This is a genomic window from Kitasatospora sp. NPDC002543 (assembly GCF_053594915.1).
Genome location: NZ_JBSFWR010000079.1, coordinates 1 through 41,967, shown reverse-complemented (window position 1 = coordinate 41,967; position 41,967 = coordinate 1). Strand labels below are relative to the sequence as shown.

General features: G+C 74.7%; 44 protein-coding genes and 1 pseudogene. 19 read left to right on the top strand and 26 right to left on the bottom strand.

Features of this window, described 5'->3' with window-relative positions; all coding sequences use genetic code 11:
• The 12 genes from ACWD4P_RS27800 to ACWD4P_RS27745 form a co-directional block, all read right to left on the bottom strand.
• Positions 1-407, bottom strand: a 407-nt coding sequence (locus tag ACWD4P_RS27800; RefSeq protein ID WP_449781491.1) for a phosphopantetheine-binding protein, incomplete at its 3' end; no start/stop codon positions are given.
• Between the two features lie 135 nt (positions 408-542).
• A complete protein-coding gene (locus ACWD4P_RS27795; protein WP_449781490.1) occupies positions 543-743 on the bottom strand; it encodes an MbtH family protein in 201 nt (66 codons plus the stop codon).
• A 127-nt stretch (positions 744-870) separates the two neighbouring features.
• Complete coding sequence (locus ACWD4P_RS27790) at positions 871-2,229, bottom strand: glutamate synthase-related protein (protein WP_449781489.1); 1,359 nt, start codon at positions 2,227-2,229, stop codon at positions 871-873.
• Complete coding sequence (locus tag ACWD4P_RS27785; RefSeq protein WP_359828157.1) at positions 2,226-3,227, bottom strand: asparagine synthetase A; 1,002 nt, start codon at positions 3,225-3,227, stop codon at positions 2,226-2,228. Before ACWD4P_RS27785 ends, ACWD4P_RS27790 begins: the two co-directional genes overlap by 4 nt.
• Before the next feature lie 146 nt (positions 3,228-3,373).
• Positions 3,374-4,669: a methylaspartate mutase gene (locus tag ACWD4P_RS27780; protein WP_449781488.1), complete on the bottom strand. Its 1,296-nt coding sequence runs from the start codon at positions 4,667-4,669 to the stop codon at positions 3,374-3,376.
• Positions 4,666-5,166, bottom strand: a complete 501-nt coding sequence (locus tag ACWD4P_RS27775; RefSeq protein WP_359828155.1) for a cobalamin B12-binding domain-containing protein — start codon at positions 5,164-5,166, stop codon at positions 4,666-4,668. Before ACWD4P_RS27775 ends, ACWD4P_RS27780 begins: the two co-directional genes overlap by 4 nt.
• A 2-nt stretch (positions 5,167-5,168) precedes the next feature.
• Positions 5,169-5,933 carry a thioesterase II family protein gene (locus ACWD4P_RS27770; RefSeq protein WP_359828154.1) on the bottom strand — a complete coding sequence of 255 codons (765 nt, stop codon included), beginning with the start codon at positions 5,931-5,933 and terminating at the stop codon, positions 5,169-5,171.
• Positions 5,930-7,744 (bottom strand): non-ribosomal peptide synthetase, encoded by a 1,815-nt coding sequence (locus ACWD4P_RS27765; RefSeq protein ID WP_449781487.1) that lies wholly within the window; start codon positions 7,742-7,744, stop codon positions 5,930-5,932. Before ACWD4P_RS27765 ends, ACWD4P_RS27770 begins: the two co-directional genes overlap by 4 nt.
• The gene (locus ACWD4P_RS27760; RefSeq protein ID WP_449781486.1) at positions 7,741-8,775 is read right to left on the bottom strand and encodes a TauD/TfdA family dioxygenase; all 1,035 of its coding nucleotides are present in this window, start codon (positions 8,773-8,775) and stop codon (positions 7,741-7,743) included. The genes ACWD4P_RS27765 and ACWD4P_RS27760 overlap by 4 nt, the downstream gene beginning before the upstream one ends.
• 615 nt (positions 8,776-9,390) lie before the next feature.
• Positions 9,391-9,813, bottom strand: coding sequence for a pyridoxamine 5'-phosphate oxidase family protein (locus tag ACWD4P_RS27755; RefSeq protein ID WP_449781485.1), 423 nt, complete (start codon positions 9,811-9,813; stop codon positions 9,391-9,393).
• Between the two features lie 60 nt (positions 9,814-9,873).
• Positions 9,874-10,506 (bottom strand): MBL fold metallo-hydrolase, encoded by a 633-nt coding sequence (locus ACWD4P_RS27750; protein WP_359828149.1) that lies wholly within the window; start codon positions 10,504-10,506, stop codon positions 9,874-9,876.
• Entirely contained in the window at positions 10,503-11,588 is a 1,086-nt protein-coding gene (locus ACWD4P_RS27745) for an S-(hydroxymethyl)mycothiol dehydrogenase (RefSeq protein WP_449781484.1), read from the bottom strand. The genes ACWD4P_RS27750 and ACWD4P_RS27745 overlap by 4 nt, the downstream gene beginning before the upstream one ends.
• Before the next feature lie 664 nt (positions 11,589-12,252).
• Between ACWD4P_RS27745 and ACWD4P_RS27740 the strand changes: the two genes are divergently transcribed.
• The 3 genes from ACWD4P_RS27740 (at position 12,253) to ACWD4P_RS27730 (ending at position 15,119) form a co-directional block, all read left to right on the top strand.
• Positions 12,253-13,467, top strand: coding sequence for a cytochrome P450 (locus tag ACWD4P_RS27740; RefSeq protein WP_359828147.1), 1,215 nt, complete (start codon positions 12,253-12,255; stop codon positions 13,465-13,467).
• Positions 13,464-13,721, top strand: a complete 258-nt coding sequence (locus tag ACWD4P_RS27735) for a ferredoxin (RefSeq protein ID WP_359828145.1) — start codon at positions 13,464-13,466, stop codon at positions 13,719-13,721. The genes ACWD4P_RS27740 and ACWD4P_RS27735 overlap by 4 nt, the downstream gene beginning before the upstream one ends.
• Positions 13,722-13,916: 195 nt before the next feature.
• Positions 13,917-15,119, top strand: coding sequence for an MFS transporter (locus ACWD4P_RS27730; RefSeq protein ID WP_449781483.1), 1,203 nt, complete (start codon positions 13,917-13,919; stop codon positions 15,117-15,119).
• A 70-nt stretch (positions 15,120-15,189) separates the two neighbouring features.
• Here ACWD4P_RS27730 and ACWD4P_RS27725 read toward each other — a convergent pair whose 3' ends face one another.
• Both ACWD4P_RS27725 and ACWD4P_RS27720 read right to left on the bottom strand, forming a co-directional pair.
• Positions 15,190-16,092, bottom strand: a complete 903-nt coding sequence (locus ACWD4P_RS27725; protein ID WP_449781482.1) for a LysR family transcriptional regulator — start codon at positions 16,090-16,092, stop codon at positions 15,190-15,192.
• A 19-nt stretch (positions 16,093-16,111) separates the two neighbouring features.
• Complete coding sequence (locus ACWD4P_RS27720) at positions 16,112-17,326, bottom strand: phosphotransferase family protein (RefSeq protein ID WP_449781481.1); 1,215 nt, start codon at positions 17,324-17,326, stop codon at positions 16,112-16,114.
• A 119-nt stretch (positions 17,327-17,445) separates the two neighbouring features.
• Between ACWD4P_RS27720 and ACWD4P_RS27715 the strand changes: the two genes are divergently transcribed.
• Positions 17,446-17,952 (top strand): AAA family ATPase, encoded by a 507-nt coding sequence (locus tag ACWD4P_RS27715; RefSeq protein ID WP_449781480.1) that lies wholly within the window; start codon positions 17,446-17,448, stop codon positions 17,950-17,952.
• Positions 17,953-17,976: 24 nt separating this feature from the next.
• Here the strand turns inward: ACWD4P_RS27715 and ACWD4P_RS27710 are convergent, their stop codons facing one another.
• Positions 17,977-18,834, bottom strand: a complete 858-nt coding sequence (locus tag ACWD4P_RS27710; RefSeq protein ID WP_359823431.1) for a PhzF family phenazine biosynthesis protein — start codon at positions 18,832-18,834, stop codon at positions 17,977-17,979.
• A gap of 205 nt (positions 18,835-19,039) precedes the next feature.
• Here ACWD4P_RS27710 and ACWD4P_RS27705 point away from each other — a divergent pair, with 205 nt between their 5' ends.
• From ACWD4P_RS27705 to ACWD4P_RS27690, 4 genes are all read left to right on the top strand, one after another.
• Positions 19,040-19,606: a hypothetical protein gene (locus ACWD4P_RS27705; RefSeq protein WP_359823428.1), complete on the top strand. Its 567-nt coding sequence runs from the start codon at positions 19,040-19,042 to the stop codon at positions 19,604-19,606.
• Positions 19,607-19,685: 79 nt separating this feature from the next.
• Complete coding sequence (locus tag ACWD4P_RS27700; RefSeq protein WP_359823426.1) at positions 19,686-20,489, top strand: MBL fold metallo-hydrolase; 804 nt, start codon at positions 19,686-19,688, stop codon at positions 20,487-20,489.
• A 7-nt stretch (positions 20,490-20,496) separates the two neighbouring features.
• Positions 20,497-20,928: a nuclear transport factor 2 family protein gene (locus ACWD4P_RS27695; protein WP_449781479.1), complete on the top strand. Its 432-nt coding sequence runs from the start codon at positions 20,497-20,499 to the stop codon at positions 20,926-20,928.
• Positions 20,929-21,064: 136 nt separating this feature from the next.
• Positions 21,065-22,330, top strand: coding sequence for an NAD(P)/FAD-dependent oxidoreductase (locus tag ACWD4P_RS27690; RefSeq protein WP_449781478.1), 1,266 nt, complete (start codon positions 21,065-21,067; stop codon positions 22,328-22,330).
• 77 nt (positions 22,331-22,407) lie between these two features.
• On the opposite strand, the gene ACWD4P_RS27685 is transcribed toward ACWD4P_RS27690, so the two are convergent.
• On the bottom strand, positions 22,408-23,385 hold the full coding sequence (locus ACWD4P_RS27685; protein WP_449781477.1) for a right-handed parallel beta-helix repeat-containing protein: 978 nt from the start codon (positions 23,383-23,385) through the stop codon (positions 22,408-22,410).
• 184 nt (positions 23,386-23,569) lie between these two features.
• On the opposite strand from ACWD4P_RS27685, the gene ACWD4P_RS27680 reads away from it, so the two are divergent.
• Entirely contained in the window at positions 23,570-23,986 is a 417-nt protein-coding gene (locus ACWD4P_RS27680; RefSeq protein ID WP_359823412.1) for a DUF3592 domain-containing protein, read from the top strand.
• A gap of 67 nt (positions 23,987-24,053) precedes the next feature.
• Here the strand turns inward: ACWD4P_RS27680 and ACWD4P_RS27675 are convergent, their stop codons facing one another.
• Together ACWD4P_RS27675 and ACWD4P_RS27670 are read right to left on the bottom strand one after the other, a co-directional pair.
• Positions 24,054-24,734 (bottom strand): GOLPH3/VPS74 family protein, encoded by a 681-nt coding sequence (locus ACWD4P_RS27675; protein WP_449781476.1) that lies wholly within the window; start codon positions 24,732-24,734, stop codon positions 24,054-24,056.
• Between the two features lie 72 nt (positions 24,735-24,806).
• Entirely contained in the window at positions 24,807-25,775 is a 969-nt protein-coding gene (locus tag ACWD4P_RS27670; RefSeq protein WP_449781475.1) for a Clp protease N-terminal domain-containing protein, read from the bottom strand.
• Between the two features lie 649 nt (positions 25,776-26,424).
• Here ACWD4P_RS27670 and ACWD4P_RS27665 point away from each other — a divergent pair.
• Positions 26,425-26,793 carry a VOC family protein gene (locus ACWD4P_RS27665; protein WP_359829085.1) on the top strand — a complete coding sequence of 123 codons (369 nt, stop codon included), beginning with the start codon at positions 26,425-26,427 and terminating at the stop codon, positions 26,791-26,793.
• Positions 26,794-26,915: 122 nt separating this feature from the next.
• On the opposite strand, the gene ACWD4P_RS27660 is transcribed toward ACWD4P_RS27665, so the two are convergent.
• A complete protein-coding gene (locus ACWD4P_RS27660; RefSeq protein ID WP_449781474.1) occupies positions 26,916-27,518 on the bottom strand; it encodes a GNAT family N-acetyltransferase in 603 nt (200 codons plus the stop codon).
• 287 nt (positions 27,519-27,805) lie between these two features.
• Here ACWD4P_RS27660 and ACWD4P_RS27655 point away from each other — a divergent pair, with 287 nt between their 5' ends.
• Together ACWD4P_RS27655 and ACWD4P_RS27650 are read left to right on the top strand one after the other, a co-directional pair.
• Complete coding sequence (locus ACWD4P_RS27655) at positions 27,806-28,174, top strand: RNHCP domain-containing protein (RefSeq protein ID WP_359829087.1); 369 nt, start codon at positions 27,806-27,808, stop codon at positions 28,172-28,174.
• A gap of 28 nt (positions 28,175-28,202) precedes the next feature.
• Positions 28,203-28,631, top strand: a complete 429-nt coding sequence (locus ACWD4P_RS27650; protein WP_359829088.1) for an RNHCP domain-containing protein — start codon at positions 28,203-28,205, stop codon at positions 28,629-28,631.
• A gap of 281 nt (positions 28,632-28,912) precedes the next feature.
• On the opposite strand, the gene ACWD4P_RS27645 is transcribed toward ACWD4P_RS27650, so the two are convergent.
• Both ACWD4P_RS27645 and ACWD4P_RS27640 read right to left on the bottom strand, forming a co-directional pair.
• Positions 28,913-29,359: a hypothetical protein gene (locus ACWD4P_RS27645; protein WP_449781473.1), complete on the bottom strand. Its 447-nt coding sequence runs from the start codon at positions 29,357-29,359 to the stop codon at positions 28,913-28,915.
• A 6-nt stretch (positions 29,360-29,365) separates the two neighbouring features.
• Positions 29,366-29,929 carry a universal stress protein gene (locus ACWD4P_RS27640; RefSeq protein WP_449781472.1) on the bottom strand — a complete coding sequence of 188 codons (564 nt, stop codon included), beginning with the start codon at positions 29,927-29,929 and terminating at the stop codon, positions 29,366-29,368.
• 192 nt (positions 29,930-30,121) lie between these two features.
• Here ACWD4P_RS27640 and ACWD4P_RS27635 point away from each other — a divergent pair, with 192 nt between their 5' ends.
• Positions 30,122-30,403: a hypothetical protein gene (locus ACWD4P_RS27635; RefSeq protein ID WP_359829091.1), complete on the top strand. Its 282-nt coding sequence runs from the start codon at positions 30,122-30,124 to the stop codon at positions 30,401-30,403.
• 52 nt (positions 30,404-30,455) lie between these two features.
• On the opposite strand, the gene ACWD4P_RS27630 is transcribed toward ACWD4P_RS27635, so the two are convergent.
• Positions 30,456-30,812 carry a hypothetical protein gene (locus ACWD4P_RS27630; protein ID WP_449781471.1) on the bottom strand — a complete coding sequence of 119 codons (357 nt, stop codon included), beginning with the start codon at positions 30,810-30,812 and terminating at the stop codon, positions 30,456-30,458.
• A 496-nt stretch (positions 30,813-31,308) separates the two neighbouring features.
• On the opposite strand from ACWD4P_RS27630, the gene ACWD4P_RS27625 reads away from it, so the two are divergent.
• Positions 31,309-31,656 (top strand): GntR family transcriptional regulator, encoded by a 348-nt coding sequence (locus tag ACWD4P_RS27625; protein WP_449781470.1) that lies wholly within the window; start codon positions 31,309-31,311, stop codon positions 31,654-31,656.
• Positions 31,653-32,663, top strand: a complete 1,011-nt coding sequence (locus ACWD4P_RS27620; protein WP_449781469.1) for a DUF1648 domain-containing protein — start codon at positions 31,653-31,655, stop codon at positions 32,661-32,663. Before ACWD4P_RS27625 ends, ACWD4P_RS27620 begins: the two co-directional genes overlap by 4 nt.
• A gap of 125 nt (positions 32,664-32,788) precedes the next feature.
• On the opposite strand, the gene ACWD4P_RS27615 is transcribed toward ACWD4P_RS27620, so the two are convergent.
• Positions 32,789-35,587, bottom strand: a complete 2,799-nt coding sequence (locus tag ACWD4P_RS27615; RefSeq protein ID WP_449781468.1) for a hypothetical protein — start codon at positions 35,585-35,587, stop codon at positions 32,789-32,791.
• Between the two features lie 463 nt (positions 35,588-36,050).
• Here ACWD4P_RS27615 and ACWD4P_RS27610 point away from each other — a divergent pair, with 463 nt between their 5' ends.
• A complete protein-coding gene (locus ACWD4P_RS27610; protein WP_449781467.1) occupies positions 36,051-36,803 on the top strand; it encodes a hypothetical protein in 753 nt (250 codons plus the stop codon).
• Between the two features lie 100 nt (positions 36,804-36,903).
• Entirely contained in the window at positions 36,904-37,566 is a 663-nt protein-coding gene (locus ACWD4P_RS27605; protein WP_449781466.1) for an SAM-dependent methyltransferase, read from the top strand.
• Positions 37,567-37,596: 30 nt separating this feature from the next.
• Here ACWD4P_RS27605 and ACWD4P_RS27600 read toward each other — a convergent pair whose 3' ends face one another.
• Together ACWD4P_RS27600 and ACWD4P_RS27595 are read right to left on the bottom strand one after the other, a co-directional pair.
• On the bottom strand, positions 37,597-38,316 hold the full coding sequence (locus ACWD4P_RS27600) for a response regulator (RefSeq protein ID WP_449781492.1): 720 nt from the start codon (positions 38,314-38,316) through the stop codon (positions 37,597-37,599).
• Positions 38,317-38,321: 5 nt separating this feature from the next.
• Positions 38,322-39,578 (bottom strand): sensor histidine kinase, encoded by a 1,257-nt coding sequence (locus ACWD4P_RS27595; protein ID WP_449781465.1) that lies wholly within the window; start codon positions 39,576-39,578, stop codon positions 38,322-38,324.
• A 125-nt stretch (positions 39,579-39,703) separates the two neighbouring features.
• Here ACWD4P_RS27595 and ACWD4P_RS27590 point away from each other — a divergent pair, with 125 nt between their 5' ends.
• Positions 39,704-40,672, top strand: a complete 969-nt coding sequence (locus ACWD4P_RS27590) for an ABC transporter ATP-binding protein (protein WP_449781464.1) — start codon at positions 39,704-39,706, stop codon at positions 40,670-40,672.
• Positions 40,669-41,532: an ABC transporter permease gene (locus tag ACWD4P_RS27585; protein ID WP_449781463.1), complete on the top strand. Its 864-nt coding sequence runs from the start codon at positions 40,669-40,671 to the stop codon at positions 41,530-41,532. The genes ACWD4P_RS27590 and ACWD4P_RS27585 overlap by 4 nt, the downstream gene beginning before the upstream one ends.
• Positions 41,533-41,708: 176 nt before the next feature.
• Here ACWD4P_RS27585 and ACWD4P_RS27580 read toward each other — a convergent pair.
• Positions 41,709-41,967 (bottom strand): annotated as a pseudogene (locus ACWD4P_RS27580) (hypothetical protein); the annotation flags it as partial.

Below are 41,967 nucleotides of genomic sequence, written 5' to 3'. Positions count from 1 at the left end.
AACGGACTGTTGTACGCCGCCGACGCCCCCTCCAACTGGTCCAGGAACCACAGCCGCTGCTGCGCGAAGGACAGCGGCAGCACCTCCGGCCGCTCACCCGCCACCAGGGCGGGCCGGGCCGGACGCCCCTCGCCCAGCCTCTCCGCCACCTTGGCGACGGTCGGGTTCCGGAAGAGTTCGCGGATGCCGAGCTCCGCGCCGAACGTGCCGCGGATGCGGCTGATCAGCCGGCTCGCGAGGACCGAATGCCCGCCCAGGGCGAAGAAGTTGTCGTCGACCCCCACCGAAGGCACCCAGAGGACCTCGGCGAAAAGGCCGCACAGGATCTCCTCCTGCGCCGAACCGGGGCAGCGACCGCCCTCGGTCGTGACCTTCCGGCCCGTCGTGGGTTCCTTCTGCTGAGCCATGACATCTCCCTCTGGTGCCGGTGCGGCGGTGATCGATGTACGCGACGGTCCGCCCGGACCGGGTGCTGCGTCACCTGGCCCGGGCGGTACGCGGGTGTGCGAAAGGAATGGTGGGGAAGGGGGGCGGCCGGCGGGTCAGCCGACCGTCGACGGGCGCGGCGCCAGGTCCGTCCAGTGCTGCTCGATGTACTCCAGGCAGGCCTGGCGGTCGTTCTCGCCGAAGGCGGTGGACCAGCCGGCCGGGACCTCGATCGCGTTCGGCCACAGCGAGTGCTGGTTCTGCTCGTTGACCAGGACCACGAAGCGGCCTTCGGCGTCCTCGAACGGGTTCGTCACAGCGGTTCTCCTTCTGTGCGGGGTGAGCGGTCGCGGCCGGGCGGGGCCCCGCCCTGCGGGGCGGGACCCACGTGCCGGGGTGACCGGGGCGCCCGGGCTGAGAGGGTTGAGAGGGGTGAGAGGGGTGCTACGGGTGGAGGAGCGCGCCGGTGTCCGGGAGCCAGACGTCCTCGGGAGCCAGCGCGGCCGGCGCGTACTTTCCCAACGCGCTGATCAGCAGCCTCAGTTCGAAGGCGAGGCAGGCGACCAGCCGGGTGATCCCGTCCTGTGGGTCCTCGTCGGCCGCGAGCAGGGCCGCCCGGCCCAGTCCGACGGCCCGGGCGCCCAGCGCCAGGGCCTTGACGGCCCTGGCCCCTTCCCACATCCGGCCCGAGGCCAGCAGGCAGTGCGACCGGGGCTGCGGCCCCAGCCGGCGCAGGCACTCGCCCAGCGGCAGGCCCACCTGGTCGAGGAAGCTGCTGGGCGCCCAGCCGCTGCCGCCCTCGGCGCCGTCCACGGTCACCGAGTCCGCGCCGCTCGCCCACGCCACGGCCGCCGCTTCCTGGACGTCCCGCCCGGGCGGGAGCTTCACCCAGATCCGCGCGCGCGGGTAGTTGTTGCGCATGAACCGGATCTGCTGGCGCAGGATCTCCGCCGTGAACGTGCCGGGGCTGCTGGACCGCAGGACGCGGTCGTGCTCGGCGTCCCCGCTGCCGAACACGCCCTCGTCGGTGCTGTACTGGCTCGCCAGGCGGCCCGCCACCGAGCGCTTCAGCACCGTCATGCCGCCGAGGCCGGGCTTGGCGCCCTGGCCCACCTTCAGCTCGAACGCCAGGCGGCCCGACTCCAGCAGCGCCTTCGCTGCCGGGGCGCTGTAGATCTGGTTCCACACCTCGGCGTCCGCGTCCTCGGTGCTCTGCTGGAACGCCAGTCCGCCCATCCCGTCGGGGAGTTCCTGCTCGTAGGCGCGCAGCCGGGCGATCATGCTGTCGCCGGTGTCGGCGGCCTCGTCGGCGGAACCTTCCCCGGAGCCGCGGGACGAACCGTCGTCGAAGCCGTTGGTCGGCACCACGTTCTCGCCGATGACCAGCGGGATGCCGAGGCGTCCGGCCTGGCGGCTGGCCGCCAGGCCGAGGCCCGAGGAGGCGACCTGGGTGGAGCCGAAGGCCGAGATGTACACCGGCAGCGACGAGCGGAACCCGCCGATGTCGGTGGCGAGTTCGACGTCGCCGTAGAGCGGCTCCCGGGCCAGGTCGGTGAGCTTCTCCAGCCGCTGGGGGACGAAGACCGGGGGGACCAGGCGCATCGCGTCCAGCGCGTCCGTGCCGCGGGTCGCCGCCGGCCGGGCGTCGCCGCCCGTGCCGCCGCCCGTGTCCGCGCCGGCGCCCGCGCCGAACAGCGTCAGACCGTAGCCCTGCATCGGCGGGAACGCGCGGGCGGCGCCCTCCCTGGCCCGTGCGCGGATCGCGGCCTCCGGGAACCCGGGGGCGCTCAGGACTCCGCTCACGGCGAGACCACCCCGGGGACCTTCGGGAAGGGCGTGGCCTGCCACACGGCGTCGAGCCCGGCGACGTAGCGGGTGAGCCGCTCGATGCCGATGCCGAAGCCGGCGCTGCCGGGGATCCCCTCCCGGACCATCTTCAGGTACCACTCGTACTTGGCCGGGTTCTCGCCGCTCTCCCGCATCCGGGCGATGATCCGCGCGTAGTCGAACTCGCGCTCGCTGCCGCTGATCAGCTCGCCGAAGCCCTCGGGGGCGATGAGGTCGAAGTTGCGCAGGACCTCCGGGCGCTGCGGGTCCTCGCGGTCGTAGAAGCCGCGCGAGCCCTTGGGGTAGTCGACGATGAAGAACGGCGTGTCGGACTTGTGCGAGAGCAGGCCCTCGCCCTGCCAGTCGATCTCGGCGTCGTGGTTCTGCTCGTGGCCCAGCCCCGACAGTTCGGCGATCGCGTCGCCGTGGCTGATCCGGTCGAACGGGGTGTTGCGGGTGAGCAGCGGGGTGAAGACGTCCGCGTCGCGCCCCAGGACCTCCAGTTCGGCGCCCATCGTCCGGACCACGCGGTCGACGGCGGCGGTCACGATGGACTGCGCCACGCCCATCGCGTCCTGCTGGGTGGCGCCGGCGATCTCCACGTCGAACTGGTGGAACTCGGCCAGGTGGCGGCCGATGTTCGCGGTCTCGAGCGGTTCGAGCCGGACGTTCGGCGCGACGTAGAACACCTTGTCGAAGGAGAGCAGCGAGGCCTGCTTGTAGAGGATCGCGCTGGTCATCAGCTTGTAGCGGTGGCCGTAGAAGTCGACGTCCACCTGCTTGGCGCCGCGGCCGCCCGGGTCCGTCACCGGCCCGATGATCGGCGGAAGAAGCTCCACGAACCCCTCGCCGAGGAGTAGTTCGCGGCCCGCCTGGACGATCTGGTTCTGGATCCGCAGCACGGACCGGGTCACGGGGCTCTTGAGGTGGTCCGGCAGCGCGCCGGGCCGTGCAGACTCGAACTGGCTGGTCAAGGGGTCTCTTCCTTCAGGTCTCTGGTCCTGTGGTTCCTTGGTCCTGCGGTTCTGTGCGGTCCTGCGGTTCTGTGCGGTCATACGGCTCCGCGGTCAAGCGGTTCCGCGGTCCTGCCGCCGTGCGGTCACGCGGTTCCCGCGCGGGTTCAGCCCGGGGCCCCGGGGATCCCGTCCAGCGCGGTGGCGGCCCGCTCGTCGAACGACCGCGCCACGTGGGACAGGGCGCGGAGCAGGTCCGCGGCGCTCATCGAGCGGTCGCCGCCGGATCCCCCGTGCGGCCGCACCGGCAGTGCGCCGGTGTGCGACCAGCGCAGCCGCCCGTCGGACTCGATGTAGCTCCTGGCCCGTCCGGCGTTGTCCGGGTGCAGGCAGTACGGGACGTCCAGCAGTCCCCGGTTGAACGCCTCCACCAGGGCGGCGCCCACGTCCGGATTGAGGCCGAGGACGGTGTCCACGAGCGCGGTCGCCTCGGCCAGGACCTCGCTGTCCGCCCCGGTGTCCGGGGGCGCCGATCCGCCCGCGTTCTGGGCGGCCAGCGCCGCGATCTCCAGCGCCTCGACGTTCTCCGGGACGGTGGGGATGCGGTGCGCCTCGGCGGCCGTCTTGACGATGAGCCGCTCCGCTCCGGTGTGCACCGCCAGTTCGGCGGCCTGCTCCAGCAGCAGCAGGGCGCCGGAGCGGGTGCTGGGGTAGACCCCCATGTAGTTGTAGATCACGATGTGGCGGTCGACGTCCGGCAGCAGCCGGTCGGCGAGCCGGCGCAGGGCCAGCACCGCCTCCCGGTCCTGTTCGGCGTTGGTCTGCTGCGCGTAGCTCAGCGAGACGCTGCGCAGCCCGTGCTGGCGGAAGAACACGCCTTCCAGGACGCTGATCGCCACCAGCAGGCTGGGCGGGCACAGTTGGCCGAGCATGCAGCCGCCGAAGGTCTCGACGTGCGGTTCGACGGAGCCGCCGCGGGCCCCGACCATCAGCTCGCAGGACTCCTCCCAGTTCCGCACCGCCTGGCGCAGCGGGAGCCGGCCGTACGGCAGGCAGTAGGAGACCGGGCCGCCTTCGGTGGTGTCGAGCCCCGCCTCCAGGGAGGCGGCGATGATGCCGCGGGGGCTCGCCGAGCCGTGCCGTACCTGGACCGGGAAGTCGCGCTCGCGCACGCCCTCCACGACCCCCCGGTTGGTCTCCCCGGGGTGGGTCCTGATCGGGTATCCGTTGAGGTCGCCGCCGCCGGCGACGGCCCGCCGGGCGTCGTCGAGCTTGCCGAGCCGGGTGTAGCTGTCCAGGGTGATCGTGCCGACCGTGGTGGCGTTGGCCCCCTTGACGGCGAGCAGCCCCTCCCGCATGGCCCGGGGGTCGCCGAAGCCCATGCGCGGCTGCACCACCAGGTCGCCCCGCTCGTGCGACCGCCGGACGAAGTCGGCGAACGCGTTGACCGGCGCGGCGTTCACGGGGTGGGGGCGGCGCGGAGCTCCTCGAGGACTCGGCCGGCCCGCCTCGCCTTCGCGGCGCGGAGGGTGGAGACGTACGTCTCGAACTCCGACAACCCGGCGGACTCGTGGAAGACCGCGGAGTACCCGGCGGACAGCAGTCGGCGCGTCATGTCCTCGCCGGCCGTTCCGCCCGCCCCGGCCAGCAGCTGCCGGCCGGTGCCGAGCTTGCCGCCGATGACGATCGGCGTGCCCGCGAGTTCGGGGGTGGCGCGCAGCGCGGCGATGGCGGACAGTCCGTCGCTCTCGCCGTGGCCGTTGACGCTGCTGAGCACGATGAGGTCGGGGGCTTCGTGGCGGCATTCGGCCGCCAGTTCCGCGCCCGGCAGGCACGGGCCGAGGTTCTGCACCCGGTGTCCCCAGTCCTCCAGCTGGAGCTGGAGGAAGACCAGGTTCCAGGTGTGCGAGTCCGACTCGGTGCCGGTGACGATCACGTCGAGGGCGGTGTCCGTGCGCATCGTCAGTTCCTCTCGCTGGGGTCGAGGGCGGTGATCCTGGTCGGCAGGGTGCGCCAGACCTCCGGGGTGTAGAAGTGCCCGCCGGGGAGCACGTCGTGGCGGTACTCGCCGAGCGCCAGGGAGCGCCACTGCTCTCCGGCGTCGGCCTCGATGACGTCGTCGTCGGCGCCCGACAGCATCTGCACCGGCATACTGACGGTGGCGCCGTCGGTGTACCGGAAGGTGTCCCGGACCCGGATGTCGGCGCGCATCAGCTCGACGCTCATCTCCTGGAGGTCGGGGTCCTCCAGCACGTGGGCCGGCATCAGGCCGTGGGTCTTCATCCAGAGCAGCAGGCCGTCGTCGTCGTCCTGCTGGGACGGGAACATGTCCCTGGGGGTGAGGCCGCGGGCGGGCGCGTTGGCGGAGGAGACGATCAGGTTCCGCGGCACCGGGCCGCCGGCGCGCTCGATCCGGGCGGCGACGTCGAAGGCCATCCAGCCGCCCATGCTGTGTCCGAAGAGCGCGTACGGCCCGTCGACGGCGGAGAGCACCGCCGCGGTGGCGTCCTCGGCGAGCTCCTCCCAGTCGGTGGCGAAGTCCTCCAGGAACCTGCCCTCCCGGCCGGGGTAGCAGATCGCGGACAGGGCGGTGTCGGCGGGCACGGCGTCGCCCCACAGGTGGTAGGAGGCCGTCCCGCCGCCGCAGAAGCCCAGGCAGATCAGCGTCAGGGCGGCGTTCTTCGGACGCCGGATGCTGATGACGGTGGTGTCCTGTGCGGTGTTCACTTGTCCTCCGTCCGACGGGACGCCACAAACTGCGCGAGCGAGCGCAGTTCGGGGTGCTGGTAGACCTCCTTGGTGGACACGGTGATCCCGAACTGCTTCTTCAGCCGCCCGATGACGCGCAGCGCGATGAGCGAGTGGCCGCCCAGCGAGAAGAAGTTGTCGGTGGCGCTGATGCCCTGGCGGCCGAGCACTTCGGACCACACGCCGGCGATCAGCGTCTCGAACTCGCCCTGGGGCTCGTCCCCGGGCTCCTGGTGGTCCTCGGCCCACAGGGCCTCGTCCACGGCGGGCAGGGCCCGGTGGTCCACCTTGCCGTTGACGCTCAGCGGCATGGCCTCCAGCGTGACGAAGGCCGACGGGACCATGAACGAGGGCAGCAGGCCGGACAGGTGTTCCTGGAGTTCCCGGGTGCGCGGGGCGCCGTCGCCCTCCGGGACGAGGTAGCCGACCAGCTGGTCGCCGGCGGTCTCGGTGCCGTGCAGGACGACGGCGGCGGTCCTGACCCGCGGGTGGACGGCCAGGGCGGCCTCGATCTCCCCGAGTTCCACCCGGTAGCCGCGGATCTTGACCTGCCGGTCGACCCGGCCCAGGTAGTCGAGGGTGCCGTCGGGGCGCAGCCGTACCCGGTCGCCGGTGCGGTACATCCGGCTGCCGGTGCCGGCCGGGTCGGCGACGAACCGCTGCGCGGTCAGCGCGGGCCGGCCGACGTAGCCGTTGGCCACGGAGGGGCCGGCGAGGTAGAGCTCGCCCGGCTCGCCGACGGGCGCGGCGTTCAGGGCCGCGTCGAGCACGTGGGCGGTGAACCCGGGCAGCGGCTGGCCGATGTGCGGGCCGTCGCCGGTGATCCAGGCCGCGGTGGCGTCCACCGTGCACTCGGTGGGGCCGTACAGGTTGACCGCCTCGACGGTGCCGGCGGCGCGGGCCTCGCCCAGTTCCCGCCAGACCTCGGCCGGTACCGGCTCGCCGCCCATGAACAGCCGCAGCACCCGGCCGTCGGCGGTGGGGGCGAGGAGGGCCTCGCGCAGCACGTCCCAGTGCGAGGGCGTCAGGTCCAGGTCGTCGACGGCGTGCTCGTCCAGGAGGGCCCGCAGCACGGCCGGGTCGGTGCGCTCGTTCTCGCCGATCACGACGATGCTGTCGCCCCGGCAGATCCGGGCCCACTGCTGGACGGAGGCGTCGAAGGAGATGCTCGCGTTCCAGGCCACCACGCGGGGCTCGGCGGCGTAGAAGCCGGCCTCCTCGAGGTCCGCGGCGAGCGCGGCGACGCCGCCCCGGGTGGCCTCCACGCCCTTCGGCGTGCCGGTCGAGCCGGAGGTGAAGATCACGTACGCCGGATCGGCCGGGTCTGCCTGGGCGGCCGGTGTGTCGGGCGCCGCGGTCCGGGCGGAGCGGGCGTCCGCGAGCGTGACGGCGTCGACCCCGGTGGGCCAGGCCGGCCCGCCGCCGGGCTCGGTGAGCACGGTCCGCAGGCCGGCGTCGGCCACCATGCGGGCGAGGCGCTCCTGCGGGTAGGCCGGGTCCAGCGGCACGTAGGCGGCGCCGGTCCGCCAGACGGCGAGCAGCGCGACGACGAGGTCCGCGCCGCGGTGCAGGCTGACGCCGACCCGGGTGCCGCGGCCGATCCCGCGCTCGGCCAGCCGCCCGGCCACCAGCCGCACTTCGTGGTCGAGTTCGGCGAAGGTCAGGGTGCGGTCGGTGCCGCGGACGGCCGTCCTGTCCGGGGTCGACCGGACGGCCCGTTCGAACCGGGCCACCGGGTCGGGCGGTGAGGTCCGGACTGCCGGGGCCTGGGGCTCCTCGGTGATGCTCACGCGGCACCGCCGGGCTGTGCCGAGGCCGCCACGGTGGGCCGGCAGTCGTCGAGTTCGACGGGGTTGCCCATCGCGACGACGATCCTGCGGTCGCCGCGGAACGGGTCGCGGCCGTGGGCGGTGAGGACGTTGTCGACGAGCAGGACGTCGCCCGGCTGCCAGGTCCGGCGCACGGTGGCCTCGGCGTACGCGGCGTTGATGGTGTCGAGCTCGTCCCGGGTGAGGGGTTCGCCGTCGGCCACGCCGGTTTCGAACGGCAGGCCGTCCGCGCCGAATTCACCGACGAGCGTGTCGCGGAGTTCCTCGTCCAGTGACCAGGAATTCCAGAAGGCCATGTGATTGAACCAGACTTCCTCGTCGGTCGACGGGTGCCGGATGATTCCGGGCCGCCGCTGGACGGTTTTCAGATTTCCCTCGTCGTCCCAGCGGCAGGAGATCAGGTTCTCCGCGCAGTACTTCTCCACCTCCTCCCGGTCTTCGGTCGCGAATGCCTTCTCCCAGCTCACGGAGATGTTCTCGTCGTAGCTGCGGTGCAGTGTCCAGCCGTGGGAGCGAATGCGCTCGACCAGGGGGGCCGGGAGTTTCCGCAGGACTTCCCGGCAATCCGCCACCGGGGTCGCTCCGCCCTCCTCCGGGGCGATGAGGCAGGCGAACATCAGGAGGCCCGGGAACGTCAGCGTGTAGCTGTTCTCGTTGTGCATCCGGATGGACTGGGCCGGCGGCAGGTCGGTGGACGAGTAGACGTCGTTGCCGAAGCTGCTGCGGGGCGTGGCCTTCTCCCGGTAGGGGGTCCGCTGGGGGACGAGGACGTCCCGGACGAGCGCGAAGTCCTCGACGGAGGCGACCGGAAGCCCGCGCAGGTACAGCGCGCCGTACCTTTGAAGCGCGGCACGGAGGTCGGGCAGGAGCGCGTTCAGCCACGCGCAGGCCGCTTCGACGCCTTCGAATCGAGGGGCGACGAGGGTCGCCGGCGCGCCCTCCTCCAGGATCCAGTCCAGTTCTTGCGGTGGTGCGGTGCTTGCAGAAGACATGACTCGATGCACCTTCCTCAGGACGGAGCGCCACGGCGTTGTTCCGTGGTCGTTCCAGGGCACGTTGAATCGCGATCAGAACCTCTGACCAGGGAACACGGCTTTCGGCCGCAGGGGGGCCTTTGCACCAGCTCTTCGGGGAACGCACGCGGCCCGGATTCGGGGGCCGGCCACCGGGCGGTGCGGGCAGGGCGTCGGATTCCACTGCCGCGACGGCGGGCGGACCGCATTCGGAGGTCGGCTCCGAATTCCTGTCCGCACGTCGGTGAGAACTGCTACCGCCGGGCCGTCACGCCCCCGGGCCGCAACCGCGGACCACCGGCACCACGTACCCACATGAAAGGCGCCGGGTTGTCCACCCGGCGCATCCGCACACCGATCCGATCCCCTCCCGAGCGCTCACTGCAGATGCGCTGGATTTGCGCGCCTGGTGTCGTTCCCCGAGCTGCGGAGACGGGTGTACCGCAACCCAGGCCTCCGCTTGACCGTGCGCGACCAATGAGATCACATCAACGCGCCCTCGTGGAAGAAGCGCGGACAAGTTCGGAATCTTTCATGTGCCATTCACATCACCGACAGTGACGAATCAACCATCGGGTCAGGCGATTCCGGAGCTCAGGAGGACGCGGCCGCTCCGCCCGCCCGGCCGAGGACGCGGTCGACGGTGATCTCGATGACCACCCGGTCCGGGTTGCCCCTCGGCTCGCGGTAGCGCTCGGCGTAGCGGCGCTCCGCCTCGGCGACCTGCTCGGGCTCGTCGCGGACGACCGCCACGCCCTCCAGGGTCGACCAGCGGGCCCGGTCCACCTGGCAGACCGCGACCCGCTGGCCGCCGGGGCCGGCCTCGGCGACGTTGCGGGCCTTGCGGCTGGTGCGGCTGGTGATCACCCGGGCGGTCCCCGTCTCCGGCTGGTACGTCACACCCACCGGCACCACGTGCGGCGTGCCGTCCGGGCGGGTGGTGGTCAGCGTGGAGATGTGCCGCTCCCGCCAGAAGGCGAGGAGGGATTCGTCGAGGTCGCGCGGGTCGTGGGCCATGATCGCGATGGTACGGCCCCCGGGGAGCGGTCGTTCCCCTGGGGCCGTACGGGCGGGGCGTCAGTGCCCGCGCGCGATCCACTCCGGCAGGGCCGGGGCCTCGGCGCCGATGGTGGTCGGGTCGCCGTGGCCGGTGCGCACCACGGTCTCGGCCGGGAGCGTCAGCAGCCGCTCGCGGATCGAGTCGACGATCGTCGGGAAGTGCGAGAACGACCGGCCGGTGGCGCCCGGGCCGCCCTGGAACAGGGTGTCGCCGGTGAAGACGGTGCCCAGTGCGGGCGCGTACAGGCAGACCGCGCCCGGCGCGTGGCCCGGGGTGTGCAGCACGGTCAGCTCGGTGCCCGCCACCTCGATCCGGCCGCCGTCGGCCAGTTCGCCGTCCGGCAGCCGCTCGGGGTGGGTGAGCTTCCACAGCGGCAGGTCGTCGGGGTGCAGCAGGATCGGCGCACCGGTGCGGGCGGCGAGGGCCGGGGCCGCGTCGATGTGGTCGTTGTGCGCGTGGGTGCAGACGATCGCCAGCAGCCGGCGCCCGCCGAGCGCGGCCTCGATGGCCTCGGCGTCGTGCGCGGCGTCGATCACCACCGCCTCCTCGTCGTTCCCGACGATCCAGACGTTGTTCTCCACCTCCCAGCTGCCGCCGTCGAGTTCGAAGGTCCCGGCGGTCACCAGCCGGTCGATGCGGGGCGAGGTCACAGGATCACCACCGAACGCAGGACGTCGCCCTGGTGCATGCGCTCGAAGGCCTGCTCCACGGCGTCGAGCCCGATGGTCTCGGTGACGAAGGCGCCGAGGTCCAGGCGGCCCTGGAGGTGGAGGTCGATCAGCATCGGGAAGTCCCGCGAGGGCAGGCAGTCGCCGTACCAGGAGGACTTCAGCGCGCCGCCGCGGCCGAAGACGTCGAGCAGCGGCAGCTCCAGCGTCATCTCCGGGGTCGGCACGCCGACCAGGACGACGGTGCCGGCCAGGTCGCGGGCGTAGAAGGCCTGCTTGTAGGTCTCCGGCCGGCCGACCGCCTCGACCACCACGTCCGCGCCGTTGCCGCCGGTCAGCTCGCGGATCGCCTCGACCGGGTCGGTGGTGCGGGAGTTGACGGTGTGGGTGGCGCCCAGCTTGCGGGCGGTCTCCAGCTTGCGGTCGTCGATGTCCACGGCGATGATCTTCGACGCGCCCGCCAGCCGCGAGCCCATCACGGCCGCGCCGCCGACGCCGCCGCAGCCGATCACCGCGACCGTGTCGCCCCGGCCGACGTTGCCGGTGTTGATCGCGGCGCCGAGGCCCGCCATCACGCCGCAGCCCAGCAGGCCGGCCACGGCCGGCTCGGCCGCCGGGTCCACCTTGGTGCACTGGCCGGCCGCGACCAGGGTCTTCTCGGCGAACGCGCCGATGCCCAGCGCCGGGGACAGCTCGGTGCCGTCCAGCAGCGTCATCTTCTGCTTGGCGTTGTGGGTGTCGAAGCAGTACTGCGGGCGGCCCCGCCGGCACGCGCGGCACTGGCCGCACACCGCGCGCCAGTTGAGGACGACGAAGTCACCGGGCTCGACCTCGGTGACGCCCTCGCCGACCGACTCCACGATGCCCGCGGCCTCGTGGCCGAGCAGGAACGGGAACTCGTCGTTGATGCCGCCCTCCCGGTAGTGGAGGTCGGTGTGGCAGACGCCGCACGCCTGGATCCGGACCACGGCCTCGCCCGGGCCAGGGTCGGGCACCACGATCGTGGTCACCTCCACGGGCGCGCCCTTGGCGCGCGCGATGACTGCCTTGACCTGCTGGGGCATCCGATTCCACCTCCGTCGGCCGGCGCGGCTCTGCACCGGCGTGACCTGCGACAAAAGACTGCAAGACGAACTGCCCACGAAGCGTATCGTCCGCCCGGCCGGCCACCGGCGGAGCGCCCGGGGCGATCCGGGGTGACGCCGTGTGATAAGGGCTCACCGCGTCGACCGACGGCCCGTCCGTCCACCTGACGACGGCCCGCGAACCGGCCCGCGAAGCCGCCCCGAACCGTCCCGCGGCACGTGCCGGCCGGGTATCCGCCGAGGGCCCTGCGACAGCCCGGCGCGGCCGTGGCCATGGGGGCGTACAGGTGGCGCCGAGCGCCTGTCCGTGCGCCTCGAAGTGCCCGGAAAGCACCGGCGTTGGCTGGAAGTGCCGCAGACGGGCGCCCCGCCACCCACGTACGGTCGTAGCTGAAACGGTCCACCCGACCACGCTCAGCACACCCGCCCCACCCGTCGGCGCGTGCCCCCGCGCCGTCCGCGCCCGGTGCGTACCGACCGTACGCCCCCGTACATTTCGCGCCACACCCTCGTAGGAGCCCGACCGAACCCCGGCCCGTGTCGAGCCGCCAGCCGGCCGCATCACCCGTCCCCGCACCATCCCCGGTTCCACCCCCCGTCGGGTCGCGTCCCGCGGCCCACCTCCCTGGAGTCTGGAGTACGGATGTCCATCGAGAACAGTGCGACCAGCGCCGGCACCGCCCCGCTCCCCCCGCTCCACTGCATGCGGCTGCTCGAACCCGGCCCGCCCCGCCTCGCCGCGCTGCCCACCGGCACGCCGGTCTGGCTGGTCAGCCGGCACGCCGACGTGCGCCAGGTGCTGACCGACCCGCGGCTGGGCCGCGCCCCGCTCTACGCGCCGGACGCCCCGCCGATCACGGTCACGCCCAACATCCTGGACGACCCGGACGGCATGCTGAACATCGACGGCGCCGAGCACCAGCGGCTGCGCCGCACCGTGCAGCGGGCCTTCACCCCGCGCGCGATCGAACGCTGGCGGCCCTGGGTGGCCTCGGTGGTCGAGTCGCTGATCGACGAGCTGATCGACCACGGCTCCCCCGCCGACATCATCGCCGGCTACTCCCGCCCGCTGCCGGTCGCGGTGATCAGCCGGCTGATGGGCCTGGACAACCTGGACAGCAAGCGGCTCGCGCACTGGAGCGACCACGCGCTCTCCGTCACCGCCCACAGCCCCGAGGCGATCGTCACGGCGATGACCGAGTTCGCCGCCTTCGGTTCCGAGGTGATCGCCGAACGCCGGGCCGCCCCCGGCGAGGACCTGGTCAGCAGCCTGCTCACGGCTGCCGCCGAGGACGGCTCGATCACCGAGGGCCAGCTGGTCATGCTCGTCATCGGCCTGGTCGTGGCCGGACACGAGACCACCATGACCAGCCTCGGCAACGCCCTGGTCTACCTGCTCCAGGACGGTCGCGAGGCCTGGCAGCGGCTCGCCTCCGACGAGGCCAGCGCCGCCGCCGCGACCGAGCAGCTGCTGCGCGCCGTCCCGCTCGGCGACCGCCAGGAACACCTGCCCGGGCTGATGCGCCGCACCGTCGAGGACGTCGAGATCGGCGGCGTGGTCATCCCGGCGGGCAGCGTCGTCGCCGCCGACGCGGCCGCCGCCAACCACGACCCGGAGGCCTTCACCGGGGACCTGCGCACCGAACTGTTCGCCCCGCTGAGCGCCCCCACCCTCACCTTCGGCGCCGGACCGCACCACTGCCTGGGCGCCTGGCTCGCCCGGATGGAGCTGGAACTCGCCCTGCACCGCCTGGCCCGCCGGCTGCCCGCGCTGCGACTGGCCGAACCCGTCGAGCGGATCGACTGGCGGCGCGGCCTGCTCACCCGCAGCCCCAACGCCCTGCAGGTGGCCTGGTGACCGGCCGCGCCGACACCGAGCCGGTGGTCGTCCGGGTCGACCGGGCGCGCTGCATCGGCTCCGGGATGTGCACCCTGAGCGCCCCCGAGTCGCTGGCCCTCGGCGCCGACGGGCTGGCCGCACCGCTGGCCGGGTACGCCGACGGCGGCGCGGAGTTGACGGACGGGCTGAACGAGGCGGTGGACTACTGCCCGGTGGAGGCGCTCAGCCTCCACTCGGCCCGCGGCGGCTACCGGATCGCCCCCGCGGAGTGAACCCGTCCCGGTGGCGCCCACCGCGGTCCGTCGCGGCGGGCGCCACCGGGAGCTCCGGAGGGCCGGGCGGTCGAGGCCCGGGAAGCCGGGAGCCGGGCGGTCGAGGAGCCGGCGGGCCGATCGATGAGCCGGGCTAATGGATCGATGAGATCATCGATCTTGTTCGGCCCCTCCGCCGGCTGGTGAGCTGGCCGCATGCCGAACGCCGAAACCCTTGCCCCGCCCACCGGTTCACCCGCCGCCCCGCACCGCTGGTCCCCCGTCCTCGCCGTCGCGCTCGCCACCTTCACCGTGGTGTCGTCCGAGATGATGCCGGTCGGCCTGCTCACCCCGATGTCCCACAGCCTCGGGGTCACCGACGGGGTCACCGGCCTCTCCCTCACCATCACCGGCCTGATCGCCGCCGTCCTCTCCCCCTTCGCCCCGCTGCTCGTCGGCCTGCGCGACCGCCGGACCGTCCTGGTCGCCTTCATGCTGCTGCTCGGCCTGGCCGACGCGGTGACGGCGCTGGCGCCGAACTTCGCCGTGCTGGCCGTCGGCCGGGTCCTGCTCGGCGCCGCCATGGGCATCGTCTGGGGCCTCGCCGCGAGCCTCGGCCCGCGCCTCGCCGACGGCCCGCGTGTCGCGCTCGCCATGACGCTGATCTTCTCCGGCGTCTCCATCGCCTCGGTCCTCGGCGTCCCGCTGGGCACCTACCTGGCCACACTGCTCGACTGGCGCTCGGCGTTCTGGGCGCTCGCCCTGCTCGGCGCCGCCTCCGCCGCCGTCCTCGCCGCCACCCTGCCCGCGCTGCCCGCGCACGAGCGCGGACGGCTCGGCGGACCGGCCGGCGCCCTGCGCCACCGGGGCGTCGCCGCCGGGACCGCCATCACCGCCCTCGTCGTGCTCGGCCACTTCACCGGCTACACCTACGTCCGCCCGGTCCTCGAAGCCGACGCCGGCCTGAGCAGCGGCGCCGTCGCCGCCTGCCTGCTGGTGTACGGACTCGCGGGCGTCGCCGGGAACTTCACCCTCGGCCCGCTGTCCGGGCGCCGTCCGAAGACCGCCGTCGCCCTCGCCCTGACCGGTGTCGCCCTGGCCGCCGCCCTGCTCGCCCACGCCACCGGCCTCGTCGCCGTCCTGCTCGTCCTGGTCGTCTGGGGCGCCTCGTACGGCGGGGTGTCGGTCTCCACCCAGACCTGGGTCCGCATCGCCGACCCGGCCCGGATCGAGGCCTCGGCGGCGGTCTGGGCGGGCGTGTTCAACGCGAGCATCGCACTCGGCTCCCTCGCCGGCGGCCTCGTCGTCGACCGGGCCGGGAACCACGCCGTCCTGTTCACGGCGGCCGGACTGGCCGCCGCCGGACTGCTGCTCACCCTGCTCTCCCGGCCGGGCGGCCGACGACAGGACGAGCACTGACCTTCCGGCCCGGCGAGCGCCGACCCCCCGGGCAGCGGGAGCCGGGCCGGGCTCCCGCGGCCCGGCCGGCTCAGTCGACCTGCCCGGCGAGCAGCTCGACGAACCCGGCCGCCAGCGGGTGCGGGCGCCGCTCGTTGCGGACCACCTCCAGCGAGGTCCGCTCCAGCTCGGGCACCGGCAGGAAGCGGATGTCCGGCCGCTGGACGTACGCCGTGCTGCGCTCGCACACCAGCAGCCCCTGACGGGTGCCGGCCACCATCGACAGGCCCTCCTGGATGGTGGCCGCACCCGCCGCGTACGACAGCTGCCGGCCGCTCGGCGTCCGCCGGGGCGCGTGGACCCGCCGCCAGTACTCGGGCGCCGGACCGCGCGGCTCGATCAGCGGCAGCGCGGCCAGCTCGTCGGCGCTCAGCCCGTCCGTTCCGCCGAGGCGCTGCGCGGCGGAGACCGCCACGTACACCGGCTGCCGGGAGAACTCCATCAGCACCTCCAGCCCCGGTTCCCGGCACGGGGCCAGCACGATCGCCAGGTCCACCTCGCCCCGGGCGAGCAGCGAGAACGGGTCCGCCCACGGCAGCTCGACCAGCTGCGCCGCCCCCTCCGGCAGGCTCGCGATCACCCGGGCGACGGGCTGGTACACCGCGCACTGGAAGCCCAGCCGCAGCGGCCTCGCCGTCGCGGCCCGGGCCCGGGCGGTGTCGTACCCCTCCCGGAGTCGCTCGAAGGCGGGCACCACCTGCTCGGCCAGCTCCCGCCCCAGCCCGGTCAGCTCGACCCGGCGGCTGGTCCGCCGGAACACCGGGGCGCCGACCCGGCTCTCCAGGCGCTTGATCAGCTGGGAGACCCGCCCCTGGGAGACGCCCAGGCGCTCCGCCGTCCGCCCGAAGTGCAGCTGGTGGACGAGGACGGCGAAGCACTCCAGCTCCTGCAGCGGCAGCTCCGGCAGGATCGGGGTCGCGGTCGGTCGTTCCACCACGGCAGTCTACGTCCGGCTACCCGGCCGCCCCGCAGGCCAGCGCGGCGCGCAGCTCGGCGGCCGGATCGCCCTCGTGGTACGGGCGTTCGCTCGGCTCGATGTGGTCCAGGAACTCCTGGTAGCGCAGCGCGTAGGACAGGTGGTGGAGCGGCTCGGCGAGTTCGAGGGCGCGGCGCGGATCGGAGCCGGGGGCATGGCGCCGCCAGGCCTCGGTCCAGACCCGGGCATGGTGCTGCCAGGCCTCCGGGCTCAGGTAGGCGCGGGGGCGCAGCCCGTCCAGGGCGGGGTGGCCCAGACAGGAGTCGGCGTAGTCGACGACCACCGGGCGCACGCCGTCGGAGCGCCAGTTGCCGGGGTGGAAGTCGCCGTGCAGCAGCGTTTCCGGCAGGCCGCAGGCGGCGAGCCGGTCCAGCAGCCCGGGAAGGCCGGCGGCGAAGCGGGCCAGGCCGTCCACCTCCCCGGGCGTGAGGTCGGTCTCCTCGGGGAGCCGGTCCAGCAGAGCCGTCAGCTGGGCGGCCAGGGTGCGGGGGGTGCGGTCGCGCAGGCCGGCCAGGTCGGCAGGGCGCGCGGCGAGCGCGGCCTGGGCGGCGACGAACCGGGGGACGACGTCGGCGACGGTCGCGGCGGACGGGCTCCAGCAGTCCTCACCGGGGACGTGGTCGAGCAGCAGCCGCCCGCCGGAGGGGTCGGCGGCGAGCACCGTCGGGACGAGCGCGCCGTCGACGCCGCCGAGCAGCGCGATGGCCTCGTCCTCGCGGGCGTTGAACGCGGGCGTCGTGGTCTTCAGCCAGGCGTCGGTGCCGGTGGCGGTGGGGAGGCGGAAGAGGCCGGAGAGGTTCCAGGTCCGGATCTGCCGGGCGGGCCCGGACCGCGGGCGGCCGACGCCGGCGAGCTCCGCCTCCGCCCAGGCCAGCGCCGACCGCAGGCCCTCGGGCGTGGCCCAGGCGGCACGGCGTTCGGCCGGGCCGAGCAGCGCGGCCGTCCCGGCGTCCGGGGCTCCGGCCTCGCGTCCGGCCGGCCGGCGCAGCGCCTCGGCGTGGTAGCGCACCCGCCCGCCGTGGCCCGGGTCCGCGCTCCGCCCCTCCATCAGCCGCGCCACCAGCACCGGCACCCCGGCCGCGTCCGTCGCCCGCGCGACGACCTCGTCCACGGAGGACCACCAGCCGAGCTCCACCTCGAAGGGCCCCAGCTGCCCGAAGTACTCGTCGCCGTACGTGAGATCGACCGTCACGGTCCGGTTGTTCGCTCGCTGCACCGGAGCAGCTTCGCCCATCCGGGCGGGCCCGCGCGAACGAATTTGCGCCCGCCGAGAGCGGGGCGGAGCCGCCCCACACGGCCTACTGTGGGCCGGTGACACGGCAATCGGGCACGGTGGTGCTGATGTGCGGTCTCCCCGGGGCGGGCAAGACCACGTATGCGATGGGCCTCGTCCGGCGGGGCTACGCGCGGCTGTCGATCGACGAGGTGGTCTGGGAGCGGCTCGGGCGGTGCGATGCCGGGCTGGTCCTGCCGCGGGCGGAGTTCGACCGGCTCAAGGACGGGATCCGCCGCGAACAACTCGTCGAACTGGTCGAGTTGATGCGGGCCGGCCGCGATGTGGTGGTGGACTACACCTTCCGCAGCCGCACGGCCCGGGACACCTACAAGGCGCTGGTGGAGAGCCACGGCTGCCGCTGGGAGCTGGTCCACCTCAAGGCCGACCGGGCGACGCTGGAGCGCCGCCTGGCGCTCCGCAACCAGCAGGCCGGCGCCAACTCCTCCTTCGTCACCGCGGAGCTGTTCGACCACTACTTCGGCAGCTTCGAGGAGCCCCGGGGCGAGGGCGAGCGGGTCGTCCTGCCGCAGCCCCCGCCCTGAGGCCCCGAGGCCCCGAAGCCCGTGTCAGCCGATGGCCACGGCCGTGCCGGAGACCCGGACCCGGGTGTCCTCCGCGCGCAGTTCGACCCGCAGGACGCCGGGGCGGCCCAGGTCGTCGCCCTGGTGCAGCGTCAACACCGCGGGGGCCCCGACCGCACCGAGTTCCCGCAGGTAGGCGCCGAAGGCGGCCGCGGCGGCGCCGGTGGCCGGGTCCTCGACCACGCCGCCGACCGGGAAGGGGTCGCGGACGTGGAAGACCTCGGGGGTCTCGCGCCAGGCGAGCTGCAGGGTGGTCAGGTCGCGGGCGCGCATGAAGGCGGCCAGGCCGTCGAAGTCGTAGTCGAGCCGGGCCAGCCGTTCGCGGGTGGCGACCGGCAGGACGAGGTGCCGGGCGCCCGCGTAGGCGACCCGGGGCGGCAGGGCCGGGTCGAGGTCGGCCGCCGACCAGCCGAGCAGGGCGAGCGCCCGCGTGACGTCGGCCGCCGGCACCTCCTCGACCTTCGGCTCGACGCTGGTGAGGGTGGCGCGCAGCAGCCCGTCGGCGCCGCGCTCGACCTCGACCGGGACGTCCCCGGCCGCCGTCCGGAAGACGTACCGGCCCGGGCCGGTGTGCTCGGCCAGGGCCACGGCGGAGCCGACCGTCGCGTGTCCGCAGAACGGCACCTCGGCGAGCGGGCTGAAGTACCTCACCCGGTAGGTGCCTTCGGCCGGGCCGGCGGTCAGGAAGGCGGTCTCGGAGTACCCGACCTCGGCGGCGACGGCGAGCATCCGCTCGTCGGTCAGCCCGGTGGCGTCGAGCACCACGCCGGCCGGGTTGCCGCCCTCGGGGCGGGTGGCGAAGGCGGCGTAGCGGAGGATCTCAGGTGCGGCGTCGTCGGTCATGATCGGACGAACGCGTGCCGCGGGGCCGCTGTTCCCGCGCACCGCGGCACGGTTCCGGGACGTCCGTGTCGAGCCGGGTGCCGTCGGTGACGTCGTTCCCGGGCCTCCGGGCGGCGGGCGCAGCGGTCAGGCTTCTCCGGGCGGTCGGCTCCTCCGGGCGGCGGGCCGGGCGCGGCGGGCCCGCCCCGGTGGGATGATCGGCCGCATGGCCCTGACCTCGCACCAGCAGCACCTCCGCGACCGGATCATGGCCGCCGAGGTGACCGCCCCGCCGGAGCCGTGGCGGCCGGTCGGCCGGGGGCTGCTCGCGGTCGGCGGGCTGCTCGGCGTCGGTTTCGCCGTGCACCCGGAGAGCGGGCACGACCTGGTGCTGACGGTCTCCCACAGCGGCCACGGCCTGTTCGACGCGGCGACCGGCCTCAAGCTGGCCCGTGACCACGAGCCCGCCGAGGACCCGGACGGCCTGGACCTCGCCTGCCCGGGTCTCGGCCAGGTCGCGGACGTGCGCATCCCGGTGGCGGGGCTGTGGGGCGGCGGGCTGCACACCGCCGCCGACGGCGGCTGGCACATCGAGGTGGTCGCCCCGGAGTGGCCGCACCACCGGGTGCTGCTCGCGAGCGGCCGGGGGCCGTGGCAGGGCGAGCACGGCGAGAGCTGGTGGCTGATCCTCGACTCCAACTGGTCGACCTTCCGCGCGGCCGGCTTCTCCCCGACCGGCCGGACCCTCGCGGTGGCCACCAGCAGCGACCTCACGCTCTGGACCCGCCGCTGATCCTTCCGGATGCGGGCGGCGCGCCGAGCACCGATGCTGACGGCGAGGCGTGCCCGGCGCGAGGAAGGACGCAAGACCCATGAGCGCACTCGACTTCGAGATCATCGACAGCCCCGACAGCTCGCTCAACAAGACCTCCGTCCTGGTCACCGGCCCGCACGACGCGCTGCTGGTGGACGCCGGCTTCACCCGCTCCGACGGGCGCCGCCTGGTGGAACGGATCGAGGCCTGCGGCAAGCGGCTGACCACGGTCTTCGTCAGCCACGGCGACCCGGACTTCTACTTCGGCGCCCAGGAGGTGCAGGACGCGTTCCCGGGGGCCCGCTTCCTGGCCACCGCGTCGACCGTCGAGCACATCCAGGAGACGTACGAGGCCAAGCTGCGCGCCTGGGCGCACCTCGGCCCGGAGCTGCCCACCCGGCTGGTGCGGCCGGACGTGCTGCACGGCGACGAGCTGGTCTTCGAGGGCCACCGTTTCGAGCTGCGCGGCGCCGACTTCCACCTGCCGGACCGGCACTACCTCTGGCAGCACCACCACCGCGCCGTGCTGGGCGGTGTGCTGCTCTTCGAGGGCCTGCACGTGTGGACGGCCGACACCCCCTCCTCCGCCCAACGGGCCGCCTGGATCGACCTGTTGGACGGCATCGAGGCGCTCCACCCGACCTGGGTGGCGGCCGGCCACCGGATCGCTGGCGCGCCCACCGATCTGAACGCCGTCGACCACACCCGCGCCTACCTGCGCGCCTTCGAGACGGAGATCGGCCGGGCCGCGGACGCGGCCGCCGCCAAGGAGGCGCTGGAGCGGCGCTTCCCGAAGCTGGGGCTGCGGATCGCGGTGGACATCGGCACCAAGGTCGCCATGGGCGAGATGGCCTGGGGGTGAGCGGACGGTGATCGAGATCCCGCGGGACGTCGCCTCCTTCGCCGAGTCGCCCGCCCCCGCCGACGTGGTGCGCCGCCAGTACCTGGCCTCCGCCCGGGGCGACCTGGCCGCGCTGCGCGCCACCCTGTCCGACGACGTGGAGTGGACCGAGATGGCCGGCTTCCCGCTGGGCGGCACGTACCGCACCCCGAAGGGCGTCACCGCCAATGTGATGGAGCGGCTGGCCGCCGAGTGGGACGACTGGACGGCACACGACGACACCTACGTGGTGGACGGCGAGACCGTGGTGGTGCTGGGCCGCTACACGGCCGTCCACAGGGCCACCGGAAGGCCGCTCGCGGTGCGGGTCGCCCACCGGTTCACGGTGCGCGGCGGGCGGATCGTCCGCTTCGAGCAGTTCACCGACACCGCGCTGGTCAGGGACGCGATGACCGGGTGAGGCGCCCGGAGCCCGCCCGCACCCCACATTCACTCGTGCGGGCGAGCGTGGTGCGGCGCGCCAGGCGCGGTCTCGACACGCCACCCGGATGGCGGCAGGCTGAGCGCGACCACGGCCGGAGAGCGAGGAGTCGAGCATGGCGGGCACGGACACCGGGACGACCGGAACGGACGGCGGGCGGGAGCGCCCGGTCGTCATCGTCGGGGCGTCCCTGGGCGGCGCGAAGGCGGCCGAGGCGCTGCGCGAGGCCGGCTACCGGGGCGGCATCGTCCTGATCGGCGAGGAACACGAGCGCCCCTACGAGCGGCCGCCGCTGTCCAAGGGCTACCTGCAGGGCAAGACGCCCCGGGAGAAGATCTACGTCCACCCGCCGCAGTGGTACGCGGAGCACGACGTCACGCTGCGGCTGGGCACGGCGGTGGCCGCGATCGACCCGGCCGCGCACACGGTGACGCTCGCCGACGACGGCCGGGTGGAGTACGCCAAGCTGCTGCTGACCACCGGCTCGGTGCCGCGCCGGCTGCCGGTTCCCGGCGCGGACCAGGACGGGGTGCTCTACCTGCGCCGGGTCGAGGACAGCGACCGGATCAAGCAGGCGGTGCGGCCGGGCGCCCGGATCGCGGTGATCGGCGCGGGCTGGATCGGGCTGGAGGTGGCGGCCGCGGCACGGGAGGCCGGCGCCGAGGTGACGGTGCTGGAGGCGCTCGAACTCCCGCTGCTGCGGGTGCTCGGCCGGGAGGTCGCCCAGGTCTTCGCCGATCTGCACCGGGAGCACGGCGTGGACCTGCGCTTCGGCGCCAGGGTGGCCGAACTGACCGGCGAGGGCGGCACGGTGAGCGGCGTGAAGCTCGCCGACGGCACGACGGTGGCGGCCGACGCCGTGGTCGTCGGCATCGGCATCGCCCCCGCCACCGGCCTGGCCGAGGCGGCCGGGCTGGAGGTCGACAACGGGATCAAGACCGACCGGCACCTGCGCACCTCGGACCCGGACGTCTACGCGGCCGGCGACGTCGCCAACGCCTACCACCCGCTGTACGGCAAGCACATCCGGGTCGAGCACTGGGCCAACGCGCTCAACCAGCCGCAGACCGCCGCCCGCGCGCTGCTCGGGCAGCCGGACGCGGTGTACGACCGTGTCCCCTACTTCTTCACGGACCAGTTCGACCTCGGCATGGAGTACGTCGGCTACGTCGAGCCGGACGGCTACGACCAGGTGGTGTTCCGCGGGGAGCCGGCCACCCGCGAGTTCATCGCGTTCTGGCTCTCCGGCGGCCGGGTGCTCGCGGGGATGAACGTCAACGTCTGGGACGTCACCGACCCGATCCGCGAACTGGTGCGCTCGGGACGGGTGGTGGACACCAAGGCGCTGGCCGACCCGGCCGTGCCGCTCCACTCGCTGTAGCGGGCGGGCCCGGTGGCCGGCCGACGGGTCCGTCGGTCGGCCACCGGGCCCCAGCCGTCGACCGAAGGGCACGGCCGTCAGCCGACGGGGATGCCGGGGTTCACCAGGCCCCGGCCCCCGGTGACGGTGTTGCCCGCGCCGATCGTGACCCCGCACGTGGCCGCGTCGTAGTCGGTCACGTCGATCGCGTACCGGTCCGGCCCGGTGGCACCGGTGAGGTCGGAGCGGTTTCCCCGGAAGACGGTGCCGCAGCCCCAGCCCGGCCGGACACTGTGGACCTGGTAGCCGTCGTCGGTCGTGCGCCGCCCGGTGTTGTTCTCGACGACGTAGTCGTTGCCCTTCACGTCGACCCAGGAGTCGTCGTAGTTGCGCCCGGTGAGGCCGTCGCCGTCGAAGGTGTTGCCGGAGACAAGGCCGCCGGTGGTGCCCTCCTTGAGGTCGACGTTCTCGGCGCCGATGTTCGGACCGAAGGTGTTCCCGGTGATCTGCACGTAGTCGCTGCGGTCGGTCAGGGTGTTGGCGGTGCCGACGTAGACGCCCTCGCCCATGCCGTCCCGGTTCAGGCCGGTGTCGTGGATCCGCGAGCCGCGCAGCGTGCCGTGGGCGCTGGAGTTGCGGAAGTGCACGCCCTCCATGGTGGTGTGGTGGACCGTCACGTCGTCGAGGAGCACGTAGTTCGCCGAGTCGGCCATGATGCCCTTCTGGCCGCCGGTGACGGTCAGGCCCTGGACGGTCCAGTAGCTCGCGCCGTTCAGGTGGAGGCCGTAGCCGCCGCCGGACGGCGCGGTGAGGACGGCCTTCGCGGAGCCGGTGAGGGTGATCCGGGCGGCGGCGGTGCCGGGGGTGGTGGCCTTGAAGTTGCCGGAGTAGGTGCCGTCGGCGAGCTGGATGGTCTGCCCGGGCGCGGCGGCGGCGAGCGCGCTCTGGAGCTGTTTGGCGGTGCTGACCTTGACCACGGCCGCCGGGGCGACGGGGGTGGCGGCCACGGCCGCCGGGGCGGCGCAGCCGAGGGTGAGGGCGGCGAGGACGGCGAGGACGGCGGGGCGCCTGGTCACGGACGGTGCTCCTTGCGGTGGTCGGGACCGGCCGGGGTGTGGTGACGGAGGGCCGGTGATGACAGGAACATGCCGCCACTCAGAGTGGACTGGACCATTCCGGGGCGTCAAGAGCGCCCCGCCCGCGCCATACTGGAGCCCTGGGGACTCGCGGACTCGCGGACTCGCGGACAGGGAGGCGGCGATGGGCGGTACGGCCGGGTTCGCCGTGGTGGTGTTCGGTGCGCTGGGCGGCGTGGTCGCCTACCTCGCCGGCGTGGTCGGCCTGCGCGAACTGCGGCGGCTGCGCCGGGTCGGCGTCCCCGTGCGGGCACTGGTGCGCGAGCGCGCCCTGGCACCGGAGGACCACGCGCTGCCGCCGCGGCCGCTGCTGCAGTTCGAGACCGAGGACGGCCGGGTGGTCGAGATCTTCTCCCCCGTCCCCTCCACCCCCCGCCACCCGCTGCCGGACGGCGGCTTCGTCCCGGTCCGCTACGACCCGGCGGACCCGCGGCAGGTCCTGGTGGACGGACGGGAACGCACGGGACTGGAGTACGGGTTCCTCGCACTCGGGGTCCTGGTGGTGCTCGGCTCGATCACCCTCGGCGCCACGGTGCTCTGAGCGGTGCGGCACCGCGACACCCGCCGGGCGGGCCGCACCCGGCTCGGCGCGCGGCCCGCCCGCGGACTCAGACGGTCGCGGCGGTCGTCGCCGCCACGGCGGCCGCGGTGGTGACGGCGACCATGGTGAGCTGCATGGTCCGGATCGCCTCACGGACCGAATCGGCCGCCCCGTCACCGGCGGCGATCTCGGCGAAGCGCGGCTCGACCCGCTTGCCGGGCAGCCCGGGGAACGCCAGCCGGTGCAGCCGGGAGCCGTGCAACAGGGCCACCAGCGCGGCGGTGCGCACATCCGGCTCGGCGCCGTTCAACACGGCCGCGGCCAACCGCTCGCGCAGTTCGCGCTCCACGCTGTCGTCCGCCTCCGGGTAGCGGCGGACCGGGAAGATGCCCAGCACCCGGCGCCGCTCCTCGGCCACCAGGCCCCGCTCGCACAGCCGCCCGACGGTGTCCGCGACGACCGTGGCCCGGTCCTTGACCAGCCAGTCGGCCGCCTTGGCCCGGCCCGCGCGGCGCCCGGCCACCCACTCGTCGAGCCGGGCCAGCCGGTCGTCCACCAGCGGCTCACCCGTCGGGGTGCGGTCGGTGACGCTCAGCCGGCCGTCCTCGATCGCGACCCGCCCGGCCAGCACCAGCTCGGCCAGGATGCCGCCCGCGGCGGCCCAGGCGGCGGTGGCGGCGTCCTTCGCCACACCGGACTCGTCGTCCAGCGAGAGCAGCATCAGCTCCTCCGCGAGGGTGACGTGCATCGGATGTCCCTCTCTCCTCGTCCCACGGTCCCACGGTCCCGCGGCCGTACGGCGCCCCGGCCCGGCGGCGCCTCAGCCACGCAGGGCCTCGGCCAGACGCCGGGCACGCGTGTCCTCCTCCAACAACGCCCGGACCAACCGGTCCGTGCCCTGACCGGCGAGATCGGCCAGATAGGCCTCGACCGAGCGCGGGTCGGCGGGCAGCGTCACCTCGCCGGACTCCAACGCGGCGTACGCCCGGGCGTAGCCGAGACCGAGCCCGACGAGCAGCTCGCCACCGTCGGCCTCCGGCGCCAACCCCGGCTCGTGGCGGGCCACTTCACCCGCCGCCAGCAGTGCGAGCAGGACGTGCTCGGTGCCCGGCGTACGGCGGCCGAGGCGCTCGGCCTGGGCGTCGGCCTCCGCCCGGATCCAGGCCGCCGCACCGGAGGAGCCCGGCTGCAGCAGACGCCTCCAGCGCGGGGCCCGGTGCGTGCGGCGGGCCAGCAGCGCCTCCCGGGTGGGGCGCAGCAGCGGGTCGAGGCCGCCGCCGTCCGGACGTTCGGCGGCGGCCTGCCGCACGGCGGCGTCGAGCCGGTCCAGGACGGCCCGCGGCGTGACGCCCGCCGCACGCAGCAGCTCGGCGGCGCGGGTCGGGCCGTCGGCTCCGTCGGTTCCGTCGGCTCCGTCGGCTCCGTCATCGAGCAGGGCGCGCAGCAGGTGGACGGCGGTGCAGGCCGGTTCGCCGTCCCGCCGGGCCTGCTCGGTCGCGGCGGCGAGCACCCGGGCGGCGGCCGCGCTCAGCGGCCGGTCCCCCTCTGCGGAGGCACCGAGCACCTCCCCGGCGGGCACGGCAGTGGGCCCGTCGTCCGCCGTCCAGTGCCCCTCCCGCTCCCGGACCAGGGCCTGCAGGGTGTCCGCCCCCGCCCCGGCGGCGGCGAGGGCCGCGCCGGTGGGGCCCGGCTGCGCGGCCACGGCGATCAGGAGGTGTTCCGTCCCCAGCCGACCGCCACCCGGTTCGCCGAGCGCGCGCCAGTCCGGCTCCAGCATGGTCGTTTCCATCGGCCCTCCCACGACTACGGCTTTACTCGCACTGTATTCCGGCTTTTCCATCCCATGGGAATTATCCGCACGTCAAGAACGCGTCAGGAAGACCGCGGCGGCACGGGCCGGGGCCGGTTCTCGAGGCGGAAACGCCTGCTCCCGGATGGTCGCCACCGCGCCGACGCCGCCGCCGGTCGGCTGGCATGGCCGCGGTTCGGCACCGCCCCCGGCCCCGGGCCCGACCTCGCCAGGACGGTCACAGCGGGGACGGCTGACGCACTCGGCCGAACGATCCCGGCCCACGCCGACGACACCGTGCGGGTCACCGACACCGCACTCCGGACCGACGCAGCGCTGCCCGCCGACGGCCGGATCCGCCGCGCCCACCTGAGCCCTGCCGGGGCGCCCGCGCCGGGCCGCAACGAGGGGGCCTGCCGCGCGCCGAGGCCGCCGCACCGGCGGGCGGTGCCCAGGCCCTCCGGCGCCCGATGCCGGCCTGCGCGACCGGCCGCCCGCTCCCGCTCGCCGTCCTGCGCGGCGGGGCCCCGGGTGAACGTGCTCGCCGTCCCGGTGGAGCCGCCCTCCGGCGACCGACGGGCCCCGGGTCGGCGGTTAGGGCCTGTCGTTCGGACAGAGTCGCGGAGCGGCCCTCGGCTACAGTGCGCTCATGAGAGTTCGCCGCATCATGCCCAATGTCGCGACCCGGGACATCGGGGAGAGCCGGAGCTTCTACAGCGATTTCCTGGGCATGGACGTGCGCATGGACGAGCCCGGCTTCTTGATGTTGGCCTCGCCGGACAATCCGACGGCGCAGATGACCGTGGTATCCCCTGCCGCGGACTCATGGGACCCTCACACGTCCCGATCGACACTGGCCGTCGAAGTCGAAGACGTCGATGCCGCGTACACCGAAGCCGAGCGCCGCGGGTACCAGGTGGTCTATCCCTTGACCACGGAACCCTGGGGGATCCGGCGCTTCTTCGTTCGAGCCCCCGACGGAAGCGTCGTCAACGTTCACAGTCACGTCCGAGAGTGACGATGTCGGGTTCTGGCCCCGCCGTGTGAGTGGTGGCGCCGGACCCGTTTCGTGGCGACGGGGGAATGTCCTGGCCGAGCACCGGGGCCGTCTGTTCCCGCGAGGTGGGCCCGGGACGAGGCCTACCGCCGCCGGCGGCCACCGGTGACACGCCGCATCACCCAGAGCGCCGGCCCGCCCTCCGGCAGCCGGACCTCCTCCAGCACCTCGAAGCCGAAGTGCCCGTAGACGGCCAGGTTCGACTCCTTGGAGGACTCCAGGTAGACCGGCAGCCCGGCCGCGTCGGCCTTGGCCAGGCCCGAGCGCAGCAGTGCGGCGCCCTGCCCCCGTCCCTGGGCGGCCGGGTCGGCGCCGATCACCGCGAGGTACCAGTGCGGCTCCTGCGGCGTGTTGGCGGCGGCCGCCTCGACGGAGCGCCGGAAGGACTCGGCACGGTCGCCGAGCGGCTCGACGAGTGCCCGGAGCGTCTCCTCGTCCGGGACGGCCTTGTCCTGCGCGTGCGGCGGCACCCAGAAGGCGGCCGCGTCCGCCGTCCGCTCGCACACCCCGTGCCGGACGTACTGCCGGGTGAACAGCGTGGTGAAGTAGCCGTCCAGCCCCGCCGGCCGGGTGGCCGGGTCGGGAAAGAACCAGCACATCATCGGGTCGTCGGCGAAGGCCCGGGTCAGTAATCGACTGACGGACGACGTGTCATCGAGGGTCGCCGGCCGCGGCGCGTTGGTCATCTGCACACGGACATCCTGCGCGCCCTTATCTCCGGCCCGGCGGCGAGGGTGGGCGCGGGCGGAATTATTCGTTGGCACCCGTGCGACCGGCCCGGTTACGCTGGCGCCGTTCCGTTCCGTACCGATCGACCCGGGCCACCGCCCGGCCGGAGAGGGTGTCTTGATGTCCCGGATCGCGCCGAGTGCGCCTCGCCACACCGCCTGACGACCAGGCCTGACGAACCGTCGAGGCCACTCGGCCTGCTCTTGCTGCCATCGCAGAACCCCCTCAGCAAGGAGCACCCCGGGTGTCCAGCACCTCCAGCACTCCCCCCACTCTGAAGACCTCCACCTTCGCCTGCGTCCGGTGCGGTCTGACCGTCTCCACCTACGCCGCCGACGGCACGCGGCGCAACCACTGCCCGTCCTGCCTGCAGTCACGGCACGTCCTCGACCACGTCGAGGGCGGTCCGAGCGACTGCCTGGGCCGGATGTCGCCAATCGCCATCGCGGTGCTGCGCACCGGGGACTGGACGGTCGTCCACCGGTGCGTGCGCTGCGACGAGCTGACGTCCACCCCGGTCTGCACGGACGACAACCAGCTCGTCCTGATGCGGATGGCCGTCCGGCCGCTCGCCCAACCGCCGTTCCCGCTCGAAGCGTTCGGGACGCTCTGAGCCGCGCGCGGACGAGGGAGCACCGAACGTGCCACGACACGGGAACACCGCCGGCGGGGGCCGGCGGAACCGCCGCCCGCAGCGGTACAAGGACGTCCTGCACGAGCAGGGCGGTCACCGGGCGAACGCCTTCCGCTGTGTGGACTGCCGGCTGGACGTCCCGCTGGACGCCCCCGGCACCGCCCACCGCAACCACTGCCCGAACTGCCTGGCCAGCCGTCATGTCGACGGCCGGACTCCGGGTGACCGGGCGGCCGGCTGCGGAGGCCGGATGGCCGCGCTGAGCCTGTCGGTCCGCGCCGACGGCGAGTGGATGATCATCCACCAGTGCTTGTCCTGCGGCGAGTTGAGCGCGAACCGGATCGCCGGGGACGACAACGCCCTGGCCCTGGTCCACCTCGCCCTCAGGCCCTTGCGGGACACCACCCTGGCCCACCGGGCCCTGCGCACGCTGTAGGCGTCCGCACCCCCGACCGGGCGCGCGGGTGGTCGCGGCGGGTCCGTCCCCGAGGGCGGGCCCGCTGTCCGAACCGACGACCACCACGCGCGCCCGGCCACCTGACTCCACCGGTTCGCCGGGGGCTCCGGATACCGGCCGGAGCCCCCGGCTCCCCGGCGCGGTCCGTCCGTACGGGCGAACCGTCCATGGGCAGGCGCCTCGACTCCTCGGGCCCTCAGTGCCTCGGCCTCTCAGCGCCTCGGCCTCTCAGCGCCTCAGCGCCTCAGTGCCTCAGTGCCTCAGCGAAGGCTGTCGAGGCGCGGGCCGTCCGGCCACGGGTCGTCGAGGCGCAGCGGCGACACCCGTACCGTGCGGCGCGGCCATGCGTCGGGCAGGGCGCCCAGCAGGGCCGCCGCCGTGAACATCGCGTAGTGCCCGGCCTCCGGCCACGGGCCGGCCCAGCCGAGCCGGCCCTGGTGGTGCTCGGCGAAGGCGTTGCAGCAGAGCCAGGCGGCCAGGCCGATCAGCGGTGCGGCCGCCGGCCGGGAGCGGCGGCCGACCAGGCCGCACAGCACCAGGTAGCCGAGGTACGGCAGCGGGCCGGAGTGCAGTTCACCGAGCGCCCCGAGCCCGAGGGCCAGCACTCCCCCGGTGAGCAGCGCCACCGTGCCCGCGGCGCCGGCCGGGAGCCGTTCCAGCACGGGGTGGTAGCGGGTGCCGCCGGGCCGGGCCGCGTACATCCGCACCGCGGACTACCGCTTCGCCGCGAGGAGTTCGGGCACCGGGCCGGCCGACAGGTGCCAGCGGGCGCGACGGTGCGCCGATTCCAGCCGGTGCAGGTCGTGCAGCAGTTCGGGCACCGGGACGGTCAGCACCGGGCAGGTGGCCCGCCGGGCGCAGCGGTCGGGCACCGCACGACGCAGCCGGCGGCGCAGCGGGCCACCGCTGCGGCCGAGGACCAGCAGGTCGTCCGGCCGGTCGGCGATGTGCAGCAGGGCGGGGACGGTCTCGCCGCGGACGACCACCGGGTGCAGCGGCACGCCGGGGTCGGCGCCGCCGAAGGCCGCGTCGAGGGCGTCCCGCAGGCGTCGTTCGGCGGTCTCGCGGACGGCGGCGAGCAGCGGTGGGCAGGGCGAGCGCCGGTAGCCGAGTTCGCCGCCGGGCGGCTCCCAGGCGAGCACCGGCACCAGGGCGGCGCCGCGCTCGCGGGCCTCGGCGACGCCGCGGTGCAGTGCCGCGAGGCTCCCCAGCGACCCGCTGACGCCGACCACCACCCGGGGTGCCGCGCCGTCCTCGTACCGCCCGTTGCCGTGCATGTTCCGTCCTCGTGTGGTCGCGTTCTCCGTCGCCCTCCACCCAACCGCCGCGGTGGGGTTGACCTGGCCCCCTTGACGGCTTCCTGATGCCCCGGGCGGTGTTCCGAACGCTCTCCATACGCGGCCCGCCGGGTGCCGCACCATCCCCTCCTCACCCGTTCGGCCTATTCAGCAGGCGAAGATCACCGCCGGATGGGTGGATGGAGGCGGCCCTCGACGATCCGGCCGAACGCCACGAACGTCCAGGAGCAGGCCCTTCGCGACCGGGTCGCCGGCGAGTGCGCGCCGCCACCGGTCCTCGCCGCCCTGGTCCAGGGCGGCGAGGAGGCCGCCGTCCGCGCTCACGCCGAGCAGCCGGCCGCCGTCGCCGCCCCGAATCCCGTGCTGGGCGCGGGTGGGCTGACCCCACACTCCGAGCCCGACCCGTACCAGGCACTGGCGGAGAAGGTGTGCCGACGCCGCTACGGCATCTGAGAATCCCGCGCTCCGGCGAGCGGGACGGGCGGCACGCCTGTCAGCGTCCCGGTCAGCACTGGCTCAGTCCGGGTGCCGGGTCCTGGCCGGTGTACACGTTGGAGGCCGGGACGTTGCCCCAGGCGCCGTTGTCGAGCTGGGTCCAGTACCAGATGTCGTTGCCGCCCGGGTTCTGCTCACCGTGCCCCCAGCACACGAACCAGTTGTAGTCGGTGTTCAATGTGCCCCGGACAATCGAACGGTAGCTGCGGTCCGCGTATCCCTTCGCACCGACCGAGTTGCCGCAGTGCAGCCGGCTGTCCGATTGGACACCGCAAGCGGCGGCGGACGCGGGGGAGCCCATCGCGGCCGTGCCTGCGGCCAACGCGGCGGTCATGGCCAGGACGGCGATCTTCCTGCGGACGTTCATGTGTACTCCTTTGCGGTTGACAGTGCTTGACGCTGGCGGTGCCCTGCGAGAGTAGGCCAACGATTCGGTCTCACTCTCGAATAGTGATCGAATGCCCATAGTTGGCAGATTCCGTTTTTTGATCGCCCTTTTGTCACTCGCATCAGGCGCATTCGGGATCGAACTTGACCGTTCATTTCTGTTTGCCCTCCCCCTGCGAAGACCCCATCACACGGGCCGTCCCATCCCGGGGCGGCCTGGTCCGGACGGACCCGGTTCCGGGCAGAGAGGGCGCCGTTCGGCCATTCCGTGTGATTCGGCGGACACGTTCAGTAGCGGGCTGTGAGCGCCCGGCCGGGCCCATACCCGCTACGCCGCCTTCGGCCTCGTGCGCGCCGGAGGGAAGGGCGGGCGCCACCGGCGGGCGGGTCCGGGGCGTGCGGGAGGCCGGTCACCGGACCTCCCGCACGCCCCGGACCCGTTTCATGACGTGGATGGTGCTATCGTCAGTAGCACCATGTTGCTGAAGCTGGACATCGGGGACACCCGACCACTGCACGAACAGGTCGCCGGCGCGATCAGACGAGCCGTCGCCGAGGGCGAGTGCGCCCCCGGGGACAAACTGCCCCCGGCCCGGGAGCTCTCCCTGGCCCTGGGGGTGAACACCAACACCGTCCTGCGCGGGCTGCGCACGCTGCGCGACGAGGGGGTGCTGGAGTTCCGCCGGGGCCGCGGCATCACGATCGCGACCGGAGCCGACATCCGGTCCGAACTGGTCGACCGGGTAAGGGCGTTGGTCGAGGACGCGGCCCGGGCCGGCTACAGCAGGAACGATCTCGTGGACATGATCAGGGGGGTCTCGTGACGGACGAGGGGACGACCACGACGAAGGCGGCGGCGCGACCGGCGCACCGCGGCGGAGTCTGGGCCGGGGCGGCCTGGGCGGTCGGGGTACTGGCACTGCTGATCGCGCTGCCGCTCACGGCGCGCCACCGGCTGCCCGACCCGCTGGCCACCCACTGGGGCGGACGGGAACCGAACGGCTCCATGTCGCTGACGGCCGCCACGCTCTTCCCGGCGGCGTTCTGGCTGGTCCTGGTGCTGGTCGCACTGGTGCTGCGGCGGTTCCGGACCGACCAGGCGCCCGGGGCGGCGGCGGCCACCCTGGCCGCCGGCGGGACACTGCTGACAGGGGCGCAGGCCTCCATCGTGCACGCCAACCTGGACCGCGCCCGCTGGCAGGACGCCGCGCCGATGGGCGTCGAGGTGGTCCTGATCCTGCTGGCCACCGGCGTGGCCGGGCTGCTGGCCCTGCTGGCGAGCCGCCGCCACGGCGGACGGCCCGGGCCGCGCCCGGCGACCGGGACACCGGTGCTGGAGGTCCCGCCGGGCGAGCGGATCGTCTGGCTCTCCCAGGCCGCCAACCCGTGGCTGCAGCTGGCCTCTGCGGTGCTCGGGCTGGTCGCGGTGGCGGGGGCGCTGGCCGCCGTCAGCGGGGTGGTCGCCGTGGGCGGGCCGCTGGTGCTGCTGCTCGCCGTACCGGCCCTCGCCATGCTCCTCTGCTCCTCGGTGCGAGTACGGGTGACCGACCGCGGCCTGACCGTCGGCTTCGGCCCGTTCGGCCGGCCCGCCCGCCGCTGGTCCCCCGCCGAGCTGGAGTCCGCCCGCGTCGAGCGGCGCACCGCCGGGCAGGCGGGCGGCTGGGGCTACCGGATCAACGGGCTCGGCACCACCGTGATGCTGCGCGGGGGCGACTGCCTGGTGGTCCGCAACCGTCGGGGCGCCGACTTCGCGGTCAGCGTCGACGACGCCGAGCGCGGGGCCGCCCTGCTCAACGCGGTGATCGCGCGCGGCCGCCAGTCCGTCGGCTGAACCGCCTTCCCGGCGGAGCCACCGGCGGCCCGGTCACCACGACCGGGCCGCCCTGCCGTTCTCCCGGCCGCTGCCACTCGCCGCACCGCCGCACCGCCGCCCGGCCGCACCGCCGTCACGGCTCGTCACGACTCCCCGGCGCGCAGTTCGGTGCCGATCTGCCGCCGGCCCGCGACCAGCGTCTCCAGCACCACCCCGAGGCAGGCCACCAGCGCCAGGCCCGCCGTGGGCCACAGCACCGGCAGCACCGCCGGGTCCAGGGCCTGCCCGGCCTTGACGCCGACCAGGGTGGAGACGTCGAAGGCCGGCCCGAGCAGGAGGGCCGCCAGCGCCGCGACCAGTCCGCCGCCGAGGGCCGCCACCAGCGTCCGCGGCAGCGACTCGGCGACGATCAGCGCCAGGCCCTGCCGGGGCCGCAGCCCCATGGTGCGCAGCCGGGCGAGCACGGCCGCCCTGCTGGGCGCGGCCCGCAGCAGCGTCAGCAGGACGGCGAGCACGGCGAATCCGGCACTGGCGGGTGCCGCGTACCAGAACAGCCGCCCGGCGGCCTGCTGGAGCGGGTCGTCGGCGAGCTGTGCGGCGTACTCGCGGCTGCTGCCCACCCGGTAGGCGGGCGGCAGTCCGTGGCTGCCCCGGCCGGCCGCCTCGGCCTCCTCCGCGATCAGCTTGTCGAGGCCGGTCGGCTCGACCAGGCCCCGCTCCAGCAGGAGCGACCTGATCCGCTCGGGGTCGAGGCCGTCGCCGACGGCCAGCCACTCGTTCCACCGGCCGAGCTCCGGCAGGCGTTCCACCGCGGGGCCGCTGGGCACCACGACGAACGGCAGCTCCGGGGCCGGCACGGCCGGGGTCGCGGTGACGATCCCGGCGACGGTGGTGCGCAGTTCGCTCGCGGTGGACAGGTGGAGCGTCGGCGCGCCGGCGGCCAGGCGGGCGGCCAGGTCGCGGCTGAACAGCGCGGGTACCGGGGTGTCCGGGCCGCCGGGGGCGGCGGCGAGCTTCGCCGGGTCGAAGCCGCCGACCCCGAGGGTGCGGGCGATCTCGGCGTAGGCGGTCGGCTCGGCGACCACCAGGGTCACCTTGGTGTAGTCGTTGGGGCCGGCGCCGACGAACCGGGCGTCCGGATCCACCCGGACCGCGGTCGCGCTCCGGGCCTCCGGGAGTTCGCCCACGGCCTGGAGGAAGGGTGCCGTCAGGGTCGCGTAGCCCGGGACGGAGACGGCGACGTCACCGCCGGTCGCGATCCGCGCGGCGCGCAGCCGGCCGGCGTCCACCGAGTGCAGCAGGGTGGCGCCGAAGCCGGTCGCGGTGACGGCGATCAGCAGGGCGAGCAGCGGCAGGGCCGAGGGCCGGCGGCGGCCGGTGCCGTCCCGGGCGGCCCGGGCGAGGCCCAGGAAGCCGACCAGGCCCCGGCCCCGGCCGACCAGCGCGGCCAGCCGGCCGATCACCACCGGCTCGATCCTCGCCAGCAGCAGCCCGCCGGCGACGGCCAGCAGCAGCGGCGCTCCCACCAGCAGCGGGTCCACGCCCGGGCCGGTGTGGCCGACACCGCGCCGACGGACCTCGGCCACCGCCACGGCGGTGACGGCCAGCAGGGCGACTTCGCCGATCGCCCGGCGCCAGCGGGCGGCCGGCCGGGGCCGCGACCGGAGCAGGGCGGCGCGGGCCGGGAAGGCGAGCAGGGCGAGCAGGGTCGCGGCGAGGCCGGCCGTCACCGCGAGGCCCCAGCGCGGGGTGGGCAGCAGCACCAGGGCGAGCACCGCCCCGAGCGCGGCGGCGGGCAGCACCGTCACCGCGCCCTCCCCGAGCAGTCGCAGCAGCACTCCGCCGCGCGAGGCGCCGCGGGCCCGGAGCAGGTGGAGCTCGGCGGCGCGCCGGTCGGTGCCGAGCGCGGCGGCCAGGCACAGCACGACCACGGCGACGCCCGCGACGCCGGCCGGGCCGATCGCGCTCAGCGCCATCGCGGCCCGGTAGCGCTCGGCCGCGCCGGTCAGGACCTCGGGCAGCGTGGAGACGGTCCGCAGGCCGACGCGCCCGGTCTCTGCGGCCAGGTCCACGGCGTTCGGCCCGGACAGGAAGGGCAGGAGGTCGGCGCGGGTCCGTTCGAGCCGGTCGGCGCGCAGCGGGGCGGGGTCGACGGACAGCCGCCAGAAGGCCTGGACGGACGGGCTCCAGGCGGTCAGCGCGCCCAGGCTGCCGCTGTCGACGAAGCCGGTGGCCCCCAGCCAGTTGCCGTGCTCGATGTCGATGTTCAGGCAGGGGCGGTCCGGGCAGCCGATGCCGGTCCAGAACGGGTCCAGCGGGTCGTCGACCCGGAAGAGGCCGGTCACCACGCTGGTGCGCCTGCTGTCGGGGCCGGTGCTGCCGTTGTCGACGACGTCGCCGACCTTCATGCCGATCGCCTCGGCGGCCGTGCTGCTCACCATCACCGGCATCGGCGCCCCGGGGGCGGCGGGGCCCGGGAGGCTGCCGTCGGTGAGGGTCACCCGGTCGGCGAGGCCGGCCAGGTGGACCAGGGAGAGCCGGGGCGGGGCGCTGTGGCTCACCCGGTGGTAGCCCGGGTTGTACATCTCGACGGGCCCGGTCACGGCGCCGTGCGCCATGACCGACGGGGACAGCGCCACCTTCGCGCCCACGCGCGCGACGAGCTGCCGGTCGAGGGCGTCGAGGTCGGCGGCGGTGTCGGTCGGCCGGGCCTTGTCGGAGAAGTGCAGGCTGGTCGCGTGGATGCCCTTGTGGCGCACGTAGTCCCGCAGCGCCGCGTCCGCGCCCCGGTCAGTGACGCGGGGGACGGCCACGGTCAGCAGGACGGTGACGAAGGCGAGCGCCGCCGTCAGCAGGGCGGCCGCCGGGTTCGCGCGCAGCCGGGTGCGGACCCAGCGCGCCGGGCGGTGGGCGGCGCCGGGGGCACCGGCCTTGGTGGTCATGGCTCCTCCACGGGCGCAGCGGGACGGCGGCCGCCGACCGGCCGCGGCTGGACACATCGCGCGCACCGGCGCACGGATCACCGTTGCGGGGGATCGTCGGCTTCCGGCCGCCGGACAGCGGACGATGCTGTCAGATCCGATCGCCTATCGGAAGGGAATCGTACCGATCAATTCAGGCTCGGCCAGGCGTGCTTGGCCTGGTGGGAGCCGCACTCCCGCACTTCCGCCGGGGAGTTGAACCCGCCCCGCCCGTACGGCCGTGGTGAATGGTGACCAGAGGGTCTCCGGACGGTCAATGGGGGTGTAAACCGCTCAAATCGGTGGTGCTTCGAACGTCGATGCGGGTACACAAGCTGACGGTCGCTCAGGTGCGTGGCGGCGCCCGTCCGACGCCGCCACGCCCGCCCCCGCGACCGCAGGACCAGCGGGCCCGCGGGCCCGTACGGAAGGCTAGGAGGCGCCCGTGGCTCACGACGCGCGCACACAGGACTCCCCCGCCGCCCGGCGGAGCATCCAGGACATTCGGACCATCGCGATCCTGCGCCTCGGCGTCGGCCTGATCGGCATCCTGCTGCCACCGGCCCTGCCGTTCGGCAACTGGTTGGCCGCCGTGGTGACGGGGCGCAGCACCGACGGCTTCTGGCCGGTCTCGATGAGCGCCTCGTACTACACCGACACCCGGAACCTCTTCGTCGGCGCGCTGTGCGCACTCGGGGTGTTCCTGATCTGCTACCGCTTCGACCGCCGGGACGACCGCTGGAGCACGGCGGCCGGGTTCTTCGCCCTCGGGGTCGCGCTGTGCCCGACGTACTCCGGCCACGGGTCCGGCGTCCAGCGCGCCGTCGGGGTGCTCCACCTGGTCTTCGCCGGCCTGCTGTTCGTCATGCTGGCGCTGTTCTGCCTCTACTCCTTCCGCAACTCCCGCTCCACCCAGCCGGCCCGGGTGGGCACGGCCTACCTGGTGGCCGGGGTGGTCATCCTGGCCGCCCTGGCGCTCTCCGTCCTGGCCGGGGCGACGGGCGTCGGCTCCACCTGGTCGGTGCACCCGCTGTACCTCGGCGAGTGGGTGGCGACCTGGGCCTTCGGCATCGCCTGGACGGGCGCAGCGCTCGAACTCGCGACGCACGGCCGGGGCGGGACCGGCACCGGCGCCGTCACACTCCCCCGGCAGCCCGGCGCCGCGCGGGAGCCCGGCCTCCCGGAGGCACAGGCCTGATGCATCGTCAATTCAACGTCAATGGGCACCCGTTACCATCCGCACCACGGCCCGCCGGTACGGCGGCCGGTGGCGGGTGCCCAGCGACGGGAGAGCGGACATGGCGAACGAGATCCGGACGAAGCACGGTCCGTACGAGGATCCCCGGGCGGTGGACCTGCGGACGGACGTTCCGCACGCGGCCCGGGTCTACGACTACCTCATCGGCGGCACGACCAACTTCGAGGCGGACCGGATCGCGGCACACGCCTCGGTGCGGGCCTGGCCGTCGCTGCCGGTCTCGATGCGCACCACCCGCGAGTTCATGCGTCGCTCGGTGCGCCGGCTCGCCGAGCAGTACGGCGTACGGCAGTTCCTGCCGGAGTCGATCATCGGCAACCCCCGGCTGCGCGAGGTGCTCGACCTCGCGCGGCCGGTGGCGCTGTCGCTGATCGCGATGGTCCACTTCGTGCCGGACGAGCAGGACCCCCAGGGCATCGTGCGCCGCCTCATGGACGCGCTGGCGCCCGGCAGCTTCCTCGCCCTGACCGTCTTCACCGGGGACACCGACCCGGTGGGCGTCGGCGGCGTCGGCCGCGAGTACAACGCGCGCGGCATCCCGCTCCAGATCCGCGACAGGGCGGAGACGGAGGCCTTCTTCACGGGCTACGAGCTGCTCGACCCGGGGGTCGCCCTGGTTCACCGCTGGTGGCCGGAGGCCGGTGTGGCCCCCGTTCGGGACCGGGACATCGCGATGTACGCGGGCGTGGCGGTCAAGCGCTGAGCCCGGGGCGGCCCGGTCGGTCGGGCGCGGTCAGCCGGGCACGGAGACCAGGCCCGCCTCGTAGGCCAGGATGACCAGCTGCACCCGGTCCCGGGCGTCGAGCTTGGCCAGCAGCCTGGTCATGTAGGTCTTGACGGTCGCGACGCTGAGCACCAGTTCGGCGGCGATCTCGGTGTTGGACAGGCCCCGGCCGACCAGAGTGAGGATCTCCCGCTCGCGCCCGGTGATCGCCGCCAGCCGCCGCTCGGCAGCGGCAGTGGCGGCGGTGGCGGTGGCGGCGGACCCGGCGCGGCCGCCGGACCGGGCCGGAGCCCCGGCGGCCCCGGACCACGGCGGGCGGCCCCCGGCGAACGCCCCGATCAGCCGCCGGGTGACGCTCGGCGCGATCAGCGCGTCCCCGGCGGCGACCACCCGCACCGCGCCGAGGATGTCGTCCAGCGCCATGTCCTTGACCAGGAAGCCGGAGGCCCCGGCGTGCAGCGCCGCGTACACGTGCTCGTCCTCGTCGAAGGTGGTGAGCACCACCACCCTGGTCGGGCCGCCGTCGGCGGTGACCAGGCGGGTCGCCTCGATGCCGTCCATGCCCGGCATCCGGATGTCCATCACCACGACGTCCGGGCGCAGTTCGGCGGCCAGGCGGACGGCCTCCGTCCCGCTGCCCGCCTCGCCGACCACCTCGACATCGGCCGTCTCGGTGATCACCATCTCCAGCGCGGCGCGCACCAGCGGCTGGTCGTCGGCCAGCACCACCCGGATCACGCGCCCGCCTCCCCGACCGCGGAACCCTGAGCCGGCACCGACACCGGAACCGGCGCCGACACCGGGACCGACGCCGGCACCGGGACGGGCAGCCTGGCGGCCACCCGGAAGCCTCCCCCGGGCAGCGGCCCGGCCTCGAACTCGCCGCGCAGCAGGGCGGCCCGCTCCCGCAGCCCGGCCAGCCCGAACCCGCCGCCGGGCCCCTGGCCACGGCCCCGGCCCCGGTCGGTGACCTCCACGGACAGCTCCCCCGGCGTCCGCTGGTCCACCACGACCACACAGGCACCGACGCCCGCGTGCCGCACCACGTTGGTGACCGACTCCTGGACGATCCGGAAGGCCGCCAGGTCGACCTCGGGCGGCAGCGGCAGCGGCCCGCCGCGCCTCCGCACCTCCACCCGCACCCCCGCGGCGGTGGTCGCCGCGGCCAGCCGGTCGAGGTCGGCCAGCCCGTGCGGCACCGACGCCGGGACCCCGCCGTCGGCCCTGCGCAGCGCGACCAGCATCCGGCGCAGCGCCGCCAGGGTGTCCCGCCCGGCCGCCTCGATCTCGCCCAGCGCCTGCTTGGCCCGCTCCGGCCGACGGTCGATCACCCGGCGGGCGGCGCCGGCCTGGAGGGCGACGATGCCGAGGCTGTGCGCGACGGTGTCGTGCATCTCGCGGGCGATCCGCAGCCGTTCGGCGGTGACGGCCTCCTCGGCCGCCCGGGCGCCGAGCGCCTCGGCGTGCTCCCGGCTCTGCCGCGCCGAACGGCCGACCAGCCAGGCGACCAGGGCGAGCAGCGCGGCGCCGTCGGCCGAGCCGATGTGGGTGCCGGTGAAGATGCCCACCGTGTCGCCGTGCACCAGTCCGATGTGCAGCACCAGGAAGGCCATGACGAGCGCGACCGCGGCCCGGGAGCTGCGCCGCGGCCGGGTGGCGGTGATCAGGCAGAGCGCGGTGTCCACCGCGAGCAGCGCGCCGGGCGGCACCTGGGCGCCACCGGACCAGCCGTCGGTCTCGGTGAACGCGGCGATCAGCAGCAGCACGACGGAGAGCACCGGCAGCCGGCGCACCAGCGCCGCGCCCGCGAAGGCCACCACCGTGTCGGCCAGGGTGAACGCCCAGCCGCCGTGGGCGGCGGCGCCGGGGTGCTGGGAGGCCTCGCCGCCGAGCCGGACGGCGGGGTAGCCGGCGGCCACGCACCAGGCGAGGCCGACCCACACCTCGGGCGGGACGCGCCGGAGCAGTGGCGGGGAGGGGGTCGAGGGCATGGTTCACGATCGTAACGACGGTCCGCGGGCCCGTCATCCAGCCGTGGTTGTACGGCTCCGGGTGGCCTCCGGTGTCGACGCCGGTCCGATGCGGCCGCCCGGCGCCCCCGGGCACCGTGGACCCCATGATCGAAGTCACCGAACTGACGAAGCGCTACGGCCGCGGCCGCCGGGTGCGCACCGCCGTCGACCACCTCTCCTTCACCGTCCGGCCCGGGCGGGTCACCGGCTTCCTCGGCCCCAACGGCGCCGGCAAGTCCACCACCCTGCGGCTGGTCCTCGGCCTGGGAGACCCGACCTCCGGCTCCGTCACCGTCGACGGCCGGCCCTTCCGCGGCAGGCCGCGCGGCCTGCGGCACGCCGGCGCGCTGCTCGACGCGGGCGACGCCCACGGCGGGCGCACCGGCCGGGCCCAACTCCTGGCACTGGCCCGGGCCAACGCGATCCCCGCCGCACGGGTCGAGGAGGTGCTGGCGGAGGTCGGCCTCGGGGAGGCGGCCGGACGCCGGATCCGCGGCTACTCGCTCGGCATGCGCCAGCGGCTCGGCATCGCCGGCGCGCTGCTCGGCGACCCGCCGGTGCTGCTGTTCGACGAGCCGCTCAACGGGCTGGACCCGGAGGGCGTGCTCTGGGTGCGCGGACTGTTCCGCCGACTCGCCCGTGAGGGTCGGACGGTGTTCGTCTCCAGCCACATGATGGCCGAGATGGAGCACACCGCCGACCACCTCGTGGTGGTCGGGCGGGGCCGGCTACTCGCCGACGAGAGCCTCGCGGAGTTCTCCGCCCGGGCCGGACGGGCCCGGCAGGACGGGCCGGGCGGGCGGACCGGCGGGGCCGGGCGAGCCGGCGTCACCGTCCGGGCCGCCGAACCCGACCGGCTGGCGGCCGTGTTGACGGCGGCCGGCGCCACCGTCCGGCCCGGCCCGGACGGCGCCCTCGCGGTGAGCGGCATGGACGCCACCCGGATCGGCGAACTCGCCCTGGAGCAGCGCCTGTTGCTGCACGCCCTGACCACCCGGGGCGCCTCCCTGGAGGAGGCGTTCATGGACCTGACCGCCGACAGCGTCGAGTACCCCGCCGGAGAACCCCGTTGAGCACCGCGCCCGCCACCCCCGCACCCGCCGGCACCGTTCCCGCCGGCACCGCCACCGAGCCGCGCGCCCGCTTCGGCGATCTACTGGCCGCCGAGTGGCTCAAGTTCTGGTCGCTGCGCTCCGTCCCCTGGGTGCTCGGCCTCAGCGCGGCGGCGATCGTCGCCGCGAACCTCAAGTCCGCGCTCTACACCCGCGACCACTCCACACCCGGCGAGGGGGATCCGGCGAGCATGGCGCAGATCGCGCTGTACGACGCGTTCGGCACCGCCTCCGCGGACATCCTGATGCTGGTCGCGGGCGGCCTCGGCGCGCTCGTCATCGCCGGCGAGTACGCCACCGGGCTGATCCGCACCACCCTGGCGGCCGTGCCCGACCGGCGCGCGGTGATCGCCGCCAAGGCCTGCGTCCTGACCGCGGTGCTGTTCGGCTACGGGGTGCTCACCGTCGGCCTCTCCTTCGGCGTCGGCCAGGCGATCCTCTCCGAGGTCGGCATCGGACAGTCCCTCACCGACCCGGCCGCGCTGCGGTACGTCGCGGCGGCGGTCCTGTTCGGCCCGGTCTGCGCGCTGGTCGGGCTCGGTATCGGCACCCTGGTCCGGCACGGCGCGGGCGCCGCGGTGGCCACCGTCGCGGTGCTGTTCTTCGTCCCGTCGCTGGTCACCGAGCGCTACCGGTGGAGCGCCGACCTGCTGCACGCCCTGCCGCTGCCCGCCTGGCAGCGCCTGGCCCGCACCACCCTGGCGGGCCTGCGCCCGACCGAGTACCCGGCCACCGTCGCGGGCGCCTGGGTCACCTACGCGCTGTGGTCGCTGGCCTCGGTGGCCGTCGCGGCGGTCGCGATCCACCACCGGGACCACTGACGGCACCGGAACGGTCCGCGCCGGAGCCGTCACCGGAGCCCGCCCTCGCCGAGGCCCTCACCGAGGGCGGCCCGGCCCCGGAACGGTCCGCCCTCAGAACGCCGCGATGCTCCCCGGCGCCCGCTCGGCGCGGCTGAGCGCCCGCGGCACCGCCTCCGGGCCGTGCCGCCAGCCGGTCAGCCGGTCAGCCCGGTCAGCCCGGTCAGCAGGACGATCACCGACTCGTAGACCTCCCCGGGGAGTCGGGGCCGGCCACCCCGACGCCGACCGTCAGGTCGTCGCCGTGAACGGCCAGTTCCATCGTCCGGGTGGCCAGCAGGTCGTCGAGGGTCAGGGCCCACGGCCCCCAGAACGGCGGACGGGCCGGTGACGCCGCCGACCTCGATCGGCGCGGTGGTGCGGCGGATGGTGGCCTCGTCGTCGCCGAGCGGGATG

What these genes read in the sequence shown, in the direction of transcription:
- ACWD4P_RS27745 (WP_449781484.1), bottom strand. Translation starts at nt 11,588, where the DNA reads ATGCCCCAGCAGGTCAAGGCAGTCATCGCGCGCGCCAAGGGCGCGCCC.
- ACWD4P_RS27730 (WP_449781483.1), top strand. Translation starts at nt 13,917, where the DNA reads ATGCCGAACGCCGAAACCCTTGCCCCGCCCACCGGTTCACCCGCCGCC.
- ACWD4P_RS27740 (WP_359828147.1), top strand. Translation starts at nt 12,253, where the DNA reads ATGTCCATCGAGAACAGTGCGACCAGCGCCGGCACCGCCCCGCTCCCC.
- ACWD4P_RS27630 (WP_449781471.1), bottom strand. Translation starts at nt 30,812, where the DNA reads ATGAACGTCCGCAGGAAGATCGCCGTCCTGGCCATGACCGCCGCGTTG.
- ACWD4P_RS27595 (WP_449781465.1), bottom strand. Translation starts at nt 39,578, where the DNA reads ATGCCCTCGACCCCCTCCCCGCCACTGCTCCGGCGCGTCCCGCCCGAG.
- ACWD4P_RS27605 (WP_449781466.1), top strand. Translation starts at nt 36,904, where the DNA reads ATGGCGAACGAGATCCGGACGAAGCACGGTCCGTACGAGGATCCCCGG.
- ACWD4P_RS27670 (WP_449781475.1), bottom strand. Translation starts at nt 25,775, where the DNA reads ATGGAAACGACCATGCTGGAGCCGGACTGGCGCGCGCTCGGCGAACCG.
- ACWD4P_RS27590 (WP_449781464.1), top strand. Translation starts at nt 39,704, where the DNA reads ATGATCGAAGTCACCGAACTGACGAAGCGCTACGGCCGCGGCCGCCGG.
- ACWD4P_RS27675 (WP_449781476.1), bottom strand. Translation starts at nt 24,734, where the DNA reads ATGCACGTCACCCTCGCGGAGGAGCTGATGCTGCTCTCGCTGGACGAC.
- ACWD4P_RS27625 (WP_449781470.1), top strand. Translation starts at nt 31,309, where the DNA reads ATGTTGCTGAAGCTGGACATCGGGGACACCCGACCACTGCACGAACAG.
- ACWD4P_RS27665 (WP_359829085.1), top strand. Translation starts at nt 26,425, where the DNA reads ATGAGAGTTCGCCGCATCATGCCCAATGTCGCGACCCGGGACATCGGG.
- ACWD4P_RS27640 (WP_449781472.1), bottom strand. Translation starts at nt 29,929, where the DNA reads ATGCACGGCAACGGGCGGTACGAGGACGGCGCGGCACCCCGGGTGGTG.
- ACWD4P_RS27615 (WP_449781468.1), bottom strand. Translation starts at nt 35,587, where the DNA reads ATGACCACCAAGGCCGGTGCCCCCGGCGCCGCCCACCGCCCGGCGCGC.
- ACWD4P_RS27680 (WP_359823412.1), top strand. Translation starts at nt 23,570, where the DNA reads ATGGGCGGTACGGCCGGGTTCGCCGTGGTGGTGTTCGGTGCGCTGGGC.
- ACWD4P_RS27755 (WP_449781485.1), bottom strand. Translation starts at nt 9,813, where the DNA reads ATGGCCCACGACCCGCGCGACCTCGACGAATCCCTCCTCGCCTTCTGG.
- ACWD4P_RS27690 (WP_449781478.1), top strand. Translation starts at nt 21,065, where the DNA reads ATGGCGGGCACGGACACCGGGACGACCGGAACGGACGGCGGGCGGGAG.
- ACWD4P_RS27700 (WP_359823426.1), top strand. Translation starts at nt 19,686, where the DNA reads ATGAGCGCACTCGACTTCGAGATCATCGACAGCCCCGACAGCTCGCTC.
- ACWD4P_RS27760 (WP_449781486.1), bottom strand. Translation starts at nt 8,775, where the DNA reads ATGTCTTCTGCAAGCACCGCACCACCGCAAGAACTGGACTGGATCCTG.
- ACWD4P_RS27775 (WP_359828155.1), bottom strand. Translation starts at nt 5,166, where the DNA reads ATGCGCACGGACACCGCCCTCGACGTGATCGTCACCGGCACCGAGTCG.
- ACWD4P_RS27635 (WP_359829091.1), top strand. Translation starts at nt 30,122, where the DNA reads ATGGGTGGATGGAGGCGGCCCTCGACGATCCGGCCGAACGCCACGAAC.
- ACWD4P_RS27705 (WP_359823428.1), top strand. Translation starts at nt 19,040, where the DNA reads ATGGCCCTGACCTCGCACCAGCAGCACCTCCGCGACCGGATCATGGCC.
- ACWD4P_RS27710 (WP_359823431.1), bottom strand. Translation starts at nt 18,834, where the DNA reads ATGACCGACGACGCCGCACCTGAGATCCTCCGCTACGCCGCCTTCGCC.
- ACWD4P_RS27660 (WP_449781474.1), bottom strand. Translation starts at nt 27,518, where the DNA reads ATGACCAACGCGCCGCGGCCGGCGACCCTCGATGACACGTCGTCCGTC.